The 56,570-nt window shown below is 67.1% G+C and carries 52 protein-coding genes and 3 pseudogenes (1 of these 55 running past the window's edge); 26 read left to right on the top strand and 29 right to left on the bottom strand.

Features of this window, described 5'->3' with window-relative positions; translation table 11 throughout:
• Both MPPM_RS26805 and senB read right to left on the bottom strand, forming a co-directional pair.
• Window positions 1–42, bottom strand: the beginning of a protein-coding gene (locus MPPM_RS26805) for a CYTH and CHAD domain-containing protein (protein WP_012457151.1). The gene continues 1,500 nt to the left of window position 1, outside the view; only the first 42 of its 1,542 coding nucleotides appear in the window; it begins with the start codon at window positions 40–42; the stop codon falls past the left edge of the window.
• A 394-nt stretch (window positions 43–436) separates the two neighbouring features.
• Complete coding sequence (senB, locus tag MPPM_RS26800) at window positions 437–1,402, bottom strand: selenoneine biosynthesis selenosugar synthase SenB (RefSeq protein ID WP_012457150.1); 966 nt, start codon at window positions 1,400–1,402, stop codon at window positions 437–439.
• A gap of 27 nt (window positions 1,403–1,429) precedes the next feature.
• Here senB and senA point away from each other — a divergent pair, with 27 nt between their 5' ends.
• The 3 genes from senA to MPPM_RS26785 are packed head-to-tail and all read left to right on the top strand — an operon-like array spanning window position 1,430 to window position 3,973.
• Window positions 1,430–2,674, top strand: coding sequence for a selenoneine synthase SenA (gene senA / locus MPPM_RS26795; RefSeq protein ID WP_012457149.1), 1,245 nt, complete (start codon window positions 1,430–1,432; stop codon window positions 2,672–2,674).
• Window positions 2,671–3,423, top strand: a complete 753-nt coding sequence (locus MPPM_RS26790) for an IS6-like element ISMpo1 family transposase (protein WP_012457137.1) — start codon at window positions 2,671–2,673, stop codon at window positions 3,421–3,423. Before senA ends, MPPM_RS26790 begins: the two co-directional genes overlap by 4 nt.
• Before the next feature lie 55 nt (window positions 3,424–3,478).
• Window positions 3,479–3,973 carry a MarR family winged helix-turn-helix transcriptional regulator gene (locus MPPM_RS26785; protein ID WP_082912145.1) on the top strand — a complete coding sequence of 165 codons (495 nt, stop codon included), beginning with the start codon at window positions 3,479–3,481 and terminating at the stop codon, window positions 3,971–3,973.
• Window positions 3,974–4,026: 53 nt separating this feature from the next.
• Here the strand turns inward: MPPM_RS26785 and MPPM_RS26780 are convergent.
• The 6 genes and pseudogenes from MPPM_RS26780 to MPPM_RS26760 all read right to left on the bottom strand — a co-directional run.
• A pseudogene (locus MPPM_RS26780) lies at window positions 4,027–4,455 on the bottom strand (cytochrome d ubiquinol oxidase subunit II); the annotation flags it as partial.
• Window positions 4,456–4,465: 10 nt separating this feature from the next.
• Window positions 4,466–5,854, bottom strand: coding sequence for a cytochrome ubiquinol oxidase subunit I (locus MPPM_RS26775; RefSeq protein WP_063988303.1), 1,389 nt, complete (start codon window positions 5,852–5,854; stop codon window positions 4,466–4,468).
• A 163-nt stretch (window positions 5,855–6,017) separates the two neighbouring features.
• Complete coding sequence (locus MPPM_RS26770; RefSeq protein ID WP_157914318.1) at window positions 6,018–6,680, bottom strand: exopolysaccharide biosynthesis protein; 663 nt, start codon at window positions 6,678–6,680, stop codon at window positions 6,018–6,020.
• Window positions 6,680–6,985 carry a hypothetical protein gene (locus MPPM_RS28320; protein WP_157914317.1) on the bottom strand — a complete coding sequence of 102 codons (306 nt, stop codon included), beginning with the start codon at window positions 6,983–6,985 and terminating at the stop codon, window positions 6,680–6,682. Before MPPM_RS28320 ends, MPPM_RS26770 begins: the two co-directional genes overlap by 1 nt.
• A 26-nt stretch (window positions 6,986–7,011) precedes the next feature.
• Window positions 7,012–7,344 (bottom strand): DUF1476 domain-containing protein, encoded by a 333-nt coding sequence (locus MPPM_RS26765; RefSeq protein WP_082912289.1) that lies wholly within the window; start codon window positions 7,342–7,344, stop codon window positions 7,012–7,014.
• Between the two features lie 32 nt (window positions 7,345–7,376).
• A complete protein-coding gene (locus MPPM_RS26760) occupies window positions 7,377–7,703 on the bottom strand; it encodes a DUF1476 domain-containing protein (RefSeq protein WP_063988305.1) in 327 nt (108 codons plus the stop codon).
• 628 nt (window positions 7,704–8,331) lie between these two features.
• Between MPPM_RS26760 and MPPM_RS26755 the strand changes: the two genes are divergently transcribed.
• From MPPM_RS26755 to MPPM_RS26725, 6 genes are all read left to right on the top strand, one after another.
• Window positions 8,332–8,742 (top strand): DUF4112 domain-containing protein, encoded by a 411-nt coding sequence (locus MPPM_RS26755; protein WP_063988306.1) that lies wholly within the window; start codon window positions 8,332–8,334, stop codon window positions 8,740–8,742.
• A 527-nt stretch (window positions 8,743–9,269) separates the two neighbouring features.
• Entirely contained in the window at window positions 9,270–10,472 is a 1,203-nt protein-coding gene (nhaA, locus tag MPPM_RS26745) for a Na+/H+ antiporter NhaA (RefSeq protein ID WP_063988308.1), read from the top strand.
• Window positions 10,473–10,474: 2 nt separating this feature from the next.
• The gene (locus MPPM_RS26740; protein ID WP_063988309.1) at window positions 10,475–11,470 is read left to right on the top strand and encodes a calcium/sodium antiporter; all 996 of its coding nucleotides are present in this window, start codon (window positions 10,475–10,477) and stop codon (window positions 11,468–11,470) included.
• Between the two features lie 151 nt (window positions 11,471–11,621).
• Window positions 11,622–13,562: an ATP-dependent zinc metalloprotease FtsH gene (ftsH, locus tag MPPM_RS26735; protein ID WP_082912295.1), complete on the top strand. Its 1,941-nt coding sequence runs from the start codon at window positions 11,622–11,624 to the stop codon at window positions 13,560–13,562.
• A gap of 51 nt (window positions 13,563–13,613) precedes the next feature.
• Window positions 13,614–14,018: a hypothetical protein gene (locus MPPM_RS26730; protein ID WP_063988310.1), complete on the top strand. Its 405-nt coding sequence runs from the start codon at window positions 13,614–13,616 to the stop codon at window positions 14,016–14,018.
• A gap of 86 nt (window positions 14,019–14,104) precedes the next feature.
• Window positions 14,105–15,229 carry a PAS domain-containing protein gene (locus tag MPPM_RS26725; RefSeq protein WP_096488055.1) on the top strand — a complete coding sequence of 375 codons (1,125 nt, stop codon included), beginning with the start codon at window positions 14,105–14,107 and terminating at the stop codon, window positions 15,227–15,229.
• Window positions 15,230–15,333: 104 nt separating this feature from the next.
• Here MPPM_RS26725 and MPPM_RS26720 read toward each other — a convergent pair whose 3' ends face one another.
• The 5 genes from MPPM_RS26720 to MPPM_RS26700 all read right to left on the bottom strand — a co-directional run bounded on the left by MPPM_RS26720 (window position 15,334) and on the right by MPPM_RS26700 (window position 23,822).
• Window positions 15,334–15,831, bottom strand: coding sequence for a hypothetical protein (locus MPPM_RS26720; RefSeq protein WP_082912089.1), 498 nt, complete (start codon window positions 15,829–15,831; stop codon window positions 15,334–15,336).
• Between the two features lie 331 nt (window positions 15,832–16,162).
• Complete coding sequence (locus tag MPPM_RS26715; protein WP_063987510.1) at window positions 16,163–17,245, bottom strand: calcium:cation antiporter; 1,083 nt, start codon at window positions 17,243–17,245, stop codon at window positions 16,163–16,165.
• A gap of 297 nt (window positions 17,246–17,542) precedes the next feature.
• On the bottom strand, window positions 17,543–20,344 hold the full coding sequence (locus MPPM_RS26710; RefSeq protein ID WP_063987531.1) for a class I SAM-dependent DNA methyltransferase: 2,802 nt from the start codon (window positions 20,342–20,344) through the stop codon (window positions 17,543–17,545).
• An 81-nt stretch (window positions 20,345–20,425) separates the two neighbouring features.
• Window positions 20,426–21,388, bottom strand: coding sequence for a P63C domain-containing protein (locus tag MPPM_RS26705; RefSeq protein WP_162296284.1), 963 nt, complete (start codon window positions 21,386–21,388; stop codon window positions 20,426–20,428).
• A 148-nt stretch (window positions 21,389–21,536) separates the two neighbouring features.
• Window positions 21,537–23,822 carry an AAA family ATPase gene (locus MPPM_RS26700; RefSeq protein ID WP_063987511.1) on the bottom strand — a complete coding sequence of 762 codons (2,286 nt, stop codon included), beginning with the start codon at window positions 23,820–23,822 and terminating at the stop codon, window positions 21,537–21,539.
• 228 nt (window positions 23,823–24,050) lie between these two features.
• Here MPPM_RS26700 and MPPM_RS26695 point away from each other — a divergent pair, with 228 nt between their 5' ends.
• On the top strand, window positions 24,051–24,629 hold the full coding sequence (locus MPPM_RS26695) for a recombinase family protein (protein WP_063987512.1): 579 nt from the start codon (window positions 24,051–24,053) through the stop codon (window positions 24,627–24,629).
• Window positions 24,626–24,913 (top strand): WGR domain-containing protein, encoded by a 288-nt coding sequence (locus MPPM_RS28315; RefSeq protein ID WP_063987513.1) that lies wholly within the window; start codon window positions 24,626–24,628, stop codon window positions 24,911–24,913. Before MPPM_RS26695 ends, MPPM_RS28315 begins: the two co-directional genes overlap by 4 nt.
• Before the next feature lie 79 nt (window positions 24,914–24,992).
• Here the strand turns inward: MPPM_RS28315 and MPPM_RS26685 are convergent, their stop codons facing one another.
• Window positions 24,993–25,274 (bottom strand): toxin-antitoxin system HicB family antitoxin, encoded by a 282-nt coding sequence (locus MPPM_RS26685; RefSeq protein ID WP_063987514.1) that lies wholly within the window; start codon window positions 25,272–25,274, stop codon window positions 24,993–24,995.
• Entirely contained in the window at window positions 25,271–25,684 is a 414-nt protein-coding gene (locus MPPM_RS26680; RefSeq protein WP_345968735.1) for a putative toxin-antitoxin system toxin component, PIN family, read from the bottom strand. Before MPPM_RS26680 ends, MPPM_RS26685 begins: the two co-directional genes overlap by 4 nt.
• Before the next feature lie 438 nt (window positions 25,685–26,122).
• On the opposite strand from MPPM_RS26680, the gene MPPM_RS26675 reads away from it, so the two are divergent.
• From MPPM_RS26675 to MPPM_RS26655, 5 genes are all read left to right on the top strand, one after another.
• Window positions 26,123–27,139, top strand: coding sequence for an ArdC family protein (locus MPPM_RS26675; RefSeq protein ID WP_063987533.1), 1,017 nt, complete (start codon window positions 26,123–26,125; stop codon window positions 27,137–27,139).
• Between the two features lie 58 nt (window positions 27,140–27,197).
• Window positions 27,198–29,231 carry a ParB/RepB/Spo0J family partition protein gene (locus tag MPPM_RS26670; RefSeq protein ID WP_244573600.1) on the top strand — a complete coding sequence of 678 codons (2,034 nt, stop codon included), beginning with the start codon at window positions 27,198–27,200 and terminating at the stop codon, window positions 29,229–29,231.
• A gap of 336 nt (window positions 29,232–29,567) precedes the next feature.
• Window positions 29,568–30,239: an AAA family ATPase gene (locus MPPM_RS26665; RefSeq protein WP_063987517.1), complete on the top strand. Its 672-nt coding sequence runs from the start codon at window positions 29,568–29,570 to the stop codon at window positions 30,237–30,239.
• Complete coding sequence (locus tag MPPM_RS26660; RefSeq protein ID WP_063987518.1) at window positions 30,208–30,579, top strand: ribbon-helix-helix domain-containing protein; 372 nt, start codon at window positions 30,208–30,210, stop codon at window positions 30,577–30,579. Before MPPM_RS26665 ends, MPPM_RS26660 begins: the two co-directional genes overlap by 32 nt.
• Window positions 30,580–30,638: 59 nt before the next feature.
• Window positions 30,639–31,781 (top strand): replication initiator protein A, encoded by a 1,143-nt coding sequence (locus tag MPPM_RS26655; protein WP_063987519.1) that lies wholly within the window; start codon window positions 30,639–30,641, stop codon window positions 31,779–31,781.
• A 711-nt stretch (window positions 31,782–32,492) separates the two neighbouring features.
• Here MPPM_RS26655 and MPPM_RS26650 read toward each other — a convergent pair.
• Window positions 32,493–33,365, bottom strand: a pseudogene (locus tag MPPM_RS26650) (type IV secretory system conjugative DNA transfer family protein); the annotation flags it as partial.
• A 32-nt stretch (window positions 33,366–33,397) separates the two neighbouring features.
• Window positions 33,398–34,030 (bottom strand): recombinase family protein, encoded by a 633-nt coding sequence (locus MPPM_RS26645; RefSeq protein ID WP_096488053.1) that lies wholly within the window; start codon window positions 34,028–34,030, stop codon window positions 33,398–33,400.
• Between the two features lie 129 nt (window positions 34,031–34,159).
• Between MPPM_RS26645 and MPPM_RS26640 the strand changes: the two genes are divergently transcribed.
• Window positions 34,160–37,129: a Tn3 family transposase gene (locus MPPM_RS26640; protein WP_096488052.1), complete on the top strand. Its 2,970-nt coding sequence runs from the start codon at window positions 34,160–34,162 to the stop codon at window positions 37,127–37,129.
• Between the two features lie 21 nt (window positions 37,130–37,150).
• Here the strand turns inward: MPPM_RS26640 and MPPM_RS29410 are convergent, their stop codons facing one another.
• The 6 genes from MPPM_RS29410 to MPPM_RS26610 form a co-directional block, all read right to left on the bottom strand.
• Window positions 37,151–37,948 (bottom strand): type IV secretory system conjugative DNA transfer family protein, encoded by a 798-nt coding sequence (locus MPPM_RS29410; RefSeq protein ID WP_096488051.1) that lies wholly within the window; start codon window positions 37,946–37,948, stop codon window positions 37,151–37,153.
• A 37-nt stretch (window positions 37,949–37,985) separates the two neighbouring features.
• On the bottom strand, window positions 37,986–38,234 hold the full coding sequence (locus MPPM_RS26630) for a hypothetical protein (protein ID WP_063987521.1): 249 nt from the start codon (window positions 38,232–38,234) through the stop codon (window positions 37,986–37,988).
• A gap of 128 nt (window positions 38,235–38,362) precedes the next feature.
• On the bottom strand, window positions 38,363–38,626 hold the full coding sequence (locus MPPM_RS26625; protein ID WP_063987522.1) for a conjugal transfer protein TraD: 264 nt from the start codon (window positions 38,624–38,626) through the stop codon (window positions 38,363–38,365).
• Between the two features lie 37 nt (window positions 38,627–38,663).
• Window positions 38,664–39,005, bottom strand: a complete 342-nt coding sequence (locus MPPM_RS26620; RefSeq protein WP_063987523.1) for a conjugal transfer protein TraD — start codon at window positions 39,003–39,005, stop codon at window positions 38,664–38,666.
• A complete protein-coding gene (locus MPPM_RS26615; protein WP_063987524.1) occupies window positions 39,005–39,310 on the bottom strand; it encodes a hypothetical protein in 306 nt (101 codons plus the stop codon). Before MPPM_RS26615 ends, MPPM_RS26620 begins: the two co-directional genes overlap by 1 nt.
• A gap of 4 nt (window positions 39,311–39,314) precedes the next feature.
• Window positions 39,315–39,596, bottom strand: coding sequence for a hypothetical protein (locus MPPM_RS26610; protein ID WP_063987525.1), 282 nt, complete (start codon window positions 39,594–39,596; stop codon window positions 39,315–39,317).
• A gap of 231 nt (window positions 39,597–39,827) precedes the next feature.
• Between MPPM_RS26610 and traA the strand changes: the two genes are divergently transcribed.
• Entirely contained in the window at window positions 39,828–42,785 is a 2,958-nt protein-coding gene (gene traA / locus MPPM_RS26605; RefSeq protein ID WP_063987526.1) for a Ti-type conjugative transfer relaxase TraA, read from the top strand.
• A gap of 17 nt (window positions 42,786–42,802) precedes the next feature.
• Window positions 42,803–43,552 carry a DUF6118 family protein gene (locus MPPM_RS26600; protein WP_063987527.1) on the top strand — a complete coding sequence of 250 codons (750 nt, stop codon included), beginning with the start codon at window positions 42,803–42,805 and terminating at the stop codon, window positions 43,550–43,552.
• On the opposite strand, the gene MPPM_RS26595 is transcribed toward MPPM_RS26600, so the two are convergent.
• Window positions 43,549–43,809, bottom strand: a complete 261-nt coding sequence (locus tag MPPM_RS26595) for a hypothetical protein (protein WP_063987528.1) — start codon at window positions 43,807–43,809, stop codon at window positions 43,549–43,551. The two genes, MPPM_RS26600 and MPPM_RS26595, sit on opposite strands and share 4 nt — an antisense overlap.
• Window positions 43,810–43,832: 23 nt before the next feature.
• Entirely contained in the window at window positions 43,833–44,423 is a 591-nt protein-coding gene (locus MPPM_RS26590; protein ID WP_096488050.1) for a cytochrome d ubiquinol oxidase subunit II, read from the bottom strand.
• Here MPPM_RS26590 and MPPM_RS26585 point away from each other — a divergent pair.
• A protein-coding gene (locus tag MPPM_RS26585) for an IS3-like element ISMex5 family transposase (protein ID WP_096488049.1) occupies window positions 44,406–45,589 on the top strand; the annotation gives its coding sequence in 2 pieces (ribosomal slippage) (window positions 44,406–44,670 and window positions 44,670–45,589; 1,185 coding nt in all). The genes MPPM_RS26590 and MPPM_RS26585 overlap by 18 nt on opposite strands.
• A gap of 60 nt (window positions 45,590–45,649) precedes the next feature.
• Here MPPM_RS26585 and MPPM_RS26580 read toward each other — a convergent pair.
• From MPPM_RS26580 to MPPM_RS26570, 3 genes are all read right to left on the bottom strand, one after another.
• Window positions 45,650–48,628, bottom strand: a complete 2,979-nt coding sequence (locus tag MPPM_RS26580; RefSeq protein ID WP_012449407.1) for a Tn3-like element ISMpo10 family transposase — start codon at window positions 48,626–48,628, stop codon at window positions 45,650–45,652.
• Between the two features lie 4 nt (window positions 48,629–48,632).
• On the bottom strand, window positions 48,633–49,217 hold the full coding sequence (locus MPPM_RS26575; RefSeq protein WP_010339849.1) for a recombinase family protein: 585 nt from the start codon (window positions 49,215–49,217) through the stop codon (window positions 48,633–48,635).
• A 133-nt stretch (window positions 49,218–49,350) separates the two neighbouring features.
• Entirely contained in the window at window positions 49,351–49,827 is a 477-nt protein-coding gene (locus MPPM_RS26570; RefSeq protein ID WP_010339850.1) for a YkgB family protein, read from the bottom strand.
• Window positions 49,828–50,067: 240 nt separating this feature from the next.
• Between MPPM_RS26570 and MPPM_RS26565 the strand changes: the two genes are divergently transcribed.
• From MPPM_RS26565 to MPPM_RS26545, 6 genes and pseudogenes are all read left to right on the top strand, one after another.
• Window positions 50,068–50,820, top strand: a complete 753-nt coding sequence (locus MPPM_RS26565; RefSeq protein WP_012457137.1) for an IS6-like element ISMpo1 family transposase — start codon at window positions 50,068–50,070, stop codon at window positions 50,818–50,820.
• Window positions 50,741–52,096, top strand: a complete 1,356-nt coding sequence (locus MPPM_RS26560; RefSeq protein ID WP_012457136.1) for an NAD(P)/FAD-dependent oxidoreductase — start codon at window positions 50,741–50,743, stop codon at window positions 52,094–52,096. The genes MPPM_RS26565 and MPPM_RS26560 overlap by 80 nt, the downstream gene beginning before the upstream one ends.
• Window positions 52,089–53,285 carry a cytochrome P450 gene (locus MPPM_RS26555; RefSeq protein ID WP_244573599.1) on the top strand — a complete coding sequence of 399 codons (1,197 nt, stop codon included), beginning with the start codon at window positions 52,089–52,091 and terminating at the stop codon, window positions 53,283–53,285. The genes MPPM_RS26560 and MPPM_RS26555 overlap by 8 nt, the downstream gene beginning before the upstream one ends.
• 21 nt (window positions 53,286–53,306) lie before the next feature.
• The gene (locus MPPM_RS26550) at window positions 53,307–54,662 is read left to right on the top strand and encodes an IS1380-like element ISKpn23 family transposase (RefSeq protein WP_003168745.1); all 1,356 of its coding nucleotides are present in this window, start codon (window positions 53,307–53,309) and stop codon (window positions 54,660–54,662) included.
• Window positions 54,663–54,874: 212 nt separating this feature from the next.
• Window positions 54,875–55,006, top strand: a pseudogene (locus tag MPPM_RS29405) (cytochrome P450); the annotation flags it as partial.
• 38 nt (window positions 55,007–55,044) lie between these two features.
• Window positions 55,045–55,356 (top strand): hypothetical protein, encoded by a 312-nt coding sequence (locus MPPM_RS26545; RefSeq protein WP_063986897.1) that lies wholly within the window; start codon window positions 55,045–55,047, stop codon window positions 55,354–55,356.
• Between the two features lie 290 nt (window positions 55,357–55,646).
• Here MPPM_RS26545 and MPPM_RS26540 read toward each other — a convergent pair whose 3' ends face one another.
• Complete coding sequence (locus MPPM_RS26540) at window positions 55,647–56,480, bottom strand: 3-hydroxybutyrate dehydrogenase (protein ID WP_063986896.1); 834 nt, start codon at window positions 56,478–56,480, stop codon at window positions 55,647–55,649.
• Between the last annotated feature and the right edge of the window lie 90 nt (window positions 56,481–56,570).

Here is a 56,570-nt window from a genome sequence, read left to right as displayed (position 1 = left end):
GTCGCAGACCAACTTAAGTTCGATTTCTTTCGGTGCTGTCATCGAATCGTTGTATCGCTCTGAACGCGACCCTTAAAGAGGGAGCGCCATCGAAAGGCGAAAATCCCCTTGGGAATGAGGTGCTCGGGAGCTGGCGACGGATCTTGCATTTCGATGGTGATGTCGACCCAGCATCGACTGCGTGGTGGAGGCACTCGATTGCCCGGGGTCCCTGAGGCTGACCGACACGGGTCCAGAATGGCGCCTTATCGGTCTAAATTTCCTGCGGGTCTGAAACTGCTTCCAAAAATTGACCCTACCCTAGAGCAGGGCTAAGCCATTGCGGGCTTAAGAATTTCGGATAGCTAGGCAGGGTCACGATCGACGTCGATCGTGACCCTGCCTCGACTTTTCATGTTCCCGAAGTTTCAAGTTCTTAGAGCGAGTTCTACTGGGGTCAAACTTCTATGCTTATCGACACGACGACGCGTCGTAGAGATTCGCGCTCCTGCGCCGGTGAAAACAGATATGCGCGCGCTGCACCTCCATTGCTCAAAGCTCGGAGAAATTGTGGATCCTCTTCGGCTCGCAGAAGCATGCCGGCGAGGGCGGCGTCGTCACCGATCGGGAAGTAGCCCGGATATGCGGGACCAAGCAGACCGATGGTACCGGGAATGCCGGAGGCGATGACCGGCAGTCCGGCTGCGATAGCCTCCGATACCACGTTGGCGCCGCCCTCCTGACGCGAACTCAGAACCATGACCCGGCCACGGGTCAGCCAGCGCCGCACCAAGGATTGGGGACGATCCCCGAGCCATAGGTATCGCGAATTGTCAGCCATCTCGGCCCGTGCCCGGGTCGCCCAGACTTCCTCATGGGCACCACCGAGATGGACGATGCGGATGTGGGACCGCACCGGAAGCCTCCGGGCCGCACGGGCGGCGCAGAACGGGTCTTTCTCGGTGCGTAGATGCCCGATCACCAGGACTTCGAAAGCCTCCTCGGAGGCCGCCCAGCGCCGTCGACGAGGCAAGGCGGATTGGAACACCACGTCGACCTTTTGGCGATGGCGTTCAGGAAGTGCGGCGGGGACCAGATCGTGCAGGCCAATCAGCCGGTCCGCGAGGTCGAGCGAGCGCAGGGTCGGCTCGGGATCCGCGGCGAGATAGTGGTAGATGTCCGTGCCCGTGAGGGCGACGATGAGCGGCCGTTCCGGATGGCGCGCCTTGAACCGCGCGATGGACGAGGAGCTGCGCCAGGCGTGCAGCGCCAGCATCAGATCGGCGTCCGCATCGTCCTCATACGTCGTCGCCACATCGACTTGATGGCCGAGATCGCCGAGGATGCGAGCCCAGCGCACTGCCGTGGTCCGGTTGCCGGCGCGGGATGTCTTCGCGGCCGGCGTGATGAGGCTGATCTTCATGGGTTCGACAGGCTTCCGGGACGATTGATGAACGCACAGGTTTCCGCCGCCGGTCTCGTGGCTATGCTGCAGGATGCCCGGGCGCGAACGCTTGAATTGGTGGCAGGCCTCGACCGTGAGCGTCTCATGGGGCCGCAGCTCGACATCGTGAATCCCCTTTTGTGGGAAATCGGGCATCTCGCCTGGTTTCACGAGCATTTCATCCTTCGCGGTCTCGACGGGCAGCCGCCCCTGATGTCGGAGGCCGACGGGCTTTACGATTCCGCGCGGGTGCCCCATGGGACGCGCTGGTCGATCCCGCTGCCCCCACTGGTCGACACCCTCGCCTACATGGCGAGCGTTCACGACGCGCTGGTCCGGCGCCTCGCTGGCCGCGAGCCCACGCCGCAGGAGGCCGAACTCTACCAGCTCGTCACCTACCACGAGGACATGCACGACGAGGCCTTCACCTATTCGCGCCAAACCCTCGGCTATCCGGCGCCGACCTTCGCAGTATCCACCTCAGCACGGGCCGCGGGTTCCGGCCCCTGGCCCGGCGACGTCCCGGTCAGCGGAGGCATCTGGCGGCTTGGGTCGGAGCCTGGCGACGGCTTCGTCTTCGACAATGAGAAATGGGCGCATCCCGTACCGGTTACGCCGTTTCGCATCGCTCGCGCGCCGGTGACGAACGCTGAGTTCGCGGCGTTCGTCACCGATGGCGGTTACCGTGAGGCAGCCTACTGGGACCCGGAGGGGGCGAAGTGGCGCGAAGGCTGCCGCGCCGAACACCCAGTTTACTGGACGCGCCGTGGGGCACGGGAGTGGACCGTGCGGAGGTTCGACCGCGAGGAGCCGCTGGCGCCCGATCAGCCGGTCATCCACGTCAATTGGCATGAGGCGAATGCCTATTGCCGCTGGGCGGGCCGCCGCTTGCCGACGGAAGCCGAGTGGGAGGCCGCCGCCGCAGGTGCGCCGGCGCTCCCCGACACCTTGAGCGAGACCAAGCGCGCCTATCCTTGGGGCGTCGAGGTTCCGACGCCCGAGCTTGCCAATCTCGATGGCGGTCACCTTGGCTGCGTCGATGTCGCGGCCCATCCCGAGGGCGACAGCGCCTGGGGTTGCCGACAGATGATCGGGAACGTCTGGGAATGGACGGCGAGCCCGTTCCTGCCTTTCCCCGGCTTCGCGCCCGACGCCTACAAGGAATACGGGCCTGTCGCAAACCCGCAGCGTTTACCCCGCGTTGACCATGCAGCCCGCATGGTGCCTCCAGTCCCGGAGGCCACCCCATGATCCTGTCCGCCATCGCCGCGAAGCTGAAGCAGCGTGCCAAGGCTGACTTCAAGGGCCGGCACTATGAGGCTGCCCTGATCGTCCAGGCCGTCTCCTGGTACCTGCGCTACCCGCTGAGCTACCGCGACATCGAGGAGCTGTTCCTGGAACGCGGCATGGATGTGGACCACTCCACCCTGAACCGCTGGGTCTTGGCCTACGCGCCGCTGATCGAAAAGCGGTTGCGGCAGTTCCGCAAACCGCACTGCGGCTCGGTACGCATCGACGAAACGTACATCAAGGTGCGGGGGGAGTGGCGCTATCTCTACCGGGCCGTCGACAAGCACGGCAATCCAGTCGATTTCCTGCTCACCGCCAATCGGGATCTCGATGCCGCCAAGCGCTTCTTCCGCAAGATGCTGCAGGATCAGCCGTTGCTCGCCCCGGATCGCATCGGCACGGATGGCGCCGGCACCTATCCACCCGCCATCTTGGCTGCGAGGAACGACGGCCTTCTACCCCGCGCGCCGCTCCACTATGTGACCAAGCACCTGCAGCAGGGCATTGAGAGCGACCACTTTCGGGTCAAGAAGAACATGCCCCGGATCGGCGGCTTCCAGTCCTTCCGCACTGCCCGGCGCACGATCCAGGGGTTCGAGGCCATGCTGTGGCTGCGCAAGGGCTTCGGCTTTGCCGGCGCATGGACCATCCGCGAGCAGAACCGACTGCTCGGGGTCTGCTTCGGCCTTCAGGCGGTTAACAGAGCCTAAAAACGAGACAGATCTAGCCTCTGCTGCGGCCTACGGCACGGCTTGCGACAGGCCCGTGGGCATCACCGATCGAATTAAGAAGGCGGCATTCGACCCGACGATACCCGGCGGTGGCGAAACCACCGCGGCGATCGTCGTCATCGGTCACGCGACCGGTCTTTCGATCGACGAATTAGGACGGGTGCTAGGCTTGTCCCACGCGGGGACGGTGCGGCTTGTCGATCGATTGGTTGCAGCCGGGTTCGCCGTTCGATCCAAAGCGCTACGGGACCGTCGTGCAGTAGCGCTGATGCTCACTGAGGCAGGCGAGACTCGCCTATCTGCGATCCTGCAACGAAGAAACGAGACTTTATCCGAAATCCTTAGCCATGTCTCGAATGCTGACCGCCTCGTGCTGGAACGTATTGCCGAGACAATACTTGCGCAGATGTCTGACGACGCTGTCTCGGCGCTGACGATATGCCGGCTCTGCGACGAGAGGCGATGCTACAACTGTCCGATGGATGCCTTTGGAATGCTGGAGTCGTCGACGCATAGAGTCGACCCATAAGTGCGCGCAGAGACGCTTAGCGTATATCTGTGCCCGTTCTATGTCCTGACCCCGATGTAGAGCCCGAGCATGTAGCCTTGCGCCAGCGCCGTGAGACCGGAGCCCGCCACGAAGGCGTGGTCCCAGGCGAGCTTGCGAGCAGGCGCCATCTTGGTGCGGAACTTGAAGGCGACGCCCCGCAGGATCAGGCCCAAGAGCATCAGGGCGACCGGCAGGTAAAGCTCGGTCAGGATGACGCCGTGGGCGGCGGGAAAGGCCACGAGCAGCAGGCCGGTCGCGAGGACGAGCCAGGTCTCGTTCGCGTCCCAGAACGGGCCGATGGAAGCGATCATGGTGTCGCGCTCGGCCTCTGTCCGTGCGCTCCCCAAGAGCACGCCAACCCCGAGGTCGTAGCCGTCGAGGATGACGTAGGCCAGGATCGACAGCCCGAGCAGCGCCGCGAAGACGACGGGCAGCCAGTCGGCGGGGGAGAGTTCGCCCATGGTCGCCTCCTCAGGCCGCCGCGCCGGCCGGTACCGCAGGCGCTGTCGGAGACAGGCTTGCGCCGCCCTGCGCGATCGGCTCGGACGGGCTGTGCGCCGCGGCCGCCCCGGACTTCATGGCGAGGTAGAACAGGGTGCCGACGTAGGCAGCGAGCAGTGCGACGTAGACCGCCACGTAGAGCGCCAGGGTGGTCGCGATCATCGTCGCCGGCACCGCAGAAGCGGCTTGTGCCGTCGTGAGCACCCCATGCACGAGCCAGGGCTGGCGGCCGATCTCGGTGACGTACCAGCCCGCCACCGTGGCGACCCAGCCTGAGAAGGTCATCGCGACCAGGGCCCGCGCCGTCCAGGCTCCGACCGCGCCGCGGCGCCAGAGCTGCCAGGCGCTCCACCAGGAAAGGACGAGCATCAGCATTCCGACGCCGACCATGACCCGAAAGGACCAGAACACGGGTGCCACAGGCGGGTGCTTGCCCTTGAAGTCATTGAGGCCCGGCACGACGCCGGCTGGGTCGTGCTTCAAAATCAGGCTCGCCCCGCTCGGGATACCAAGCTCGAAACGGTTCGCTCGCGCCTCCTCGTCCGGCAGGGCAAAGAGCAGCAGCGGCACGTTCCCGCGCGTCTCCCAGTTGCCCTCGATGGCGGCGACCTTGGCGGGCTGATGCTGCAGGGTGTTGAGCCCGTGCAGGTCCCCCACCACGATCTGGACCGGGATGAGAACGGCGCCGAGCCACACGCCGAGCCGCAGACCCTTGGCGACTGCAGGTGCCCGGTCTCCTCGCAGCCAGCGGAAAGCCGACAGGCCCGCGATCAGGAAGGCCACGGTGAGCCCCGAGGCGAGGAGCATATGCGAGAGTCGGTAGGGCAGGGACGGGTTGAATACGATGGCCCACCAATCGGTGGCGTGCGCTACGCCGTCACGCATCTCGAAGCCGTCCGGCGTATGCATCCAGGAGGACAGCACCATAATCCAGAAGGCGGACATCGTCGTGCCGAAGGCGACGAGGAAGGTCGCGAGCGTGTGCACCCGGTTCGACACCCGGCCCTGGCCGAACAGCATGATGCCGATGAACACCGCCTCGAGGAAGAAGGCGGTCATGATCTCGTAGGCGAGGAGCGGCCCCGCGATGTTGCCCACCGTGTTCATGAAGCCCGGCCAGTTGGTGCCGAACTGGAAGCTCATCACGATGCCGGACACGACGCCGAGCGAGAAGGTGAGCGCGAACGCCTTCACCCAGAAGCGGTAGACCTCCATCCAGCCCTCGTCGCGCGTGGCGTCGAAGCGCAGCTTGACGAAGAGCAGCACCCAGGCGAGCGCGATGGTGATCGTGGGGAACAGGATGTGGAAGGTGATGTTCGCGGCGAACTGGATGCGCGCGAGCAGGATCGGATCGTCCACGGCCTTCGCTCCTTCAGGTGGCGCGCCGCTTCACGGAGGACGGCACCAGATGAAGATCCGACATCGCGAGGGACATGCCTCGCCAGAGGGGCCCGGACCAGGGTTGAGATGTGTCGTGCCAAGCTTGGGCGCAAGGCTTAACCCTGTGCGGCAGGGCATCGGTCTACCAGCCGACCAAGGCCGCTCCCCACTCCAGCAGGGCAGCACCCGCCATGAACAGGAAGCCCGTCCAGGCGAGGGCTGCAAGGCCCAGGATGACGGCCAGCAGGATCGCCGCGCCGTCTCGGGCCATGAACCCTAAGCTGAACGCGATCAGGGCAAGGGCCGGTCCGACGTTGCCGAATGGGATCGGCAGGATGATCGCTACCGCGAGCGGCAGGAGCAGCAAGGCCACGACGGCGCGGGCGCGTCGGCCGGTGAGGCTGGCGAGCCGGCGTTCGTGCAGCCAGTGCTCCGCGCGAGCCAACCATGGTAGGGCGCGCGCGATAACGCCGCGCAGGATCGCAGAGGGCAACGTGCGTGAGCGTAGAACCTGGGGCAGCCAGAGCGCCCCTGCGCCGATCATAACCTGGATCGCGACGAGCGCGATCAGCGCTCCGAAGGTGATCCCGATCGGGCCGGGAACGGGGATGAGGGTCGGCAACGTCAGAAGCAGGAGGGCAAGCCCGAGGCCCTCAGGCCCGAGCCGATCGAACAGCTCGCCCACCGTGACACGCTCTTGGCGCAGCAACCCGGCCACCGCCATCACGCGGCGCGTGATGGCGCCGCGTCCTCGTATCGGTGTTCTCTTGGTGGTCGTTAGAACCACCGGGTTCGTGAGCGTCATCACGCCTGGCGTCCGGTGAGAAACGGCTGCGCGGCGGCAACAGCGCCCGCACAGGCCGGCGCGATCTCGACGAGCAACGCCTCCGGCCCCTTGGAGCCGACCCACACGTTGAACGTGTTCGCCATGGCCCACCATGGATCGGCGGTCGCCCGCTCCACGATTTGCGGTGCGGCGGACCGGGCGCAGGCGCTCACCTGTGCGACGACGGCCTGAGGCGCTCGCGCGGCGGCGAGCTTGTCGGCCATCTCGGCCTTGAGTGGGTCGATGAGGAAGAAGGCGACGAGGGCGGCGAAGAGGTCGGGCAAGATCACCTCCTGTAGGGTTCGTGGGGTCAGTCGGTCGCGTGCGTTTGCGTCAGCGCTTCGCGGTGGAACGCATTGAGGCGTGAGCGCACCTCGGAGGGGCGGGCCGGCAGACCGGCGCGGTGGAGGTCGGCCGTGATCTTGTCGACGACGTCGGCGTCGCCCGGAGCTTCGAAGTCTGCCAGATGCACCTCGACGGCGTAGGCCGTGAGCGGCGCCCCCGAGAGCCCCATCAGCCCTCCGGCCCACAGAGCCGCGAGCACGTTGCGGCGGGCGAGCACATGATCGCGGGTATCCTCGTCAGGGCACCACGAAGCGGGTGGGGCATGCATCGATTGCGGCTCGTGCAGGTGAAGTTGCATGGTCGTTTCCTCCGAGGGTTTTTGATGCTGGTTCACAGCGGCTCGGCGGCCAGCTGGAGCTCGGCCCTGGCCTCCATCTCGCGCAGTTGCCGGCGCAGGCTCCGCTCGCAGACGGCACAGCCATGCTGGCCAAGGTCGGCGGCGACCTTGGCCAGCACGTCGTCATGTCCCGGCTCATCGAGATCGGCGAAATGCACGCTCCAGGCGTAGGTCTCCGCATCGGGGCCGGTGAGCCCGAGGCGCGCGGCGGTCCAGAGCCCGAAGAGCACGTTGCGGCGGGCGATGATGCCGTCGCGGGTGTCGTGCTCGATCAGCAGCGCTTCGGGGCTGGTCAGGCGGTCGACGTTGGCGTGAGTCATGTGGTGCTCCGGTTCCGGTAAGTTGAAGAAGAATGACCGGCTCGCAGGTCGCGAGCGCCGACGATTGCAAGAGCGCTGGGTGATCTCTGGGGTGCGCCGTTCGGTGAGGCTGACGTCACAGAGGCCGAGCAACCAAGCTTGAAGCCGTCGTGCTGCGCCTGAGCGCGGCGCGGGGCACGAGCGAGAGGGCGGAGCTCGCTCCAAAGCGGACTCTTCGAGCCAGTCAGCAAGGGAAGGACCCGTCATCAACGGGAGGTCCTAGGCCGGCAAGCGATGTCAGGATCGGTCCGACATCGCGAGAGCGCCGGCAGCGCTCGCCAGAGGGGCCCGGACCACGGGTTGTACGCAAGGTGGGGATCGGCGCCCGAGGCTGTCAAGGTTACGCAATGCGAATGAGGTCCATTGGCGAAGGCGATGTCGATCGCGGGCGCGCCGGTCTTGAAACCTTGACGGTTCGCCACGACTTGAGGGTCATTGGGGTCCGGGCCCCTCTGGTCGTCCGCACAAGACGACGATGTCGGACTCTCTCACCTGACGAGCGCTTAAGCGTGCGCTCCGATCTTGGGAGACGTCAATGCACTCCGCTTACACTCATCATGATTTTACTTGGGCGGCGCCGTCCGACCACGTGCAAGACGCGCGCGAACGCCTCGACGCGCTGGCGCGGCTCCTCGACAGCGCGGTGCGCGTGCCGGGAACCAACGTGCGCGTGGGCGCGGACGCCCTGCTCAACCTGATCCCGGGCGTCGGCACGCTCACCTCGAAGGGGCTGTCCGCCTACCTGATCTGGGAAGCGCGCCGCCTTGGGGTTCCGTTCAAGACGCTTCTGCGCATGGCAGGCCACGTCGGCGTCGACCTCGTCATCAGCGCCATCCCTGTCGTGGGCTGGTTCGGCGACGTGTTCTACCGCTCCAACCAGCGCAACATGGCGCTGCTGCGCGAGCACCTCGACGGAGTCGGGGCCGCTGAACCGCGCCCGCATGGGTGGGTCCTAAGGACTGACGCCGCGCCGGCGCCCATCATGGAGGGCGTGCGATGAGGCGCCTTATGTGGATCCTTGCTCTCGTAGCGGCGGTGCTGTGGTCGTTTCTCGCCTGGGGGACCTATGCGCTCCTTGGCTGGCTTGGAGATGGGCTTGCCGCGAACGCGGACCTCGTGACGGGCCACCCCGAGACGGTGGTTTGGCTGTCCTGGCTCGCTGGCCTGCTCACGAGCCTGGGCCTCGCCGGCGTGATCGTCATATGGCTGATCGGCTGTGCGCTTATCCTGGTCGTCCCCGCCGTTCTGCGCCTCGCCGGGCGATCAAGCCGGGTCTCCAGATCGCCAAGGTGGGCGCTTCCGCCGGGCTCTGCAACCGACTCGATTTGGCGCTCGCGACGCCTCATGCATCGTTTTCTCAAAAGAAGATAACGATGACCATACGAACTGCTAAGCTGGTTCTCTCGTTGAGAGGCGCTCATTCCTACGGCCTGCATCGGTCGTGACACCGCTGACGACCGGTGCAGGGGCGAAGCACACCCCCCTGCACCGGTTGAACTCCCAACCTTCTCCTCTCGGCGAAACCCCGTGGCCTCTTCTCCCTCGAACTCTTCGACTGAAATCCGGGCGAGCTTCGTCCTGCTCGGGGCGGCGGTCGTCGCTCTCATCCTTGCCAACTCGGCGCTGTCTGACCTCTACGGCGAGGTTCTCGCGACGCCGATCCGGATCGGCGTCGGCGCCTACGAACTCGCCGACCCGCTGAAAGACTGGATCAAGAACGCGCTGATGGCGGTGTTCTTCCTGTTCATCGGCCTGGAGATCAAGGCCGAGTTCAAGGAGGGCACGCTCTCGGACGCCAGCCGCGCCGCCCTGCCCTTCGCCGCCGCCGTCGGCGGCATGGCGGCGCCCGCGCTCGTCTATCTCGCCCTCGCCGGCGGCGATCCCGTCTTCGCGAACGGCTGGGCGATCCCGGCCGCGACCGACATCGCCTTTGCGGTCGGGGTCGTCGGCCTGCTGGGCAAGCGGGTGCCGACCGCCCTCAAGGCGTTCCTGCTCGCGGTCGCCGTCATCGACGATCTCGGCGCCATCCTCGTCATCGCCGCCTTCTACACCGCCGAGATCAGTCTCGTGGCGCTCGCGTGGGCGGCGGGAGCGGTGCTGGCGCTCGCCGTTTTCAACGCGGCCGGCGTGACGCGGCTCGCGCCCTATCTCCTTGTCGGCGCCGTGCTGTGGTTCTGCGTGCTGAAGTCGGGCGTGAACCCGACGCTGGCCGGCGTGGTCACGGCCCTCTTCGTGCCGCTGCACGGCACGGGCGCGAGGGCGCATCCCTTGCACGACCTCGTCCATGCCCTGAAGTTCCCCGTCCTGTTCGTCATCATGCCTGTGTTCGCGCTGGCGAACGCCGGGGTGCCGCTCGTCGGCCTCGGCTTTGACGAAATCGCTCATCCCGTGACCGCCGGCATCGCGCTCGGCCTCGCCCTCGGCAAGCCCATGGGCATTCTGCTCTGCGTCTTCGTCGTGGTCCGGGCCGGCCTCGCCCACCTGCCCGCGGGCGCATCCTGGGCCCAGGTCGCAGGTATCGCCTGCATCGCCGGCATCGGCTTCACGATGAGCCTCTTCATCGGGGCGCTCGCCTTCACCGACGGCTCGCTGATGAACCAGGTGCGGCTGGGCGTGCTGGCGGGATCGACCGTCTCAGCGCTGGCCGGCGTCGCTATCCTGCTCTTCGCTACCAGGGCCGCGGCGCTCGGCGCGCCGGCGCGCCCGGTCTCTGCCCTACCAGGAGCGTAGCCATGGACGTCGCACTCTCGATCCTCGGCGGCCTCGCGCTCCTCGTCCTCGGCGGCGAGTTCCTCGTGCGCGGCGCCGTGCAGCTCGCCGAGCGCATGGGCGTCTCGCCGCTCCTCATCGGCCTGACCCTCGTCGGCTTCGGCACCTCGACGCCGGAACTCGTGACGAGCGTGCAGGCGGCGCTGATTGGCTCGTCCGGCATTGCGGTCGGCAACATCGTCGGCTCCAACATCGCCAACATCTTGCTGATCCTCGGGCTTGCCGCCCTCATCTCGCCCATCGCGGTCCCCTCGGGCGCGCTCAAGCGCGACGGCGTGTTGGTGGTCGCCACCGCCGCGCTTCTCGCCTTGGTCGGCTGGACCCTCGCTCTCGAGCGCTGGGTCGGCGCTCTCTTCGTCGCCGGCCTCGTCGCCTATATCGTCTACGCTTGGCGGCAGGAGCGGGTCGGCGGCGATGGGCACACGGCGGCGTTCGAGAAGGCCGAGGCGTTCGAGGCCGTGCACGCCGGCGTTCATCAGGCGGGCGCCTCGGCTCCGAAGGCGGGGCTCGCTGGCGTCGCGCTGTCGCTCGCCTTCGCGCTCGGCGGCCTTGCCCTGGTCGTCCTGGGCGGCGGCTACCTCGTCGAGGGCGCGATCGCCCTCGCACAGCGTTTCGGCATCTCGGAGACGGTGATCGGCCTCACCATCGTCGCCGTCGGTACCTCGATGCCTGAGTTCGTCACCTCAGTCGTGGCCGCGATCCGCCGTCAGTCCGACGTGGCGCTGGGCAACGTTCTCGGGTCCAACATCTACAACATCCTCGGCATCGGCGGCCTCACCGCGCTCATCGCGCCGACGGCCGTGCCTCCGGAGATCGCCCGGTTCGACAATCTGGTCATGCTCGCCGTCTCAGGCCTGCTCCTCGCCTTCGCCTGGACCGGGCTGCGCATCGGCCGTCGAGAGGGGGCGGCGCTCGTTTTGGGCTACGGTCTTTATGTCTGGGCGATCTGGCCGACCTGAGAACCGGCGACGTTCGGGGCGACCATATCTCTTGAACTTGGCCGTTCGCGTTCGCATCTGAAGCCTAAGCCCGAGTCCGGGCCCCTCTGGCGAGGTCTCTCCTCGCGATGTCGGACTCCTCACTGACGTTTGTCATAGGAGACCGATCGCCATGGAGCAGAAACCCTTCGATCAGCGCCGCTGGCTCACGCTCGCCCTGTTCACGTTCTTCGTGTCGGTGCTCTTCGGCCAGTTCGTTCCGCGCGAGGGCGCCGGCCGGCCGGAGGCTTTGCCCTACTCCGCGTTCGTGGGCGCGGTGGAGCGAGGTGAGGTCCGCTCGGCCCGCATCCAGGGTCAGACCATCGAGGCCCTCCGCACGGACGGCACGAAGGTCACCACCTTCGTGCCTGACGGTTCGGATGTGGTCACGACGATGCAGGCCCGCAGCGTCGAGGTCACGGCTGTCCCACCGCCTCAACCCTCGCTGCTGGCGAGCCTATTCTGGTCGATCCTGCCGATCGCGCTGCTCATCGGCGTGTGGGTCTGGATGAGCCGCCGCGCCATGAGCGGCCTGACGGGGTCAGGTGGTCCGCTCTCGTTCGGCAAGTCGAAGGCTCGTCTCATCGCGCCGGAGAACGCGACCGTGACCTTCGCCGATGTCGCCGGCATCGACGAGGCGAAGGAGGATCTGCAGGAGATCGTTGAGTTCCTCCGCGACCCGCAGAAATTCCAGCGCCTCGGCGGCCGCATTCCCCGCGGCGTGCTGCTCGTCGGCCCGCCCGGCACGGGCAAAACGCTGACGGCGAAAGCGGTCGCTGGTGAAGCCGCAGTGCCGTTCTTCACCATCTCGGGCTCGGACTTCGTGGAGATGTTCGTCGGCGTCGGCGCGAGCCGCGTGCGCGACATGTTCGACCAGGCCAAGAAGAACGCGCCCTGCATCATCTTCATCGACGAGATCGACGCGGTGGGCCGCCACCGCGGCGCGGGCCTCGGGGGCGGCAACGACGAGCGGGAGCAGACGCTGAACCAGCTCCTCGTCGAGATGGACGGCTTCGAGGCCAACGAGGGCATCATCATCATCGCGGCGACGAACCGCCCCGACGTGCTCGACCCGGCGCTCTTGCGCCCCGGCCGCTTCGACCGCCAGATCGTCGTCCCGAACCCGGACGTGGTCGGCCGCGAGGCCATTCTTCGAGTTCACACCAAGAAGGTGCCGCTCGGACCCGACGTCGATTTGCGGACCTTGGCTCGGGGCACTCCGGGCTTCTCCGGAGCCGACTTGGCCAACATCGTCAACGAGGCGGCCCTGCTCGCTGCACGCCGGTCGAAGCGTATCGTCATGATGCGAGACTTCGAGGACGCCAAGGACAAGGTGATGATGGGCGCCGAGCGCCGCTCCATGGCGATGACCGACGACGAGAAGCGGCTCACCGCCTATCACGAGGCCGGCCACGCCATCGTCGCGCTGAACGTTCCCGCCACCGATCCCGTCCACAAGGCGACCATCATCCCCCGCGGTCGGGCGCTCGGCATGGTCATGCAGCTCCCTGAGCGCGACAAGCTCTCGATGAGCTTCGAGCAGATGACCTCGCGCTTGGCCATCATGATGGGCGGGCGCATCGCGGAGGAGATAATCTTCGGCAAGGAGAAGGTGACGTCGGGCGCGCAGAGCGACATCGAGCAGGCGACCAATCTCGCCCGCATGATGGTGACGCGCTGGGGCTTCTCGGATGAGCTCGGCCCGGTGGCTTACGCCGAGAACCAAGGCGAGGTGTTCCTCGGCATGTCCATGGGACGCCAGCAAAGCCTCTCTGAAGCCACGGCCCAGACCATCGACAAGGAGGTCCGTCGGCTCGTCGAGACCGGCCTCAACGACGCCCGCCAGATCCTCACCGAGCGGCGCGAGGACCTGGAGACGCTCGCCCGCGGCCTCCTTGAGTACGAGACGCTCTCGGGCGACGAAATCCGCGACTTGCTCAATGGAAAGCCGCCGGTGCGCGACGCCGGCGAGCCCTCGCCAGCCACCCCTCCCAGGAGCTCGGTGCCGAGCCGGCCGCAACGCCTTGCGGACTCCGGCAAGTCCCCCACTCCGCAGCTCGAAGGAGCGGGCTGAAGCTTCCGCCCAAAGGAGACCCATTCCACTCGTATCCAGAGGAGACCGCACATGAGATCCGCTTCGCAGACCCTTTCGCCGGTGGCGGCTTGGTATCGACCGACGGTGTACTACTACGGCGGCGCGCTGATCGTGATCGGCCTTGTCAGCGTCGTTCTGGGCGGCCTGCCGCACTGGACGGTGCTGATCCCGGCGATCCTCGGCGGGCTCGTCTGCCTCGCCGGCTTCGCGGCGCGACAAGGCGTGTTGTCGGATGTCGCGGCGAGCGCCTGCGCTCTCACCATCGCACTCCTGGCGCTCGCCGGAACGGCGACGGCCGTGCCGGTTCTCCCCTACGCGCTTGCTGGCTCGAGTGACGTCGCAAACGCTGGCGCTGTCGTCGCCCGCAGCGCGACGGCGCTTGTGTCCGGCGGCTTCGTCGTCACGATCCTGCTGCTTTGGTGGCGATCGCGATAAGGAGTTCAACCGCGGGGCAGCTGAACTCGTCTGTCCCGCGGCGACACGTCGGTCGATGACCATTCAGTTTCGAGAAGGGAGGCACCATGCCCGGCCGTGAGCGGTCGCGCCGTCGCAACGCGGAGATCGAGGCCGCGCACGAATTCGACGACCCGTTCGCCGCGGCGGTTCGCTCGGGCCGTATCCCCGTGACAATTACCGATCCCCGGGAGCCCGACAACCCGCTCGTCTACGTGAACGACGCGTTCGCTCGCGTGACGGGCTACCCGCGCGACGAGGTGATCGGGCGCAACTGCCGCTTTCTGCAAGGCCCTGGGACGGACCAGGCCACTGTGGCGCGTATCCGGGCGGCGGTGGAGCGCGGGGAGCCGATCGAGGTGGAACTGCTCAACTACCGCCGGGACGGGACGCCGTTCTGGAACGTTCTCTTCATCAGTCCCGTCCGCGACGCGGCGGGCGACCTCGTGTTCTTCTATGGCACGCAGGTCGACCTCACGGCTCGCAAGGCGCTGGAGAGGGACCTGCAGAGCGCGAACGAGGAACTCGCCGCCGCGCTCGCCCGGCAAGACCTCCTCCTACGGGAGGTCGACCACCGCGTGAAGAACAACCTGCAGCTCGTCGCCTCGCTCCTGCACCTCCAATCCCGGTCGTTCCAGGACGCGGGCCTGCGCACCCTCGTCGACGGCATGATCGAGCGCGTAGCGGCGATCGGAACCCTGCACACCAAGCTCTACCAAGCGACGGACGTCCACCACGTCGACGTCGGTGCTTACCTGGCCGACCTCGCGCGGGACACACTTGCGACGAGCGGGCGGGGCGACACCGTCCGGCTCGATCTCGACATCGATCCCGTCGCGGCCGCTCGGGTGCCGGCCCGCGACGCGGCCTCCCTCGGATTAATCGTGAACGAGCTCGTCACCAACGCCCTCAAGCACGCCTTCCCGAACGGCCGCCCGGGGCGCCTCACGCTCCGGCTCGCAGCCATCGGCCCAAGCGGTGCTCCCACGCTCGAAGTCGAGGACGACGGGATCGGCCGTGATGCTGGGCAACTCGTCTCGCCCCGGCCGCGAGCCGCAAGCGGCTTCGGGACGACGCTACTGACCATGTTGGCCAAGCAACTCAGGACCGAGGTCGCGTGGGAGGACGCCACTCCCGGCACTCGTGTGCGCTTGTTGCCACGAGCGAACGGAAGCACATCGCTGCCCTCGTAGGCGCGCGTCAGACATAGCGCGCCGGAGTATCGAGCGCCGAAAGCGAAAAGGACGGGCGGGGTCACCCCGCCCGTCCCGTTCCGACCCAACCGGAGCTTCGACGCTCAGGCCGCCTTCTTCAGCGGGCTCGTCGCCTCGTACTTGGCGAGGTGCGCGATCACCTGCGCCACGAGCACGAAGCGGTTCGTCGCGAGTTCCTCCACGGTCTTCACCTGGAGCGCCTCCGCGAGCAGATCAGCCTCCTTGCGCGAGATGCCGGAGAGCACCGCGGGCGAGGCCTTGGCGATCTCGCGAAGGGGCCTCTTCTCCCACTTCGAGTCGAGGATGGCCGCGAGGCTCGGGTTGAACGCCTGGTCGGTTCCGACCTTGGTGGCGTCGATCTTCTCGAACTTGGCCAGGTGGGCGATGGCCTGCGCCCAGAGCACGTACTTCGACGTGGCGAGTTCCTCGATCGACTTCACGTCGAGGGCGTCCATCACCTTAGCGGCCTCCGTGTGGGTCAGCCCGCCGAGGGCGCCGACCGAGGACGCGGCGATCTCCCCGTAGCTCTTTCCCTGGTGCGTCTCGTCGACGAGGGAAGCGAGATCGTTCTTGAACGGCATAGAAGTCCTCCTCTTGCGGTGGCGCGCGTCATCGCGCGCGTCAGGTTCGACATCGCACAGCATCGTGCTGTGCCAGAGGGGCCCGAACCTCGACTGAAAGTGTGGATACCTACATCATTGAGCAATGTGCGGATGAGAAATGATGATCATTGGCTTTGCCGATGTACGATGCCCGAACGGACCATCCCATCATCACGTCTTGCAGCACTCCGGGTCCCGGGCATTTCTAGATTTTGAGTGGTGCATACTCAAACGCAGAGCCGCTGGCCAGACCAGTTCGCCCCCACTCCCCCTTCTCGCGATTGCGTAAGCATCACGCCAGAAACCCGCATCACGGTACGACCGTGGTGAACAGGTACACGGCGAAGATCACGAGGTGGATGATACCCTGCAGCACCGTCGTGCGCCCGGTGCCAAGCGAGAGCGTGGCGACGATCAGCGTCAGCATGAGCAGCGCCATGCCCTTCAGGTCGAGCCCGAGCACCAGCGTCCACCCCGTCACGAGAGATACGACCGCGACCGCTGGGACTGTGAGCCCGATAGTGGCCAGCGCCGAGCCAAGCGCCAAGTTCATGCTGGTCTGGAGGCGGTCGGCGCGGGCTGCGCGCAACGCTGCGACACCCTCAGGCAGGAGCACGACGCCGGCGATAATGATGCCGACCAGAGCTTTCGGCGCGCCTGCGGCATCGACACTGGCCTCGATCGTCGGGGCGAGCGCCTTGGCGAGGAGCACTACGGCTCCAAGGCAGGCGAGAAGAAGCACAGCGCTCACGGCGGCGGCCCTGGCGCCGGGCGGCGGGGCGTGCGCCTCCTCGTCGTGCGCGGCGTCACCTTCGGGCAGGAAGTAGTCGCGGTGGCGCACGGTTTGCACCAGCACGAAGGCGCCATAGAGCGTGAGAGACGCCAGGGCAACCATCACGAGCTGGCTCGGTGCGTAGACCGGGCCGGCGATGCTGGTCGTCGTATTAGGTAGAACTAGCGTGAGAACCGCCATGGTGGCGAGCGCGGCAAGAGCGGCGTTCACGCCGTAGAGGCCGTAGGCCTGCTCGCCATGGCGCGCAGCGCCGACGAGCAATGACAGGCCGACCATGCCGTTGAGGATGATCATCACGGCCGCGAACACCGTGTCGCGGGCGAGCGCCGCCGTTTCCTCGCCGCCCGCGATCATGAGGGAGACGATCAAAGCCACCTCGATCACGGTCACAGCGAGCGCCAGCACGAGCGTGCCGTAGGGCTCGCCGACCCGATGCGCGACCACTTCGGCGTGGTGAACCGCGGCCAGCACGCAAGCGAAGAGGCCGGCCCCGAGCGCGATCGTCAGCGCGGGATGCGAGACGGCCGCTGAAGCGGCAATGAGCGCCCACCCGCCGATCGGGGCCGTCCACGTCCACGTCGGCAACTTGTCACTTGCCATCTGTCGACTTTCCTCTCCGCCGGCACGATGTGCCGCACCGGCCTGCGGCTGTCGATCGCAACATCAGCCGGAGCTCGATTTCGAGATAGGGGGCGGCGGTAGTGTCGAACGGCAGAGCCCAGGTGAGCTAAAGGCGCGGTTGGCCCAGTTCACCCTGAGGAGTGCGTTTTGGATATGCCCTTGACGGACCGGCCCCGTGCCGGCCGGTCTGCGGCTGAAGAACCGATCAAATCGGACCGGCAGGCCACGACCACGCCAGAACGAATTTCCCAACGCGGAAATCCGAGGAACAAAGGCTCATTCAGCAGCAGCCCTCGTCCGTGGGCGGCGCGGCCGTGCCGCAGCCGCGGCCGTCAGGGGCGTTACGAGCTTCTCGTAGAGGCCGAACAAGTGCTCCACCCGCTCGCGGTCACTGCCGAAGGCCACGCCTCGGTAGAGCCGGTCAACGGCCGCGTCGAGGGCGCGATGGACCTTCCGCAGCTCGGGCCGCATCACGTCGGCGTCGTAGAGATCGGCGAGCGTCGCGCCAGGAAAGCGGGCGCGGGCGTCGAGCACGGCCTGGGCCAGCTCGCGCACCTTAGCTCGCTGCGCGTCGGTCGCCGAAGGCCAGGGAAAGGCGTTGTAGACCACGCCAGCCGAGTATCTATAATCGCTCTTCAGGCGCCCCCCGATGTGTCGCAGCCATGACATATGCATTCGTGAGGTGAGAATACCAAAATGCCAGAGATCAGGATCAAGTAGAACACGAACGAGGTTGCTAGGAATGGTCGGGGGCTCCAGCCAGCCGATCGGAACATACTCCCGACGCTCTGAACTAACCTCTGGGATGGTGAGAAAAGGGCGGTCCGGTATGACCTCCACGTTGTAGCGGTCAGGGTAGTCTGCTATCGCGAGTGTGCTCTTGCGTTGACTCTTAGATCTGAATGCCTTCACCTTCCGCATTCGCTCGACAGTGAGCGGCATCTTGCGAAGATCACCAGGCGAGGCTTTCTTCAGGCACAAGATCCACCGCTGAAGGCCGTTGATGTATTCGACGGAGCCGATGTAGGGCCGCAGGAAGAGGGCTGCTTCAGGCTCCGCCGCCACGAAGGCGGCACGCTCGGCCGCGTCAAAGATGTAGTTCCCATCATCAATGGGCTGCGTCCCGCTCACCAGCCGCGGCACGTCGCAGAGAGGACGGGACCGTTCGTCAACGACAAGATGGCGGTTGGCGACCTGGCCCGCGTCGAAGAGGTAGGCCGTCAGCGCTCCGTGCCGGCTCTCCACCGGATCGGCGTTGATGTTGTCATAGCTGAAAAGCCGCTTCTCCTTCGGTTCCTGATCTCGGCGGGTCAGGCCGACGATGACGACATGCACGTGGGCGACGCCCCGCGCGTCCGATCCCCACGCGAAGGTGCGATGCGCGAAGGCGATCTCAAGCCCGTGACGGTCGAAGAGCAGGGGCCAGAGCTGCGCCACCTGCTCGCCCTGCGTGATCGAGTTCGTGGCGACGAAGCCGATCGGTGCCCGGCCCTGGCGCACGTAGGCCCCAGCTTTCAGAAACCAGGCGGTCACGTAGTCGAGCGTCCCGCCCGAGCCGCCGAGCCCGGCGATCCGGCGCACCTGGGCGCGCTGCGCCTCGGTCTGGTACTTCGCCCCGACGAAAGGCGGGTTGCCAAACACGAAGCTGCACTCGGCCGGCGGCAGCACCGTGGCCCAATCCACCTCCAGGGCGTCCCCGTGCCGGATGTGAGGCGAGGTCTTAAGTGGGATGCGGGCATAGGCCTCGCCGAATTCCAGCGAGAGCCGCACATTCATGATGTGATCCATCATCCACAGCGCCACCTCGGCGATGCGGGCCGGAAACTCCCCGATCTCGATCCCGTAGAACTGGTTCACATCCACCTTGGAGAGGGTGGCCACGTCGAGAAGGGTGCGCTGCCCCTTGGGGTTCAGCTCCTTCAGCACCTCCGTTTCGAGCGCCCGCAGCTCGCGATAGGCGATGATGAGGAAGTTCCCGCAACCGCAGGCCGGGTCGAGGAAGCGCAGCCCGGCGAGCTTGTCCTGAAACGCCCTAAGCGCGTTCGCCCGCCCCGTGTCGCGCCGTGCCCGCAGGCGCTCGAACTCGGCCCGCAGCTCATCCAGGAACAGGGGCTCAATGACCTTCAGGATGTTCCTCTCGGTGGTGTAGTGCGCTCCCGCCGCCCGTCGCTCCTTCGCGTTCATGACCGATTGAAACAGGGAGCCGAAGATCGCCGGCGAGATCGCGTCCCACGAGAATGCGCAGGCGTCCAAGAGCCGTGTCCGCATCTCGGCGTCAAAAGCCGGGATGGGCAGGCGCTCGGCGAAGAGGTCCCCGTTCACGTAGGGGAATTGCTTCAGGTCCGCGTCAAGCTTGGCCTGGCGCCGCTCCAGGGGCGTGTTCAGCACCTCGAACAGGTTGGCGAGCCAAGGCCCTACGTCACTGCCATCCTCACGGGTGCGATCCCGGATCAGGGCCTCGAAGATGTCGCGCTCTTCGAAGATGCCCGTATCGTCGGCGAACAGGCAGAAGAGCAGGCGGACGAGGAAGCGTTCGAGGTCATGGCCCGTGTAGCCCGACGCCTTCAGCGCGTCGTGGAGCTTGCCCATCAGCTCTGAGGCTTCGATGTTGACCTTGGCCTGATCGCGGAACGTGCGCTTTTGGACGCCGAGGATGAAGCCGAAGGCCTGGACGTGCTGGGGCAGCTCGGCAAGCGTGAACCGTAGCTCCGTTCCCTCGTCCAGGTCGTGCAGCTCGAAAGTCTGGAAATCCGAGAGCAGGATGTAGCGGGGTAGCTCGGCCTCCTTCAGGCCAGGGAAGTAGTCGAGCGCCTGCGCCTTGGCCGGGGTGAGGCTGCGGCCGGCGCTCTTTTGCTCGACGAGCAGCACGCCCTTCCAGAACAGGTCGATGAAGCCGCGCTTCGCCCCGAGCAGCTTGACGGGCTCTTCGAAGCTGGCGACCCGCCGGCGCTTGACCCCGAACACCTCGAAGAGGTCGTTGTAGAAGCTTTGCGTTTCGCCCTTCTCGTAACGGGCGTCGCTCCACTCGTCGGCGAACCGCGCCGCCCGGGCCCGGATCTCATTCCAACTCAGCCGCACCGTTTCCACCCCGCCATTTCTTGGGTGCGACCGTAGCCGATCCACCCGAGATCGTCAGTGCTTCAGAGCTCCGCAGACCGATTAGATCCGCACGGTTCCGCGTACCCTCTGGCCCTCGTCCTGGACTTTGAACACCTTGCGGAACATGCGCTTGAACTCACCCCAGGTGTCGGAAGCCTGCATAAGGCCGATGACCTTGGCTAAGTGCTTTTCCAAGTGCGGATTGCCGATGTTCTCGGTGAGGAACTGGTGGTGCTTAAAGCGTCGCCGGCCAGTCTCCGGGTCGACCGGGTTCTGGCTGCGCAGCTCCGCCAACACACCCTCCGGCAGGCGCTCGTACACGAGAGCGTTCGTGAGCCGGCCGACATAGGCCGGCTTCGCTCGGCTCGCCGGGTTGAGGGTCCATCCGTGAAGCCGGTAGATCTCCTCGTAGAATTGGAGCGGAAAGCGCTGCGCCCAGGGAAGCAGCTCCTTAGAGATATATGCCTCTAAGATCTTACTGAGGGCGTTGCGGGTACGGATCTCCTGATACCCTGTGGCCTCGTCGACGAGGGCGATGATGCCGACGCGAGCAAGCCCCCGAACTAGGATCTCGCACCGCTGGGCGATCCGCTCCTGCTGCTTCTGGAGCTTGCCGGCCTCACGCATCTTCAGCACGGCTTCGCAAAGCTCGACGAGCACGTCGGCCTCGTAACCATAAGCTTTGGCGCCGGTCGGGGTCACGAACACGATGGGCGACGAGATGCGGTCCGCCAGTTCCTCCGAGATGAACGGGCGCAGGCGATCGCGCGCGATGAACAGTTCGAACCGGTTCAGGCCCGGCACTTCCGATCCGCCCTTAGCCATGGAGAGGCCTTCGGACATACCCGACACTGTCAATACCCGGCGCTCATCCTCGAGCACGTAGGCCGGAATCGAAATATCACCGATGACGAGGGGCTTCTCCTTCGAGCCGCACACGGCTTTCGGCAGCTGTTCGCGGGAAGGGTCGGCCTTGGCCCATCGCGCTTGCGCCCCAGCACTCGCAATCGCGCTACGCGCCATGGGGGAAAGGGCCTTAGCTCGAGCTTGGCCGCCCTTAGCTTGAACGTTCGACATCGTGTCTCCCATGCTTGCAACAGCAAGCATGGGAGACTGACGCATAATGCTTGCGATTGCAAGCAGACCGAAACCCTGTCGGTCGTCCGCTCTCTCAGGGAGCCCTCGAACGGATAAGGGCAAGGATGCGCCGACTGTAGCCCAGCAGCTCACCTTCATCGATGGGCACGGAGGCGTGATCATCGTTCGAGGCGTGATGGTACTGCCGAGCGTAGTCGTTCAGTTCCTCAAGATCATCGAGGATCGGATGCAGGAGATGAGACGAGCCCGTCTCGCGAACCCGCCTGCAGATCTCGCCCATCATCAAGCCGTCCGGGAACTCACCTGGGCTGACGATCTTGCAGTAGCCTTCCAGAGCTAATCGAAGCTTCTGGGCCACGTTGCGTGCTTCGCCTTGCCCTTCGTGAACGTAACGCTGGATCGCGTCGATGCGCGACTGGTGCTCGGGCTTGAGGTGCTCTTCAACGTCGTGCGGCACCATGTTCGTGCATTGACCCACCCGCACCAGCCGGAGAGCCTTCCTCTCATCAGGAGGCAGCTTATCCCATACCATCTTGATGAAGGTTGGATCGTGAGAGAGTACGACGACCTGCCCGCACTGCTCGCCGCACCGCCTGATCTGGTGAGCTGTTGCGTTCTTGCGGAAGGCATCCTGACTCTGAAACGGGTCATCAAGAATGACGGCGATGTCGGGCTGGGCGGTAGAGCGTTCCAACTGAGCCATGAACAGGGAGAGCGCCAAAGCGCTACGGTCGCCACCACTCAATGTGTTTCGAAAGCTCGGCTCGGCGTGCGTTGTGTTCTCGTTCCCAAGTTCAACCGGGACGTCGTTGATCATCAGTTGATAAGAGGAGCTCGGATAGCCGCGAGGAAACTCTGTCCGTGTTCCCTCAATGCGAAAACCGACCATAAACCTGGCCAAGTGCTTGTTAAGGGTCTGCTGGTAGTCGCGCACCACGCCCGCACTGTAATTTTTTAGCGCGATAACGGCAGTCTCTTTGCGCGTGTCCAAATCGTCGCGCAATGCCTGTAGACGATTATACTCGTCGCAGGAAGTTTTTACCGGATCTTCAAAACGCCGCTTCCGACGCTGCAGGTTTTCCAGGCTGCTCTTTGCGATGGCGACGTCGATGCCGGCGAGCGCGCCGCGCCGTGCCTCGATGACGCGGTTCGCGGCCTCGACGGCGGCGTTGTAGGCAGGAACGTCCTGAAATGCGGCTTCCATGCCGGTCAACGCGGTGCTGAGATCATCGTCGATCTCAACCGCGTCGAGCAAGTTGCGCTCTTTCTGCTCAAGGAGCGCCAGCGCCGCGATCCTTAGACGATCGATTGCCAACCCCAGAGCCTCGGCATCTACCTCCGCCAGCGGCGCCAACTCGCAGTAGCGCGACCAGAATGAAATGGCCTCCGCATTCTGCGCCAGTGTCGTTTCCAGCCTCGATACTGCTGATGTTCCAAGGTGCGCTTCAACCTCCGCCCTTTTGGCTGTGACCGTCTTAAAGAGTTCGCGATAGGCTTCGCTGAAACAAGCTCGATAGGCGGCCACAAGGTCGTTGCCCGAGATGCTCTGCGCGCAGAATGGGCAGTTTTCGCCTCGCAAAAGCGAAAGTCCCTGTGAAAGCCACGCCTGCCCACCTGCTGCCCCGAGGTGGGCCAGGTGAGAGTCGAGCTGGCGCTGTGCGCTGTCGGCCACGTTCTCGAGTGTTCTCGCCAGGATCTCCTCCAGATCACTTGGCAACACCGGTAGACTCAATGGGGTGAGGATGCGGTGGCGCTTGAGAGCTTCTTCTTCCTGCGAACCGCGGAGTAGCCGCTCTGCGTCCGAAATTTTGGCGTCGATGTCAGGATCTGGTTCTAACGCTAAGTAGGCGGCCAGCCGTACGCCAGAGGGGAGGTTGGCCTCCACAGCCTGCTTTGCCGTTCGAAGGGGCGTGTTCAGATCCGAGCGCTCCTTCTCCAGCCTAACAACCTCATGGTGAAGCGAAACGCCCTGCTGCCCCACGATAAGGGAGAACAGCGCCTTTTTGTGCTCAAGATCCACCACCTCGCCGGCATGAACGTTGTCGCGGACGTAGCCGCTGTCGAAGATCGTACAGCCTCCCTGCGGCTGTTTGGACCACTGACCATTCGAGAAGATCGCAACCGTGCCGTCCGCCAGGAGGATTTTGGCCTCTTGCTCAACGGCGCTGTTCAGTGTGCGACGCCCGATGATGTAGCCAGGGTCACCCGTCTGGAGCGATCGGATGACGTCGCAAAGAGTGGTCTTTCCCACCCCGTTCTCAGCGAAGATCAAGGTGTACTTCTTGAAGGTGACATCCTGAGCGGCGTTGAACCCCTCGAAGCGTCCGATGCCCTTCAGCGAGATGATTTTTCTGATCATGCACCAAGCCTAAGAGTGGGCTGCGAGGCGAGCAACCGTGATGAGGCTGGGCCTGATCTGTTGAGACCTTTAGAGCACGGGTTCAGAGGCGGTTACCGTCTGAATGGGTATACCGCTGCGAGACATGGGCGTGAGACGCCGGGTCGCGTCTCAAATTGGTTGTTCTCGGGATTGTGAGACGCTAGGGTGAGCGGATCTAGACCGTTCCGAGACGGATCGCCCTCGCTCATGCCTTCTTACGGCTACGCCCGCGTCAGCACCACGGACCAGGATCTCGGCTTGCAGGAGGCAGCGCTGCGCGCCGCCGGCTGCGACGTAATCCGCACCGAGAAGAAGTCCGGCACCTCGCGCGAGGGCCGGACCGAGCTCGCCACGCTCCTCGACTTCTTGCGCGCTGGCGACACGCTCGTGGTCACCCGGGTCGATCGCCTCGCCCGCTCCATCGGCGACCTCCAGGATGTGGTCCGCGCGCTCAAGGCCAAGGGCGTGGCCTTGCGCGCGACCGAGCAGCCGATCGACACCTCGACGGCGGCCGGCAAAGCCTTCCTCGACATGCTGGGCGTGTTCGCCGAGTTCGAGACCAATCTGCGCCGCGAGCGCCAGATGGAGGGGATCGCGGCTGCCAAGGCGCGCGGTGTCTACAAGGGCAAGGGACGCAAACCCACGATCGATGCTGCCGAAGTACAGCGGCTTCATGCCGACGAGAAGCTCGGGCCGGCCGCAATCGCCAAGCGGCTCGGGATCGGGCGAGCCAGCGTCTATCGGGTGCTCGGGAAGCGAGACGCATCCAAGGTAGCGGCCGCATGATCCCGGTGTTCTCGGCCCATCTCGAGGCTTGCGATCCGGCCCAGAACCGCTGGCGCTCGTATCGGGTCGAGGCCGGCCGGGACCTGTTCGGGACGTGGGTGGTGGCGATCACATTCGGTCGGATCGGGGCGACACGGGGCCGAACCGTCACCTACATCGCCGGCGACGAACTCGGGGCGCAGCGCCTAGCGCGGGCATGCCTGCAACGCCGCGCGTCGGCGCCGCGGCGGATCGGCGTGCCCTACGTTACCCGCGAGCTCATCGACCCGGAAGGGTGGCTGTGAAGCTACACCTTTGATGGTTTAGGTGCATACACCTAAACAGTTCGACTTGGGTGATGTTCTCGGTCAAACCCTTCGCAGCTTACCGCCCATCGACTGACCCGGGCGTCCAGCCCTCCGGCAGCTCGTCGCCTGGCTCCGGCGGGCGGTGGGGCACGCGGGCCAGGATCTCGTTGAGCTGATCGAGCGAGTGGCCCTCCGCACGCCGCTTGAAGAACTCGGCCGCCGTCTCGACGGCCCCGACCTTCTGCGCCACCGCGGTCGCGATCCACTGGTTCAGGCTCACCCCGTCCTCCTTGGCCAGCCGCGCCGCGGCCCGCTTGATCGAGGTGGGAAGCTTGAGGGGGTAGGTTGCCTTGCTCACGTTGCCAGCTCCTGCAGCAGGTCCGCCGGTCGCAACACCCGCACGCCGAAGCGGGGCGCAGCCGACACGAAATCACGCACGTTGTAGGTCACCAGTGCGTCGGCTCGGCCGTTGATGGCCGCCTCGAGCACCAGCTCGTCATCGGTGTCGCGCAGCTGCGGACGCCACCGCAGATGAACGTCCACCGGCTCGATCGCCACCGCGAGGGCGCCTAGAACCCTGTCCACGTCGGCGAGGCTCAGGCCTGAGACCTCGCGCTGCTCCGGCCGCTTGAGCACGTCCTCATACTCGAGGAGCAGGCCAGTCGTGGCGAGCGGGATGACGCGCCGAAAGCGGACCGCTCGGAGGATGGCGAAGCTCGCGCCCGCTTGGCTGCGGAACGCCGACGCGATCACCGAGGTATCCAGCACAACCCGTAACACCGCCCGAGTGTAACATCCCATGCAATGTTGGACCAGACGCAACCAAGCATATAGGTGTATACGCGTTTGACGGTATGACCCGCGGGCGAACCGACCTTGTGGCCGGCCGCGCTCTAGTCGGGGCTGCGCCCCTCCCGGAGCCCGCAGGCGGTCTCCGCCTGCCGGTGACGATCGACTTTCGCATCACGCGGCGGCCTGACGGCCAACATCGCCCTGTGTGGCGGGGCGCCGAGGGGGCTCCGCCCCCTCGCCCCACGGAACGCCGCCTACAGGGCAGCAGGGCCGCTCGGCTGCGCAGGGCTGACGCCCCGCTTGCTCGCGGCCCGGCCGCCCCCGCCCGCATCCCTCCCCCGGCTCCCCCGGTCTCGCCGACGGGCAGGGGTCATGGCGGGGCCCTGACCCCGTCAGGAACGAGGGATGAACACCATGACGAAGCAGACCAAGGGTAAGCCGGGCGCGATGGCCGCAGCGAGCGCGACGGCCCCGGACGCCTATGCTCGGATCACCACCCGTATCGTGGCCGACCTGGAGGGGGGCGTCCGGCCGTGGTGCAAGCCGTGGGGCGGCGAAGGGCTCGGGGCCAGGGTCACGCGGCCGAGGCGGGCGAACGGGAAGCCCTACTCAGGGATAAACACGCTCCTCCTCTGGCTGGAGGCGGTCGAGAAGGGCCACCGCTCGCCCACCTGGATGACCTACCGCCAGGCCCAGGAACTCGGGGGACAGGTCCGGCGCGGCGAGCGCGGGTCCCAGGTCGTCTACATGGGCGAGACCACGAAGCGCCGGCAGGATGAGAGCACGGGCGAGGAAGAGGAGCGGGGCGTCCGCTTCCTCAAGACCTACACGGTTTTCAACGTCGGCCAGATCGACGGCTTGCCCGAAGCCTTCGCGATCCCGCCCGTGACGGACGCCCCTGCCCTCCTCGGCCCGGAGCCCATCGCGCACGCGGAAGCGTTCTTTGCTGCCACGCGAGCCGACATCCGGCATGGAGGCGCGCAGGCCTTCTATCACGCCGGGGCCGATCACATCGGCATGCCGCCCCTCGCCGCCTTCCGTGACGCCGAGAGCTATTACGCCACCCTCGGCCATGAGGCGGTGCACTGGACGCGCCATCCCTCGCGCCTGGACCGGAGCTTCGGCCGCAAGCGCTGGGGCGACGAGGGCTATGCGCGCGAGGAGTTGGTGGCCGAACTCGGGGCCGCATTCCTCGCCGCCGATCTCGGGCTCGCCCTGGAGCCCCGCGAGGACCATGCCGCCTACATCGCGGACTGGATCGCGGTCTTGAAGGGCGACAAGCGGGCGATCTTCTCCGCCGCCGCCCACGCCGAGCGGGCGGTCAAGTTCCTGCACGGCTTGCAGCCGGGAGCCAGGGCCGAGGCCGAGGCTGCCGACCCCAAGGCCGAGCACCGCGCCGCCCCGGCCCGTGCGTTCGAGGCCGCCGCTTAGGCGGCCTCCCCTCCCCCACTCCGATCATCCCATGCCGATCCTGAAAGGGACCGAACCCATGACCGCGACCGTTGACACCACCCTCCCCGCCCCCGCTCAGACCCCGGCCGGCGCGCCCGTCGAGGCGCTGATCCAGCTTACAAAACTCAGCGTAGCCCCCGAGAACGTGCGCCGCACGGACAAGCGCGGTGGCGCCGAGGGGTTGGCCGAGAGCATTGCCGAGGAAGGCCTGTTGCAGAACCTCGTCGTGTTCGAGACCGAGGCTGGCCGTTTCCGCGTCGTCGCCGGCGGCCGACGCCTCGCCGCCCTTAAGCTGTTGGCAAAATCCGGACGCTGGAGCGGCCCCGTGCGCTGCCTCGTGCTCCCGAGCGAGGCGGCGCAGCGCGTCAGCCTCGCCGAGAACGTGATGCGGCGCGCCCTCCACCCCGCCGACGAGTTCGAGGCCTTCGCCGCTCTGATCCACGAGGGGCATGACGCCCCGGAGGTCGCCCGGCGCTTCGGGACCACGCTGCGCCATGTCGAGCAGCGCATGAAGCTCGCCGCCGTCTCCCCTGCCCTCGTCAAAGCCTACCGGGCCGACGAGATGACCTTGGACCAGCTCACCGCCTTCGCCGTGGTGGACGACCACGCCCGGCAGGAGGCGGTGTGGAACACTCATTATGTCCGGGAGAGCACCGGCCAGGGCATCCGGCGCGCGCTCCTGTCCGAGCACGTGCCCGTCACTGACAAACTGGCCCGCTTTGTCACCTTGCAGGCCTACGAGGGGGCGGGCGGGGCGGTCACGCGCGACCTGTTCAGCGACGACGAGGGCGGGACGTGGCTCGCCGACCCCGACTTATTGCGACGCCTCGCGGCCGAGAAGATGGAGCAGGAGGCTGCTGCCCTGTCGGCCGAGGGCTGGGGATGGGTCGAGACCTTCGAGCAGTTCCCCTATTCCGGGTTCTACAACCATGGCCGGGTCTACCCGCGCGCCCTGCCCTTGTCGGACGAGGACCGGGCGGAACTCACCCGCCTCGTGGAGCGGCGCGACGCTATCCTCACCCGCTTGGAAGCCGGGCCGGATGAGACCTTGGCCGAGGAGTTGGCGACCGTCGAGGCGGCGATCGGCACCGTGAGGCAGCGCGACTACGGGTTCACCCCCGAGGACATGGCGCGAGCCGGCGCGGCGGTTGGGCTCACCCACGAGGGCCGGGTGAAGGTGGAGCGCGGCCTTGTCCGCCCCGAGGACGTGCGGCGTGAGAAGAAGGAGCGGGAACGGGCCGAGCGCGCCGAGATCGCCGCAAGCCGGGCTGAGGCGGGCGAGACGGTGACGGAGGCGCCCTCCCCTGCCCTGTCCGATGTGCTCATCGAGGAACTGACCGCGATCCGCACGGCGGCGTTGCGCGTCGAGGTGATGCGCCGGCCGGACCTGGCGTTGGCCGGTGTCGTCCATGCGCTCGCGCTGCCGGTGTTCTACACCCACGCGTGGCGGGCGGAGTCGGCCGTGGAGATCAAGGCCACCAGCACCGACCTCGCCGGCCGGATCGCGGCGGCCGAGGCCTGCCCTGCCCTGACTGCAATGACGGAGGCGCGAGAGGCCTGGGGCTATCGCCTGCCGGGCGACGTGGGTGACCTCTGGGAATGGCTCACCGAGCAGAGCGGGGACACGCTTCTCGACCTCCTCGCCTTCCTCGCCGCGCAGAGCCTGAACGGGGTGAAGCACCGCCACGAGCGCGGCCGGCCGGGGCGGATCGAGCATGCGGACCAGATCGCGGCCTCGGCCGACCTCGATATGCGGGCGTGGTGGAGCGTGGACGCCGCGTTCCTGGCCCGCCTCAGCAAAGCGCAGATCGCGGCGGCCGTGGCGGAGGGTATGGGCCAGGATGCGGGCGAGTTGCCCCCCCTCTTCCTCAAGCTGCCGAAGGCCGAGGCCGTGAGCCGGGCGGCGCAGGCCCTGGAGGGCCGGGGCTGGTTGCCCGAGCCCCTGCGCACCCCGGACCAGGGCGGGAACACCGAGCCCTGTGCCCTGGCCTCCGCGCGGATCACCGTCGAGGTCATCCGCGACACCGACGAGATCGGTCCCGAGCCCGTTCAGGTCGAGGCAGCGGAATAGGCAGACCTCGCCGGGGCCGATCGGCCCCGGCCTCCTCCCAAGGTCGGAAATTGGCGGGCCGCGGCGCATGTGCGCCGCGGCCCGCCGCCGTTTGCAACGGCGGTTGTCCACCCCTGCGGGGCGGAGCGCGCCGGCTGGCGCGCGCAGCAGCCGTTCCCCGGCCCGCTCTCATCGTGAAGGGCCGTAGGGCCGGGGGACGGCTGTGCGTCAACCGTCCGGCGCGCAGCGCCGTCCATCAGCGTTAACGAAGTGTATAGCGTCCCACCTTACAACACCTCTTCACCCCAACACGCATGCAGGTTAGGGTGTATACACGCATAGCTGGATAGGTGTTGCATGAAGGTGCTCTCCATCATCTCGCAGAAGGGCGGCGTCGGGAAAACCACCCTCGCCACGGCTCTCGCCGTCGAGGCGAGCCGCGCCGGGAAGAAGACCGTGCTCTTCGACCTCGACCCCCAGGCCAGCGCCTCGTTCTGGATGGACACCCGCAAGGACACGACGCTCGCCATCACGGCGATCCCGGCCGCTCGCCTCGGCCACGTGCTCGGCGCGGTGCGCGAGGCCGGGTGCGACCTTGCCATCATCGATACGCCGCCCTTCGCCAAGGACATCGCCTTCGAGGCGGCCCAGCAGGCCGACTTCGTGCTCGTGCCTTCCCGTCCGGCGGTCCTTGACGTCATGGCCATGACGCGGACCCTCGACCTGGTGAAGCACTACGGCAAGCCGTTCTCGGCGGTGCTCACCTTTTGCCCGCCGCAGGGGCGCGAGCTGGACGACACGATGGCCGTCATCCGGCAGCTCGGAGCCGAGATCAGCCCCGTGCGGATCGGCAACCGCATCGCCTACTCGCGCGCCCAGCAGACTGGCCTCGCGGCCCAGGAGATCGACCCAGACGGCAAGGCCGCCCAGGAGATTGCAGAGCTTTACGCCTATGTGTGCATGCACCTATACAAAGTGGATGGTATGGGAGTAGCCCATGAAAAACGCCTTGCAAGCGGTGCTCGATAAAGCCTCGTCCGGAGCTGACGCCGCGCCGGCCCCGAAATCTTCTGCCCCGCCCTCTCCGAAACCCGCTCGACAGGCAGCCGCCCGCGTCTCACCCCGACGGAGCGCCCCGGCTGCTGCCGGCGATGATGCCGTTGTTGCTGAGGCCACGCCGCGCTTCCATCGGCCGTCGCGCGAGGACAAGCGCCTCGTCGCGGGCCACTTCGCTCCGAAGGTGGCCAAGCAGCTCAAGCTGATCGCGGTGGAGGACGACACCACCGTCCAGGCGCTCCTCGAAGAGGCCTTGGACCTGCTCTTCGCCAAGAAGGGCAGGGCGCGCATCGCCGACCTCCTGAAGCCCTGACACGCTAACGTGTGTGAGCTTAGACAATGCTACGCTTATAATGGTGTGAGTGCATACACGTGAGCCAGCGGCAGTACATCGATCGGCAGTCCGACCTCTTCGTGCCCTTCGTTGCGGCCGGGCTCTCGCTGCGCGACCAGCGCGAGACCATGGAACGGCCGTTCTTCAGCCTGTCGAAGAACAAGCGCCTGAAGCCGATCGAGTACCGCAGCCCTGACGGCAGCGTGTTCGTGAACGTCTATCCGAACCCCGAGTTCGGCATGGCGACCATCTGGGACGCCGACATCCTGATCTGGGCGGCCTCTGCCCTCACGGACCTCAAGCGGCGAGGGGCGAACGATCTGCCCCGCACCCTGCACTTCCAGCCCTACGACCTCCTCACTACGATCTGTCGCGACACGGGCGGCCGGGAATATGCGCTGCTGCGCAACGCGCTCGCGCGTCTCCAATCCACCTCGATCGTCACGAACATTCGGGCCGAGAAAACCCGCCGCAAGCAGCGCCAGTTCGGCTGGATCGAGTCGTGGTCCGACCTCGTCGACGAGACCACCGACCAGAGCCGCGGCATGAGCATCACGCTCTCCGATTGGTTCTACGAAGGCGTCGTCATGGACGGTGGCGTGCTGGCGATCGACCCGGCCTATTTCTCTCTGACCGGAGGACGAGAGCGCTGGCTGTACCGCGTGGCCCGCAAGCACGCCGGCGGGGCCGGCGCGGCCGGGTTCGCGATCACGCTGCCGACGCTCTTCGAGAAGTCCGGCGCCGAGGGGACGTATCGGCGGTTCAAGTTCGAGATCCAAGGCATCGTTCGCCGCAACGAGCTGCCGGGTTTCCAGCTCGCGCTGGAACTCCCCGACGGCGCCGACGAGCCCATGCTGCGCATGCGCCGCACCAGCAGCGCTGAGGAAGGGGAGGGGACTGGCACGGCCGCACCTGAGGCGCGTCCGCGGCGCGGCGCGAAGGCCTCACGGTCGGCGCCGCCCGAACAGGGCCGGTTCGAGCCCATGTTCCGGTTCCTGACGGATGAGACGATCAACGCCGTGCGGCGCGACTTCCCCGGCTGGGACGTCCATGCTCTCAAGGCCGAGTTCGACATCTGGATCGACGGCGCTGAGAACCGGCAGCCCCAGGACTACCAGGCTGCGTTCTACGGCTTCGTGAAGCGCCACGACGCGCGAAACCGCCACCAGCTCTCGCGCTGAGGCCCGTTCCTGAAGTCCCGACAGTCGGGCCAGGATGCCGAAACGGCTCAAAAACAAGCTTGACAAATCGCCGTGAATCACTTCGCGCGCAAGTCTTTGCTGCGGCTTCGGGATTTCGGGAACGCGGTTGTCGGGACATCAGGAACGCTGCGGCATTCAGGGCACGACCTTGTCGCTCGGGAGATCAGGAACGGTCTGGCGGGACATCAGGAACAAACACATCGGGACTTCGGGAACGGTCTGGCGGGACTTCGGGAACGCCGGATTCTCTCTAAGCCGTTGATCTACAAACAATCTCGCATGCCTTGTCCACAGGCTAACCTTCTAACGAGTCTCAAATAACCTTCTAACCACCGCCTCTTGGGGGCTCCGCCCCCGCCGGCTCACTCCGCCGCTCACGCGGCTCCGCCCCGGGCGCTACGCGCCCTCCCACCCGGCATCCCCAGAATCGGCGTCGGCCTAGTCGGCCGACAGATTCGTGATTTGAGTGGCCTCTTGAGAATCGTGAGCCAAGCGGAACCGTCCTGTTGGCTTCCGAGAAGCCAAGGCAGTTCCGTGGTCGCGAGCTGGACGAGGGCCGAGGCTTGCAGAACCGGGGTAGGGCCGCCTTGCGGCGGCCCTGGAGGGGCGAGGAGGGGATTGGACGTGGCTCGGCAGGGTCGGAGTGAAACGGCCGTTCTGGAGCCTCTGCGAGGGCGGAATCGTCGAGGTTTATTCCGCGGCCGCGCGGATCGGCGCCGTCGGGGCAGGCTGGCCCGGCGGCGGAGCGGACGCGTTCGGGGGATCGAACAGGCCGCGGAACTCCGGATCGGCGTGGTAGACCACCTTGCGCGCGAGGATCGGGGCCTCGCCCGACAGGAACAGCAGGGACGCTTCGGGCCGCAGCCGGCGCACCTCGTCAGGGGTGAGGAGAGCGCGCCGGCCTAAGTGCGTGCTCACCCCCTCGCTCGTCGTGGTGCCCTCGCCCGACCAGTCCCCGCTCTTGGACGAGCTGCCCATCGAGCTCGTCTCGTAGAGGAGCGTCGTATCGCCCAGCGCCCGCGAGACCCAGGCCGCCGTGTCGACGTCGTTGACGTTGAACACCTGCGTGACGCCCGCATTGGCCAGGAAGGTGCCAGCCCTCTGCCCGTAGGTGCTCCGGAGCTGGTGCAGGTCCTGGAGGATGGGCCAGAGCTGGAGGCCGTAGCCGGCCATCAGCCCCATCGCCCGCTCCACCGGCTCGAGGCGACCGAGCGCCGCGAACTCGTCGAGCAGGAACAGGACAGGGGAGGGGGGCTTGTGGGGCGAGCGCGCCAGGGCGGTGATGGCCTGGGCCACCATGAGGCGCAGCCAGCGGCCATAGGCGTCGAGGCGATCGGGTGGCAGCACCAGGAACACGGTGCAGGTGCCCTGTTTCAGGTCGGCGAAGCCGAAGTCCGAGCGGGCCATGACGGCGCCCATACGTGGGCTGTCGAGGAAGTGGGTGTGGCGCTGGGCGGCCGAGAGCACGCCCGAGGCCTCGCGGTCGGACTTCGAGAGGTGGCGGTTGGCGGCCCGCGCCACCAGGCCGCCCGCGGCCGGGCTCGCCTGCATGCACTCGAGGAGGGGCCCGGTGAGAGGATGGTCGAAAACGTACGCTAAGCCCGCCGACCGGTGCGGGCGAGGAGCTTTTCTCCGTCTGGCCTGATCGCCCCCTTGGGCGTGACGTGCCGGTAGAGGGTCTGCCGGGTGATGCCGAGTTCCACGCAGAGGTCGGCGACGCAGGTTTCGGGGTTTCCCATCGCGGCCTGAGCCAGGCGCAGCTTGGCGGGCGTCATCTTGAAGGGGCGACCGCCCCTGCGGCCCCGGGCGCGAGCCGCGGCCAGCCCGGCCTTCGTGCGCTCGGAGATCAACTCGCGCTCGAACTCGGCCAAGCCGGCGAAGATGGCGAACACCAGCCGGCCGTTGGCCGTGGTGGTATCGATCGAGGCGCCTTCGCCCGACAGCACCTTCAGCCCGACGTTGCGCTTCGTGAGATCCCCGACCAGGTTGACGAGGTGGCGCAGGTCGCGGCCGAGCCGGTCGAGCTTCCACACCGCCAGCGTGTCGCCGATCCGTAGCGCCTTGAGGCAGGCCTCGAGCCCGGGACGATCGTCGCGCCGACCGGAGGCGGCATCCTCGTAGATGTGCCCGGGATCGACGCCGGCCGCGACGAGCGCGTCGCGCTGCAGGTCGTGCACTTGGCTGCCGTCGGCCTTGGACACCCGGGCGTAGCCGATCACGGTCGTCATTCATACGTCCGTCTGCGTGACGGAGCGGCATTGCCCGCCGATCGGTCAGCATGATGTCACACAACCCGTCTTGTGGTCTACGCTCCGTGAACAGGCCCGCATTCCTGTTTCGTGACGGATGGGAAGCGGATGCCGGCCAAGACTATCTTGTCACCGGCGCAGCGCGCCGCGATCTTCGACCCGCCTGCCGATCACGCGACGATCGAACGACTCTACACCCTCGGTCCCGCCGACCTCGTGCAGGTGGCACGGCGTCGGCGAGGTCCGAACCGGATCGGCCATGCGGTGCAGCTCTGCTACCTCCGTCATCCCGGACGCGCACTGGTGGCGGGTGAGGCGGTGCCCGACGCGATGCTGGAGTTGCTCGCCGGTCAGATCGGATGCGATGCCACCGACTTCGCCAGCTATGCCGCCCGCCCGACGACGCTGCGCGAGCATCGCGCCGAGATCGAAGCCTGGCTCGGCCTGCGCGCCTTCGAGCGGGCGGACGTGCGATCGATGCTGGCGGTGGGGTCGGAGATCGCCGCCTCGACCGACCGGGGCGAGACGATCGTCGCCGGCATGGTCGATCGGCTGCGGCTGGGCCGGATCGTGCTGCCGGCCGCATCGACGCTGGAACGGCTGGCGCTCATCGTACGGACCCGGGCGCGCAAGGCCGCCCATGCCGGGCTGATCCGAGACTGCCCGGCCGAGCAGCAAGCGGCGCTCGATCGCCTGATCGCCTCGGACGACGACGGCCGCACCCGGCTCGGCTGGATACGGGAGTGGCCGGAGGCGCCGTCGGCTGCCAACCTGAAGGGGATCGTCGAACGGCTCGACGCGGTGCGCGCCATCGGGATCGCGGCGGACGGGGCACGCCGCATCCATGCCGCCCGCTACGCCGTCATCGCGCGCACCGCCGGCCTCGTCACCGCCCAGCACCTGCGCCGCCTCGAACGTCCTCGTCGGCTCGCCATGCTCGTCGCCTCCATGATCGAGATGGAGGCGGCGCTGACCGACGCCGCCCTGGTCATGGTCGAGAAGATGGTGGGCGCGCTGTTCCGCCGTGCCGACCGCACCCGCTCCGACCGGCTGCTCGGGCAAGCGCGGATGCTGAAGGACACGGCCCGCCTCCATGCCCGGCTCGGCCGCCTGCTGGTCGAGGCCCGCGCGAGCGGGCGCGACCCCTTCCGCGCGATCGACGACCGAGTGGGGTGGGATCAGCTGGAACGCAGCATCCGCTTTGCCGAGGATCTGACGCGCTCGGTCGATGACGGCCTGGAGGATGTGGTCGAACGCTATCCCGCCGTGCGGCGGTTCGCCCCGACCTTCCTCGCCGCCTTCACCTTCCGCACGGCGCGGTCGGGCGATCCGCTTCTCGGTGCGATCGAGGCGCTGCGGACGATGTACCGCGACGGTCGATCGGTCCTGCCGAAGCGGGTGCCGACCAGCTTCATCAGGCCGCGCTGGCGCAAGGTCGTGCAGCCGGTCGAAGGGACGATCGACCGGCGCGCCTACGAGATCGCGGTGATCGTCCACCTGCGCGAGCGGCTGGCCTCGGGCAGCATCTGGGTGGACGGCAGCCGCGCCTATCGCACGCTCGACGATTATCTGCTGCCCGTGCCCGCGTTCGAGACGATGCGCGCCGATGGCAACCTGCGCCTCGCCGTGTCGCCTGGGTTTGCCCAATGGCATGAGGAGCGCCGCACGCTCCTGGCCCGGCGTATGACCGAGGTGGAGCGCGCCGCCGCGGCCGGTGGGCTGGTCGACGTGACGATCGAGCGCGGGCAGCTACTGATCTCACCCATCCGGCGCTCCCCGGCCGACGAGGCCGAGGCGTTGAAGAGCCAGCTCTACGCGATGCTGCCGCGTGTCCGCATCACCGACCTGCTGGTGGAGGTCGCCGCCTGGTCGGGGTTCGCCGACCGCTTCGTCCATGCCCGCAGCGGCGTACCCGCTTCCGACCCGGCCGCGCTGATGGGCGCGATCCTCGCCGACGCGACCAACCTGGGCCTCGGGCGCATGGCGGAAAGCTCGCGCGGGCTGACGCTGCCGCGCCTGCGCTGGACAGCGGAATGGCATGTGCGCGACGAGACCTACCTGTCGGCGCTGGCGGCGATCGTCGATTGCCACACCGTGCATCCGCTCGCCGCGGTCTGGGGCCCGGGCGACACGTCGTCGTCGGACGGGCAGTTCTTCCGCGCCGGCGGTCAGGGCGAGGCGCGCGCCGATCGCAACGCCCGCTACGGCACCGAACCCGGTGTGCTGTTCTACACGCACGTCACCGACCGCTTCACGCCGTTCCACACCAAGGTCATCGCCGCCAATGCCGGCGAGGCCGCCCATGTCCTCGACGGCCTGCTCGATCATGAGAGCGACCTGGTCATCCGCGAGCATGCGACCGACACCGCGGGCGCGGTCGATCATGTCTTCGGCCTGTGCCACCTGCTCGGCTTCCGCTTCGCGCCGCGCATCCGCGATATCAACGAACGCCGGCTGTACGGCCTGTCGCCGCTCGACCCGTGGCCGACGCTGCGCCCGCTCGTCGCCGGGCCGGTCAACGTCCGCGCCATCGAGGCGGACTGGGACGAGACGCTCCGGCTCGCCGCCTCGATCCGGGCCGGCACCGTCAGCGCCTCGGTCATGCTGCGCAAGCTCGCGGGCTATCCGCGCCAGAACCCCGTGGCGCGTGCGCTGCGCGAGGTCGGGCGGGTCGAGCGCACCCTGTTCATGCTCGACTGGTTCGACGATCCCGGCCAGCGGCGCCGGACCGGCAGCATCCTCAACAAGGGCGAGGCCCGCAACGCGCTCGCCCGCGCCATCTTCTTCAACCGCCTCGGCGAGCTGCGCGACCGCACCTTCGAGAACCAGCGCCATCGTGCCTCCGGCCTGACCCTCGTGACCGCGGCCGTCACGCTGTGGAACACCGTCTATCTCGATCGCGCCGTCCGCCATCTGCGCGGCAGCGGCGTCGCGGTGCCCGACGAACGGCTCGCCCACGTCGCCCCGCTGGGCTGGGAGCATGTCGGCCTCACCGGCGACTACCTCTGGGCCGAAATCGACAAGCCCCGCGAACGGCTCAGGCCGCTCCGCCTCCACCAGCAAGGCCGCGACGCTTAGCGTACGTTTTCGACCATCCTCTCACCGGTCCCCGAGGAGAGCTGAGAAGGCGACAGGGGCCAGGGTGACGAGCTCGCGCACGGTGCCCAGCGTCCGCCGATACGGCTCCTCGCTGGCTGCGACGTGCAGGATGAGGCCGGTGAGGAGGGCCTTCGCCTCCTCGTTCCAGTGCGGTTCGGAGGAGCCCGGCGGATCGGAGACGAGGGCATCGGCGAGGGTGGTGGCGTCCTCGGCCGCGTCGGGCGAGGCGGGGTCGATTGCGTCGAGCGGGTTGTAGGCGGCCGAGATCGATCCTGAGATCCCGAATGGGTCGAGGATGTGGACGGGGCCGAAGCGGCGACGCCGGCGGGCCGTGACCCGGGCGTTCTCGCCCTTGGGGTCGATGCACAGCACGGAGCGCTCGGCGGTGAGCAGGTTCGGGATCACGGCGCCGACACCCTTGCCGGAGCGGGTTGGGGCCAGCGTGAGCAGATGCTGCTCGCCCCCATAGCGCAGGAGCCGGCCGCGCTGCTTATCCTCGCGGCCAATGACGAGGCCGGTGCTGCTCTCGCCAGCGAGGAGGGCGCGCACGCGCTGTGCGCTCATGAAGCGGGCCGAGCCGAACACGTCCTGGCCGGGGGAGGACATGAGGCGTCGGTAGAGCCAGCCGGCGCCGAAGTAGATCACGGGCCAGCAAACGAGGAATGCGAAGAGCGCCGCTCGGTCGGCAGCGCGATGCTCCCAGCCGAGCACGTCGTGCAGGCCGTGGAGCACCGCCCAGCCCACCGTCCAGTAGGAGAGAGCGCCAGCGAGGACGAACGGAAGAACGTAACGGATCATGCTTGATCGCTTGTGTTGTGCGGCGAGAGGATGGGCATCACCAGGCCTCCTCGGGTGGTGCCGCCCACTCGGCTGCGAGTTGGGCGCCGGCGCGGTCGAGCGGGCCCCGGCGCCCTCCTCCACCCTTCGAGCGCGACCGGCCTACGTTCGTGCGCCCGAGCCGGCGGCGGAGTTGGCGGGCGCTCGCGACGGCGAGGTAGGCCAAGCCCTCGTCATCAAGAGCCGTCACGAGCTCGTCGAGGTCGAAGGCGGTGGCCCGTGCGGCGAAGGCGGCCGTCGTGTCCAACGCGGCCGCAGGTGAGGTGACGTCTGGCGATGGTTGCGCCGGTCGCCGCGGGGCGCGCGGCGCCGGCGGTGGAGGCGTCCAGCCGAAGAGGTCGGCTTGGCGCTCGTCCGATCGAGCATGGCGCGCCATCACGCGGAGATCTCCGCGGCGGCCTCGCCGGTCGCCTCGGCCCGCAGCGCCGCGCGGCCGCGCTCCCGCCAGGTGGTGATGCGGGCGAGCGGGGAGGGGTGTCCGGGCGTGGGCTCCTGCAGCTCGTCGGCAAGGTGCATGAGCGCGCCCAGGATCACGGCGCGCGTGTCGGGCTCGGCCGTGCCGATGATCTCCTCGAGGCCGCTCCTGGCGACGAGGCCGCCGAGCTCGATGAGGCGACGGGTGCGGGCGCGGCGTTCCATGACCCAGGTTCTCGTGTCCGACCGGGCGCGAGCGGCTTCAGCTCGCCTGATGCTCGCCGTCGCTCGGCGCAGCGCCGCCGAGGTCGCCTGCGCTTCCTTGAGCAGCGTCGCCGGCGCCATTCGCCCCGGAGCCGCGGGCGCGCTTCTCGCGGCGAAAGAAGCCCTCGCCCTTCCGCCGCCACGCCTCCTTCGCGCTCGCGTCGCCCTTAGCCTTCTCGATCGCGTCGAGGAGCACGCCGGCGAGCGTCTCGGGATCCAGGCTGTCAGCACCGGTGGCCGAGACGATCTCACCGAGCTGGACGGTTCGCTTGGCGCGGAGCTGCTTCTGACGATCCTGGAGGGCTTTCAGCTCGGCGTCGATGTCACGCGGTTTGCGCATCAGGCGGGTTCTCCTTCGATGGTGGCAGGCTTCACGCGCTGCCAGAGCGCGTCGACCTCGTCTGGCGTCATGGCTCCTTCGCTCGCGGCCTCTGCCATACTGGCGAGGCGGCCGGCGAGGATGGCGCGTGCGACGGGCACGAGCTGGTCCTCGGGGTAGGTCGGGTGGACCCAGACCGCCACCTCCATATCGTCGAGGCCGTCGTGGTCGATGGCGAACACGACGCGATGGTAGGTCTCCGTGAAACCGGGCCGCTCCTGATCGCGCAGAATGCCGGCCTGGGTGATCGCGGTTGGGAACTGCATCGGCTCACCCCGTCATGCGTCGCGGTGCCGACACCACGCCCTCGGTCGCGACCGCGAGGGCGTACTCGGCATCCTTCATCTCGGCTTCGGCGGCGAGCACGGCGCGTTCGGCAGCGCTGAACGCGACCAGCAGTTCCGGCCAGACCACGCCACCCACGACGGCCTCGGCAGCCGCGATCTCCTCAGCTCGGGCGTCTCGCCTGTCATAAGCCTCGCCCAGTGCCTTGCGTGCGGCATGTAGCCGGTCCTGTAATCCTGCAAGCTCGTCGTCCTCGACGGCCACCATCGTCGCACTCCCCGTTTGACGCAGAAGCTAGCCGCTTCGACCGACACAGCCAACCCAGCTTGACCAGGAGGCACACCGGAGCCGCCGCGACCGTCACGATCGGAGCGAAGCAGAGGAGTGCGCGCTTATACGTCGCTGCGCGACGTGCGTTCAGAGCAGCCATAACGGGGTGGCCTTTGTTGGCTCTCACGGCTAGGCTCACCCGAATAAACAGGTCCGTGTGACCCGCGTATGGCGATCTACCACTTCTCGGCCCAGGTGATTTCGCGCGGTGCGGGTCGCAGCGCCGTGGCGGCGGCTGCCTACCGCTCGGCCTCGGAACTGCATGACGAGCGGGCCGGGCGCGCGCACGACTTCTCGGCCAAGAGCGACGTGGTGCATTCCGAGGTGCTGCTGCCGCAAGGCGCGCCCGACCGCCTGTCCGACCGCGCCACGCTCTGGAACGAGGTCGAGGCGGTCGAGAAACGTAAGGACGCGCAACTCGCCCGCGAGGTGGAGTTCGCTCTTCCCCGTGAGCTGTTGCGGGAGAAGGGAGTAGCGCTCGCCCGAGAGTTCGTTGCCGAGCAGTTCGTGTCGCGCGGCATGGTGGCGGACCTGAACGTTCACTGGCCGGTGGACACTCAGGGCGAGGCGAAGCCGCACGCGCACGTCATGTTGAGCTTGCGCGAGGTCGGGCCCGAGGGCTTCGGCAAGAAGGTCCGCGAGTGGAACGCCACGAGCGAGTTGCAGGGCTGGCGCGAAGCATGGGCGGTGAAGGCGAACGAGCGCTTGGCCGAGCTCGGGCACGAGGTGCGGATCGACCACCGCTCGCTTGCAGACCAGGGCATCGACTTGGAACCCCAGCACAAGGTGGGGCCGGCCGGGGCGCGGCGCGAGGAGCGAGGCGAGGAGGCGGAGCGCGCGGACGAGCACCGGGCTATCGCGGCCCGCAACGGCGAGCGGATCGCGGCCGAGCCGGAGATCGCGCTGCGCACGCTCACGCACCAGCACTCGACCTTCATGCGCCAGGATCTCGCGCGCTTCATCCACCGACACTCAGATGGCGAGGTGCAGTTCACCTCCGTGATGGCGAAGGTGGAGGCCTCGCCGGAGATCGTTCGCCTCGGTGAGGATGAGCGCGGCCGCGAGCGCTTCACCACGCGCGAAATGATCGCGACGGAGGAGCGCATGGAGCGGGCCGCAGGCGAGCTTGCGGCCGCCCGGGGGCATAACGTCGGAGAGGGGGCGCGCAAGGCGGTCCTGAGTTCACACCAGCTCGGGGCCGAGCAGGAAGCGGCGTTCCGGCATGTAACGGGGCCCGGAGATCTCGCGCTCGTCGTGGGCTTCGCCGGTACGGGCAAGAGCACCATGCTTGGGGCGGCGCGCGAGGCCTGGGAGGCTCAGGGTCACCAGGTGCGGGGCGCGGCTTTGTCGGGCATCGCGGCGGAGAACCTGGAGGGCGGGTCGGGGATCGCCTCGCGCACGATCGCCTCACTCGAGCACGCCTGGGGGCAAGGGAGGGATCAGCTCACATCCCGCGACGTGCTCGTCATCGACGAGGCCGGGATGGTGGGCTCGCGGCAGATGGAGCGCGTGCTCTCTCATGCGCGAGAGGCCGGAGCCAAGGTGGTGCTGGTGGGCGATCCGGAGCAGCTGCAGGCCATCGAGGCCGGCGCCGCGTTCCGAGCGCTCGCCGAGCGGCACGGGGCGGCCGAGATCACCACCGTGCGCCGGCAGGCGGCCGAGTGGCAGCGAAAGGCGACGAAGGAGCTCGCGACGGAGCAGACGGCCGCGGCGCTCGCCCGCTACGAGGCGGCCGGCATGGTGCATGGGCACGAGACTAGGGACCAGGCCAAAGCCGCGCTCGTGGAGCGCTGGGACGTCGAGCGACGGGCCGAGCCGGAGGCAAGCTCGGTCATCCTGGCCTACACGCGAGACGACGTGCGGGGGCTCAACGAGCTCGCCCGGGCCCGGGTGCGGGCCGCCGGCGAGCTCGGGGCCGACCAGGCTGTGGCGACGGAGCGGGGCGAGCGGAGCTTCGCGCCGGGCGACCGGGTCATGTTCCTGCGCAACGAGCGGGGCATGGGGGTGAAAAACGGCACGCTCGGCACCCTGGAGCGGATCGAGGGCGGTTCCTCGCTCACTGTGCGCCTCGACGGCGCGGAGAGCATGCGGGTCAGCTTCGATCTGAAGGACTACGCGCACATCGATCACGGCTATGCCGCCACGGTCCACAAGGCCCAGGGCGTCACGGTCGACCGGGCGCACGTGCTGGCCACCCCGCACATGGACCGGCACGCGGCCTATGTGGGGCTGACACGCCACCGCGAGGGCGTTGAGCTGCATTGGGCTAAGGCGGACCTGAATGATCGGGCCGGGCTCGACCGGGCCTTGTCGCGGGAGCGGGCGAAGGACACCACCCTCGACTACGGGGCCGGCTTCGCCGAGCGGCGCGGGATCGCGCCCCCGTCGGAGATCGTCGTCCCGCGCCCGTCGGCCGAGTGGGAGCGGGCTCTGGATCAGACCGCGCCGCGGCGGAGCATGTTCGCCGGCCTCAAGCTCGGGGACGGCGGCGATCGGCGTCTCAGCCGACCGGAGGCGGCCCGCGAGGCAGGGCCTGGTGCCCATCCGGGGCCGGACCGGGCTCCCGCCTCGACGCGGCTCGCGCAGGCCGTGGACGGCTATGCCAGGGCCTTCGCCGATGCCGAGCGGATGCGCGAGGCCAAGCTGCCGGTGCTGCTGCACCAGGAGCTCGCCCTGCGCCAAGCGGGCGAGCGGCTGGAGGCGGCCGACAAGGGCCTGGCCCAGGACCTCAGGACGGCCCTGGAGCGGGAACCGGGGCTCGCCGGCGGCCTCGACACCCGAGAGGGCAGGGTGGCCCTGATGGGCGCCGTCGCCCACGAGCGGCAGGTGCGCGAGACACCGAGCTTGCGCGCGGAGCGCTACGCGGAGGCCTGGACGAAGCTCACGGCCGAACGGTCGAACCTGGCGAGCTGGGGGCCGGAGGGCGATCGGAGGGAGGCCGTCGAGAGCCGGATGCGTCAGCTCGCCGGCGCGATCAAGCGCGACCCGCAGGCCGAGAGCGTGATGAAGGCCAGGGCCAAGGAGCTCGGCATCGAGGCCGGTTCGCGGCTCGCCCGCGTGCTGGAGGCCTCCTCCGAGCGGGAGCTGTCGTTGCGGCTCGACCGGAGCCAGGGCCTCAGCCGATGAAACGAGATGGGTGAGCGATGGACCAGGTGAACGCGGCGGGGTTGGATGAGGAGGACGGCGAGGACGAGGCGACGAGGGCCTTTCGGGACCTCACGCGCGAGGTGGCGGACGTGCGCGCGGAGCTCTCCGTCATGCGCCGCGCCGTCGAGGGGATCGGGCCGGCGCTGAACGAGGCGCGTGCGCCGGACTACAGCCCGACGCTCGCCGAGATCGCGACGCTGCAGAAGGCGATCGTCGTCGCCATTAGTAAAATCGAGAAGCACCCCGCCATCCAGGTCGGGCCGGAAGCTTATGCCGCCCGGGCCGCACAGGCGATCGAAGGGTCTGTGCGGGGCACCTTGCGTGACGCGGAAGGGACGGCGCAGGCGATCCGGGGCTCGGCCCGGGACATTGAGGCCGTCCTGAAATCCGCCCGCACCCGCGAGGAGCAAAACAAGCGCCTCGCCCAGGCGGCTGTGATCGGCGCCGTGGTCGGACTCGCCCTGTTCCCGCTTCTCGGCTTCCCGCTCGCGCGCGCCCTGCCCTTCGGTTCACTTCCTGACAGCCTTGCGGCCTCGGCGCTCGGCGAGGAGCGCTGGAACGCCGGCATGGGACTGATGATGCGGGCTAACCCGCAGCAGTGGAACGGGCTCGTCGAAGGTTACAACATCGCCCGGGCTGGCGGAGACGAGCTCAAGAGCTGTTATGAGACGGCGTTCAGATTGGGTAAAGAGCAGAGGTGCACAACTCTTGTCAGACCGCCAGTGAATACGTCAACGCCTCGCTAGGGCGCGGGCAGAGCGCCCAATCCGATGCGCAAGGCTGCCAGAGTGGCTGCGCTCGCCGTGGCGAGCGCAGCCCGCGAGTTGAGGATCTGGGTACGGTTTAACGCCGTCACGATCCGGTTGACGTCAGCGGCGTCCAACACCTCGTTCCGGCTGATCCGACGCACCCGATGCCGGCTCGCAACCCACCAGAACCAGGCCGAAATGAGCGCCGCTACCGCGACGGCGATATCGAGGACCAGGAGCGCGGCAGAGCTCACCTCACGTGATCCCTTCCGCAGGGCTAATAGTAGCGGAGTTCACTAGCCTTGCCCCGGAACACTCGATAGCTGAACAGCGTGTAGGCGATGATGGTCGGCAGCACGAAGAGAGTGCCGACGAAGATGATCATCAAGCTCTCGGGCGCGCTCGCCGCCCGCCATACGGTCAGCCGCTCTGGCACGATGTACGGGAAAAACGAGAAGGCAAGGCCATGGAAGGCCAGGATGAAGATGCCGACCGCGCCGGCGAAGGGCGCCCACGCCCAGCGATCATCCGCGTGAGGCAGGTGTTTCAGCATCGCCCATAACGCCCCGATCAAGCCCAGGGTCATCAGCGGAACCGGGGCGAGCAGGGCGAGGTTTGGGAACGAGAACCACTTGTCGAAGATGCGCGCGCTCACGAGCGGCGTGACGAGCGAAACGGATGCCAGTCCGAGAGCCGCCAAGCTCAAGGTTCTCTGGGCCCAGGAAACCGCCCGACGCTGCAGGTCGCCGTCGGCTTTCATCACAAGCCACGTCGCACCGATGAAGGTGATCCGCCCCCACTGAAGTGGTCCGCCCTGAGGTATGGCTTTGAGCCAGATGAGGACGGACAGATGGGAACGAAGCGGCATAAGCCGGAGGACGTCGTCGCCAAGCTGCGGCAGGTGGATGTTCTGGTCTCGCAGGGCCAGAGCGTGGCGGAGGCGATCCGGGCCATCGGCGTGACGGAAGTGACCTACTACCGCTGGCGCAAGGAGTACGGCGGCCTGAAGAGCGATCAGGTTCGGCGGATGAAGGACTTGGAGGTCGAGAACCAGCGGCTGCGCAAGGCGATTGCGGATCTCACCCTCGACAAGCTGATCCTTCAGGAGGCCGCTCGGGGAAACTGACCAGCCCCGCGCGCCGACGCGCCTGCATCGCGCATGTCATGAACGTCCTAGACGTCTCCGAGCGCCGCGCCTGTCGGGCGCTCGGGCAGCATCGCTCGACGCAGCGCAAGGTGCCGCGGGGAAGAGAGGATGAGGCCGCGCTGACAGCCGACCTCGTGGAACTGGCTCGCCAGTACGGGCGCTACGGCTACCGGAAGATCGGTGCATTGCTGAAGGCGGCGGGCTGGTTCGTCAACGACAAGCGGGTCGAACGGATCTGGCGGCGCGAGGGGCTGAAGGTCCCATCTCGGCAGCCCAAGCGCGGTCGCATCTGGGACGGGGATGGTTCCTGCCTGCGATTGCGGGCGGAGCGTCGCGATCACGTCTGGTCCTACGACTTTGTCGAAGCCCGCACGCACGAGGGCCGCAAGTTCCGGATGCTGAACGTGGTCGATGAGTTCACGCGGGAGTGCCTGGCGATCCGCGTCGCACGCAAGCTCAAGGCGGCGGACGTGATCGACGTGCTGTCCGACCTGTTCATCCTGCGCGGCGTGCCCGGCCATATCCGCTCGGACAACGGTCCGGAGTTCATCGCCAAGTCGGTGCAGGCCTGGATCACCGGTGTCGGCGCCAGAACAGCCTACATCGCACCCGGCTCGCCATGGGAGAACGGTTACGTCGAGAGCTTCAACGCACGACTACGGGACGAACTTTTAAACGGTGAGATCTTCTACACGCTCAAGGAGGCGCAGATCGTGATCGAGAGTTGGCGTCGACACTACAACAGCGTGCGCCCGCACGCCTCGCTCGGCTATCGGCCGCCAGCCCCGGAGGTATTCGTGCCGGCCTCATCCGCTTGGCCGGCTGCGCTCACCCGACCGGCTCCGCCGGCCAAGCGACCCGTGGAGCAAAGGCCGACCCTGCACTAACTTAGAACTTGGACCACCGCGTGGGGGCCGATCAGTACACAGAACGGACCCAGATATACGCTAAGGTTTTGCCGTGCCTTCGACGGCGCGCATCTGGCGAAGCGGTCTGAGCGCGGTGGATGGCGCATCGGGATCGGTCCAGAGGTAATCGCCGGTGAGATTGATATGCTGCCAACCGAGCGGTGATAGGTGTTGCAGCAGGTCCGGCGGGACCGGCCGGCCGAGGTTGGCGAGATGCATCCGGGCGGCTTGCAGGTAGGTCGTGTTCCACAGGACGATGGCACCGGCGACGAGGTTCAGCGCGCTCGCCCGATGGCTTTGGGCTTGCAGCGCATGATCGCGGATACGGCCGATGCGATGGAAGAAGATGGCGCGTTTCAGGGCATTTTCCGCTTCTCCCTTGTTGAGTTCGCGGGTGGCGCGGCGACGCTGTTCGGGCTGCTCGATCCAGTCGAGCGTGAACAGGGTACGCTCGACGCGACCGATCTCGCGCAACGCCAGTGCCAGGCCGTTGGCGCGTGGATAGGAGCCGAGCCGTTCCAGCATGATCGAGGCGCTGACGACGCCTGTGCGGATCGAGGTTCCCAGTCGCAGCACGTCGTCCCAGTGTGCCTCGATCAGACCTTCGTCGATGCGGCCCGCGACCAGCGGCGCAATATCGGGGCCGGGTTCGATGCCGTTAAACAGGTGCAAACGGCGTGCGGCGATATTCGGGATACGCGGCGCGAACCGGAACCCAAGCAGATGACATAGCGCGAACACATGGTCGGAGACGCCCCCGCCATCGACGTGATGCTCTTCGATGTGCAGATCGGCGCCGTGGTGGAGCAGCCCGTCGAGCACCTGTGCCGCCTCGCTCGCCGAAGCGGAGATAACTGTGGAATGGAACGGCGCGTAGCGATCCGAGACGTGGCTGTAAAAGGAGACAGCCGGCTCTGTCCCCTTGTGCGGATTGACTGCGCCGGTTGCCTGGGCGCGGCGGTCGAGCGGAAAGTTCTGACCGTCTGAGCTGGACGAGGTGCCGGACCCGAACAGCGCGGCCAGCGGCGCGGTGTGTTGGGCGTCGACAAGCCGGGCGAGCGCGCGACCGTAGGTTTCCTCGCGCAGATGCCATGAGGCGAGCCAACCGAGTTGGCGCTGGGTCACGAGATTGCAGGCTTCCGCCATGCGCGTATGGCCCAGATTGGTGGCATCGGCGAGCACCGCCGTGAGGATCGCACGTGGTTCATCCGCGGCACGGCCACTTTGCAGATGCGTGAAGCACTGGCTGAACCCGGTCCATCGATCGACTTCGGCAAGAAGGTCGGTGATGCGGATCGCGGGCAGATGCGCATAGAGCGGCGCAAGGGCGGTATCGGATTCCTCGGGAGTAATCGCCTTCAAGGGCGAAATCCGCAGCCTGCCCAAGCTGAGCTGCACGTCTTCCAGCGCGTCCGTCTCCGCCTTTCGCTCGACCTCGGCCAATCGACGGGCGAGGCGGGCGCGTCGTTCGGCCAGCCAGATATCGGCCGTATCCGGTGCCGGTATCGGCAAGGGGCCGGCCGCGCGCATGTTGGCGAATACGGGGGCAGGAATGAGTTGCTGCTCGACAGCACGATAGCGTCGGCTTCCCTCGACCCACATGTCGCCGGCGCGAAGCCGGTCGCGAAGCTCGACCAGCACGCACAATTCATAGATCCTGCGATCGGGAATGCCGGTGCCGATCGCCCGACGCCAAGCTTGCCGGATGAAGCCGACTGGCGTGCCTGCAGGCAATTTGCGCAGATGACCAAAATGAAGGTCGCGCATGATCGCGACCGCTCGCGCGAGCGCATGGCAGGCTGGCACCGCCCCGAATGTGAACGAGGCGATGAACGAGGGACCGACCTGTCGGAGGACGGGGTAATTGGTCGCGGCGACCGCGACGGGATCGACCGAATCGGGGCGGATCAGCTTGCGGGCTTCATCGACCTCGCGGCCGAGATCATTCCATCCGATCGCTGCCTCGACCGCAGCGCCGATATCGCCACCTGATATCTTGGCGGCGAGCAAGGCAGCGCCGAGTTGGGCAAGCAGCCGGATTTTGCCGTTGATGGTGCGCCGGTTGCGCTTGAGTGTCGTGTCCGCGCTGTTCTGTTCGCGCCGGAACATCTGCCCAAGCAGGCGATCGAACATCAGCACCGCATCGTCGGTGAGGGTAACGATGGTTTCGAGGATGGTCGCCACCAATGTGGCGCGACGCCGCGTCGCTTGCAGCGTCCGAACATGTTGCGCGGTCAGCCGCACGCCTTCCTGGCACAGGCGTCGGAGGCGCTCGGGATGGACGCCTACGGCGATATCCGGATCGATCCCGATGGCCCGAAGCAGTGTCAGTCGCTCGATGATGGCGGCGAATGTCTTTCGGCCGGGCTTGCCGGGTGACTGCCGCACCCAGGCCAGATCGCTCAAGTTCGTGCCTGTGTGGGGCAGGAGAAGCGCATCGAGCAGCCGGCGCTGTCGAGCATCGAGTCCTCGGGTCAGATGCTCGGCGACATGGCGTTCGGCATCGAGCAACGCCTGTGCGACCATCCGCTCGACCGAACTGATGCCCGGCACAATGATGCGCCGTCGCCGGCACTCATCCAGCATCACGCGCGCCAGCCTAGCCCCGCTGGTCGTCGTCAGCGCGATCGGCAGGAGCCATTCCTGCAACGTCGTTCGCAGCGGCCGACTGAGCGGCATGAAGCCGAATGCATCGCGCAGTGCATCGAGCTGTTCGTACCGGGTCGGGCCGCGCGTCGCGTAGTCGGCCAGCACCTCGGGTCCGACCTGCAATTGCTCTGCGACGAACGCGAGCGGCGTATCAGGGATCAGTTCACCGGGTCGCAGGAAACGGCCAGGATAGCGCAGCGCGCAAAGCTGGATCGCGAAACCCAGCCGGTTATGCGGTCGCCTCCGGCGGACGATGATGGCCAAGTCGTCCCGGCTCAATGTCCAGTGCTGGACGAGCAGGGTTTCGTCGTCGGGAAGCGCGAGCAACGCCGCGCGTTGCTCGTCCGACAGGACGGCGCGACGCGGCATCGGCTTAGACCTTGGCCGGTGCGGTCCAGCCGATCCGGGCAAGCGTGCCGAGAAGGGTCGAACGCGGCACCTTGAAGGTCCGGCAGACGGACGCCTTGCTGGCCCCGCCATCCAGCGCGGCGGTGATCCGCTCGAGCGTTTCGGCGTCGATCATCGGCGGGCGGCCACCTTGGCGTCCCCGGCGTTTGGCAGCAGCCAGTCCCGCCATCACCCGTTCGCGCGTGAGCGCACGCTCATATTGTGCCAATGCACCGAACAGCGAGAACAGCAATTCGCCGTGCGGCGTGGTCGTATCCATCTGCTCGGTCAGCGACCGGAACGCGATGCCGCGCGCCTTCAGATCGGTGACGATCGTCAGCAGGTGCGGCAGCGAGCGTCCGAGCCGGTCGAGCTTCCACACGATCAGTGTGTCGCCCGCGTTCAGATAGTCGAGGCAGGCTTTCAGGCCTGGTCGGTCGTCGCGCGCGCCGGATGCCTTGTCGGTATGGAGATGCCGATGATCGACCCCGGTTGCGACGAGCGCGTCCCGCTGGAGATCGACCGTTTGGCGGTCATCGGTCGTTGACACCCGCATATATCCGACCAGCATGTACGACAAACCCTCGAAAGCATGTTTTCGAACACCCTATCAAAGCGACAGGGTTTGTCGATCGTTATGGGCTGAGGCGGGTATGGTTCGGCAAAAGCGCAGGTCCGGAGCGTCGCCTATCACCTGTTTGCCGTCACGCGTCTGCTGTCCGTATGGACGCAAGTAGAAGGCACGCTGATGCCGCAAGAAGCACCAGGTCCTTCAACAGGAACTGTCCGGTTCCGGCCGAAATCGCCGGGAACCCGCCAGCGGTCGGCTCGGCGACGCCAGGCGTGCTCAGGAAAAACGTCAGTGTCACGGCATAAGTCAGGCATGACATCGCCGCGCCGAGAGCGGAGGCCGTCTTGTTGAAAGCACCGATAATCAGCGCAGCGGCCGTCGCGAGCTCGACGGTGCCTATAAAATAGCTTCCACCCTGCACCCCAAAAACGGCCGGAATCCAGCTCATGATCGGACTGTTCTTCATCAATGGCGCGATGCCCATCGCTTCATAGCTCGTGAATTTCATGCAACCGAACCAGAGAAAGATGACCACCAGCGCCCAGCGCAGCAACGCGAGAGACCCGCGAGAGCCGGTCGTCTTTTCAGCTATGTGTAATGTCGAAAACATGGTGCCTCGCTTTCATCATGGCGCATGACCTGCCTTCATGCTTAGACAGGCGTGATATATGCGCTGCGCATACACTATGCGCCGTCAATGAATGAGGCAACCCTTTGAACGTACTCTCGGACCGGCTCGTCAATCTGTTCGGCGCCCTCGCAGTGGGCATGGGCCTGTCGCAAACCCGCAGCGTTTACCCCGCGTTGACCATGCAGCCCGCATGGTGCCTCCAGTCCCGGAGGCCACCCCATGATCCTGTCCGCCATCGCCGCGAAGCTGAAGCAGCGTGCCAAGGCTGACTTCAAGGGCCGGCACTATGAGGCTGCCCTGATCGTCCAGGCCGTCTCCTGGTACCTGCGCTACCCGCTGAGCTACCGCGACATCGAGGAGCTGTTCCTGGAACGCGGCATGGATGTGGACCACTCCACCCTGAACCGCTGGGTCTTGGCCTACGCGCCGCTGATCGAAAAGCGGTTGCGGCAGTTCCGCAAACCGCACTGCGGCTCGGTACGCATCGACGAAACGTACATCAAGGTGCGGGGGGAGTGGCGCTATCTCTACCGGGCCGTCGACAAGCACGGCAATCCAGTCGATTTCCTGCTCACCGCCAATCGGGATCTCGATGCCGCCAAGCGCTTCTTCCGCAAGATGCTGCAGGATCAGCCGTTGCTCGCCCCGGATCGCATCGGCACGGATGGCGCCGGCACCTATCCACCCGCCATCTTGGCTGCGAGGAACGACGGCCTTCTACCCCGCGCGCCGCTCCACTATGTGACCAAGCACCTGCAGCAGGGCATTGAGAGCGACCACTTTCGGGTCAAGAAGAACATGCCCCGGATCGGCGGCTTCCAGTCCTTCCGCACTGCCCGGCGCACGATCCAGGGGTTCGAGGCCATGCTGTGGCTGCGCAAGGGCTTCGGCTTTGCCGGCGCATGGACCATCCGCGAGCAGAACCGACTGCTCGGGGTCTGCTTCGGCCTTCAGGCGGTTAACAGAGCCTAAAAACGAGACAGATCTAGCCTCTGCTGCGGCCTACGGCACGGCTTGCGACAGGCCCATCGTCGGCGACGAGCCCCACCGGCCCTACGACAGGCCGCCCCTGTCGAAGCATGTCCTGGCGGGGGAACTCGCGCCGGAGGCCACCGAGCTGCCCCAGCTCCGCAGCCTGCGCGCCCGGTGGCGGCTCGGCCAGCCAGCGGTGGCCCTCGACCGGGAGCGACGGGTGGTTCGCCTCGCCGATGGCGCGACGCTCCCCTACGAGACGCTGCTGATCGCCACCGGCGCGAGGGCGCGGACATGGCCGGGCGAGGGCGCGGACCTCGCCGGGATATTCACGATCCGCACGGTGGAGGACGCCCGCTCCCTGCGGAATGCCCTCGCGCAGCGTCCCGGTCGCGTCCTCGTCGTCGGTGCCGGATTGATCGGCTGCGAGGCGGCCTCATGCTGCCGAGACCTTGGCTTGGACGTCACCCTCGTCGACCCCAACCCGACGCCCCTCGCTCGCCTGCTCGGGACCGTCATCGGTGGCACGCTCGCCGGGCGGATGAGGGACGCCGGCGTCGACATCCGCATGAACACCAAGATTCACTCGTTCTCCGGCGAGAAGGGCGGGGTGCGCCGCGCTCACTTGCCGGGCGGCGCAACGATCGCGACGGACCTCGTCATCGTGGCCCTCGGCGCGACGCGCGAAACCGGATGGCTCGCCGCGGCGGGCCTCCGCGCCGATGCGGGCGGCCTGACCTGCGACGCAGCCTGCCGGGCGATGACCCTCGCGGGTGAGCTCGATCCCGCAATCTACGCGGCCGGCGACGTCGCGCGCTGGCCCAACCCCCTCACCGGCAATCGCCCGATGACGGTCGAGCACTGGGGAAACGCGGTGGACCAAGCCCGGCACGCGGCCGCCAACATGCTGGCCCGTCCCTCCGAACAGCCTCCGTACGGCCACCTGCCGGCCTTTTGGTCGAGCCAGTTCGGCCTCAACATCAAGCTCGTCGGCCTCACCGAGGGGGCGGACGCCCTGGCCGTCGTCCAGGGGGCGCGGGCCTCGCAGCGGTTCCTGGCGGTTTACGGCAGGGCCGGGCGCAGCGTCGCCGCCGTCTCCTTCGATCAGGCGCGCTGGCTACCCGCCTATGCCGAGGCCGTCGCCGCAGGGTCGGCCTTCCCGCCGATCCTCGGCGCCACCGACCAGCCGCGGATCGAGTGGCTGGAGCCTGGCTTCCCCGTCCCGCGGCGTTCCACCGACCAGGCCGCGCCGACCCTGGAGGCGGCCCATGGGTGACGACACGCTGTTTGCGCAGGTCCTCGACCCGAGGAACCGGCCGGATCCCTACCCGCTGTACGGAAGGTTACGCGAGACGCCGGTCTCCCGCCAAGCCGACGGCAGCTTCGTCGTCAGTACCCATGCCGCAGTGAGGAGCCTCATCTTCGATCCCCGGCTCAGCTCCGAAGACCTGCCGCCCTCCCGGCGGCCCCCCACGGGCAACCCCCTGAGGGACTGGATCCTCAACCCGATCAGGAACCGAGTGGTCAACGCCCACCGTCCGCTGATCTTTCGCGACCCGCCCGACCACGACACCCTGCGCGACTTCGTGATGAAGGAGTTCACCATCGCCCGGGTGCGGGAGTCCCACGCCAAGGTCGCCCGGCTCGTCGATACCCTGATCGACGCGTGCCGGGGCCGCGACACGGTCTGCCTCGTGGACGACCTGTCCTATCCCCTTCCCGTCGCTGTTATCTGCGAGCTTCTCGGCGTGCCCGAGGCCGACGAGGCGCAGTTCCATGCCTGGGCGATCCGCCTCGCGACGGCCCTGGAGCCCGACGCGCGCCACGACGAGGCGGGGCGGCGGGAGATCACCGCGACCTTCGATGCGATCTCGGACTACATGCGCCGGCTGATCCGCGAGAAGCGTCGGCGGCCGGCTGACGACATGCTCAGCGGCCTCGCCGCCCGTGGCGGCCAAGGTCGTCCGGCGATGGGGGACATCGACCTCATCTCGACAGCGATCCTGCTTCTCGTTGCGGGCCACGAGACGACGGTGAACCTCATCACCAACGGAATGCTCACCCTGCTCAGGCACCCGGACGAGCTTGAAAGGCTCAAGGTTGACCCCGCGCGAGCACCCCGCGTGATCGAGGAGATGCTGCGCTACGAGCCCCCCGTCCACTTTCGCACCCGCAAGGCGCTGGGTGCCATCGACGTGGCGGGGGTGACGATCCCGGCGGGATCGCCAGTAATCCTGCTCTTCGCGTCCGCGAGCCGTGACCCGGCACGCTTCGCGGACGCGGACCGGTTCGATCCGGATCGCCGGGACAACCAGCATTTCGGGTTCGGCGGCGGGCTTCACTACTGCGCCGGGGCACCCCTGGCGCGCATCGAGGCTGAGATCGCTCTCGTCCCACATTCCCCAAGTAAATCGCTGATTTTGCTGTCAGGATCTCAATATTTCCGATATAAATCATGGTGTTGATGGCCGTGAGGGGCGCGTTTGATGGATCACCCAGAGGGTGCGGGTTCGAAGCGGGCAGATCGGGTCGAGTTCGACCGCCGGGTGCATGTGGAGTTCCGAGGTGCGCAGCTCAGTTCCGACGGCGGCCTGCTGGTGATGCGCGAGCTGGATGACGCGCTCGGGCTGTCCGATCTGGCGGCAAAAGCATTGCGCGACACCCGGCGCGGCAAGAACACGGTCCACCGGCTTGACGGGTTGTTCCGGCAATCGGTGTTCGGGCGACTGGCCGGATACGAGGATGTGAACGACGCCGACCGCCTGGCCCTCGATCCGGTGATGCGCCAGGTCGTGGGTGGAAGGGCTGTCGATGCGCAAGCGGCCTCGGCCTCGCAGATGGGACGGTTCGAGACCGAGACACTGGCACAGCCCGAGAACCGTGCCGCGCTGGCCGACCTGAATGGCCAATGGATCGACCGGTTCCATGACCGTAACGGGCTGAAGTACATCGTTCTGGACATGGACAGTTCGGTCAGCCCCACCCATGGCGATCAGGAGGGCGCGGCCTGGAACGGGCATTTCGACTGCACCTGCTATCACCCGAACTTTTTGTTCAACCAGTTCGGCATGCTGGAGCGCTGCGCCTTGCGCCATGGCAACGTCCACAGCGCCGATGGCTGGCGGGACGTTCTCGACCCCGTCATCGCCCGCTACGCGGAGCGCGACCTTTGCGGCCGGTTCTTCCGGGCTGACGCCGCCTACGCGATCCCCGCGATCTATGAGCGGCTGGAAGAAGCCCGATTCTTCTACGCCATCCGGCTGCCTGCGAACAACGTCCTGCGCGAGAAGATCGCGCATCGGCTGACGCGCCCTGTCGGGCGACCTTCGCTGACCAAGGTCAAGCGCTTCTACGAAGACTTCGAGTATCAGGCGGCATCCTGGGACAAGGAACGCCGGGTGATCGCCAAGATCGAATGGCATCCGGGCGAACTGTTCCCGCGTGTCGGCTTCATCGTCACCAACCTGCCGATGGAGCCCGACTGGGTGGTGCGGTTCTATAACCAGCGCGGCACCGCCGAGCAGCACATCAAGGAAGGTAAATATGCCTTCCACTGGACGCGGCTGTCATGCCGGAAGTTCCGCGACAATGAGGTGCGACTGCAACTGCATGCGCTGGCCTACAACCTGGCCATCTTCTTGCGCTGCATCGAGTTGCCCGAGACGATGGCCGACTGGTCGTTGACCAGCCTGCAACTGAAGCTGATCAAGATCGGGGCACGTGTCGTCCGCCATGCCCGCGCCATCACCTTCCAGCTGGCCGAGGTGGCCGTCACCGGTCCGATGGTCCGCGCCATCCTCGCCGCCATCCGCCGATTGCGAGCGCCTCCGCTATGCGCATGACCGCCATCCACGCCCAAACTGAACGAAAACGGCAGGATGGGTCTGTCCGCTGCGCTGAAAAACACCGCCACCAGGGCACAACACGGCGGCTTCGCGGGCCGATCTGCCCTGTCTCAGCGCCTTGCGCGCCCGACGACGCCGCTCGGGACGGAAAATGATTGTCCTGCGGTCGGATTCAGGCGAAACTCACGTCAGACGGCATGCGACTTGGGGAATGTATGCTCGTGACGCTCTGCCGGCGCCTCGTCGCCCCCCGGCTCCTAGATGACCCGCCGCCTTACCGGCCGGGCGCTTCCCTCCGCGGCCCGAAGAACCTCGGGATCACCATCGCGGGGATTACCTGACCTTTCCAGCGAAAGGTCGCCCTTGATAGGAAAATGAAATGTCTCGCAATTTCCGTATTCCCGTCGCCGCTCTCGCCCTGATGGGCGCTCTGACGGCCTTGCCCGCGACTTCCGAGACGCTCAAGGAATTGAGCGTCGCCGGTTCGGACGTCGAACTCAGCCCGTTCGAGACCCGACAGCTTCCCGTCGCCACCGCCAAGGACAAGAAGACCGGGCGGACGTTCAACGTCGTCAAGTTACCGAACGGCAAGATGATGGCCATGCAGTCGATCGAGAAACTGGGAGACCGGCTCTCCTATGCGGACGATTCGGAAATGATGTATGGCAACCATACCGGCTCAACCCGCTGACATCCGTCCCGGGGAGCTAAGATCCGCCGTGTGGCGACAGATATCGCCGCACGGCGCCGCCCTGCCTCCGGCCCGCCGGACGCTCGTTCGTAGCCGTCGCTCAGGAAGACTTGCCAACCCGACGTTCAGGCGTGCTTGTTCCGGGCGCCTGAGGTGCGCCGATGCCCGCCAGGGGGAGCAGCGTTCCTTACCCGTATGACCGCGAGGCCGAAAATGGACCTCCCCAGCCTAAAAGCCGCCGGTTGGAGGAAGGCCAGCGTTGCATGGGGAAGGGTCGGCGCGCTGCCTCCTCAATGGGCCGTCCAGCCACCGTCGACGTTGATCGAGGCGCCCGTGATCGAGGCCGCTGCCGGGCTGCATAAGAAGGCGACGGTACCGGCGATCTCCTCGACGGTGACGAAGCGTTTGTTCGGTTGCTCGGCGAGGAACACCTGACGCACGACCTCCTCCTCCGAGATGCCGTGCGCGGCCGCCTGCGCGTGCACCTGATCCGCGACGAGCGGGGTCCAGACGTAGCCGGGACAGACCGCGTTGCAGGTTATGCCGACCTCGGCAGTCTCCAGGGCCGTGACCTTGGTCAGCCCCACGACGCCATGCTTGGCCGCCACGTAGGCGCTCTTGAACGGCGATCCGATCAGCCCGTGCGCCGAGGCCACGTTGACGATCCGGCCCCAGCCGCGCCGACGCATGTCGGGCAGCACCGAGCGCGTCGCGTAAAACACCGCCGAAAGATTGATGGCCAAGATAGCGTCCCACTTTTCGGGCGGGAACTCCTCGATGGGGCTGACATGCTGGATGCCGGCATTGTTCACGAGGATCTCGACGGGCCCGAGTGCGCGCGCCGAACGGTCGACGAGGTCCATGACGGCGCCGGGCTGCGAGAGGTCGGCATCGTCGTAGCGCACGGACGTCTGGTGCCGCTCGCTCAGATCGTGACAGAGGCGCGTGATCTCGGCCTCGTCGCCGAGGCCATTGATTACGATCAAGGCGCCCTGCTCGGCCAAGGTGTTGGCTATGGCAAGCCCGATGCCGCTCGTGGAACCGGTGACGATGGCCACGCGCCCGTCGAGCGGACGCGTCGTTCCGGTCCGGTCGAGCCCGGCCGACTGAAGTATCCGTAACATTGCTGTTGCCCTGATGGACTATGGCGGGTTCCGATGGAGATTGATCGCTCAAGTCTCGTGCGCGCCAATGCCGAGGCGTAATTGGGTCGA

It is taken from the genome of Methylorubrum populi (genome assembly GCF_002355515.1).
In the GTDB taxonomy this organism is placed as follows: domain Bacteria; phylum Pseudomonadota; class Alphaproteobacteria; order Rhizobiales; family Beijerinckiaceae; genus Methylobacterium; species Methylobacterium populi_A.
This window is presented reverse-complemented; position numbering and strand designations above follow the sequence as displayed.

Excerpts from the sequence above, each read along its gene's own strand:
- senB (WP_012457150.1), bottom strand. The coding sequence starts at position 1,402 with ATGAAGATCAGCCTCATCACGCCGGCCGCGAAGACATCCCGCGCCGGC.
- senA (WP_012457149.1), top strand. The coding sequence starts at position 1,430 with ATGAACGCACAGGTTTCCGCCGCCGGTCTCGTGGCTATGCTGCAGGAT.
- MPPM_RS26790 (WP_012457137.1), top strand. The coding sequence starts at position 2,671 with ATGATCCTGTCCGCCATCGCCGCGAAGCTGAAGCAGCGTGCCAAGGCT.
- MPPM_RS26770 (WP_157914318.1), bottom strand. The coding sequence starts at position 6,680 with ATGACGCTCACGAACCCGGTGGTTCTAACGACCACCAAGAGAACACCG.
- MPPM_RS26765 (WP_082912289.1), bottom strand. The coding sequence starts at position 7,344 with ATGCAACTTCACCTGCACGAGCCGCAATCGATGCATGCCCCACCCGCT.
- MPPM_RS26760 (WP_063988305.1), bottom strand. The coding sequence starts at position 7,703 with ATGACTCACGCCAACGTCGACCGCCTGACCAGCCCCGAAGCGCTGCTG.
- MPPM_RS26740 (WP_063988309.1), top strand. The coding sequence starts at position 10,475 with ATGGACGTCGCACTCTCGATCCTCGGCGGCCTCGCGCTCCTCGTCCTC.
- ftsH (WP_082912295.1), top strand. The coding sequence starts at position 11,622 with ATGGAGCAGAAACCCTTCGATCAGCGCCGCTGGCTCACGCTCGCCCTG.
- MPPM_RS26730 (WP_063988310.1), top strand. The coding sequence starts at position 13,614 with ATGAGATCCGCTTCGCAGACCCTTTCGCCGGTGGCGGCTTGGTATCGA.
- MPPM_RS26725 (WP_096488055.1), top strand. The coding sequence starts at position 14,105 with ATGCCCGGCCGTGAGCGGTCGCGCCGTCGCAACGCGGAGATCGAGGCC.
- MPPM_RS26720 (WP_082912089.1), bottom strand. The coding sequence starts at position 15,831 with ATGCCGTTCAAGAACGATCTCGCTTCCCTCGTCGACGAGACGCACCAG.
- MPPM_RS26715 (WP_063987510.1), bottom strand. The coding sequence starts at position 17,245 with ATGGCAAGTGACAAGTTGCCGACGTGGACGTGGACGGCCCCGATCGGC.
- MPPM_RS26705 (WP_162296284.1), bottom strand. The coding sequence starts at position 21,388 with ATGGCGCGTAGCGCGATTGCGAGTGCTGGGGCGCAAGCGCGATGGGCC.
- MPPM_RS26700 (WP_063987511.1), bottom strand. The coding sequence starts at position 23,822 with ATGATCAGAAAAATCATCTCGCTGAAGGGCATCGGACGCTTCGAGGGG.
- MPPM_RS26695 (WP_063987512.1), top strand. The coding sequence starts at position 24,051 with ATGCCTTCTTACGGCTACGCCCGCGTCAGCACCACGGACCAGGATCTC.
- MPPM_RS28315 (WP_063987513.1), top strand. The coding sequence starts at position 24,626 with ATGATCCCGGTGTTCTCGGCCCATCTCGAGGCTTGCGATCCGGCCCAG.
- MPPM_RS26675 (WP_063987533.1), top strand. The coding sequence starts at position 26,123 with ATGACGAAGCAGACCAAGGGTAAGCCGGGCGCGATGGCCGCAGCGAGC.
- MPPM_RS26670 (WP_244573600.1), top strand. The coding sequence starts at position 27,198 with ATGACCGCGACCGTTGACACCACCCTCCCCGCCCCCGCTCAGACCCCG.
- MPPM_RS26665 (WP_063987517.1), top strand. The coding sequence starts at position 29,568 with ATGAAGGTGCTCTCCATCATCTCGCAGAAGGGCGGCGTCGGGAAAACC.
- MPPM_RS26660 (WP_063987518.1), top strand. The coding sequence starts at position 30,208 with ATGAAAAACGCCTTGCAAGCGGTGCTCGATAAAGCCTCGTCCGGAGCT.
- MPPM_RS26645 (WP_096488053.1), bottom strand. The coding sequence starts at position 34,030 with ATGACGACCGTGATCGGCTACGCCCGGGTGTCCAAGGCCGACGGCAGC.
- MPPM_RS26640 (WP_096488052.1), top strand. The coding sequence starts at position 34,160 with ATGCCGGCCAAGACTATCTTGTCACCGGCGCAGCGCGCCGCGATCTTC.
- MPPM_RS29410 (WP_096488051.1), bottom strand. The coding sequence starts at position 37,948 with ATGATCCGTTACGTTCTTCCGTTCGTCCTCGCTGGCGCTCTCTCCTAC.
- MPPM_RS26625 (WP_063987522.1), bottom strand. The coding sequence starts at position 38,626 with ATGGAACGCCGCGCCCGCACCCGTCGCCTCATCGAGCTCGGCGGCCTC.
- MPPM_RS26620 (WP_063987523.1), bottom strand. The coding sequence starts at position 39,005 with ATGCGCAAACCGCGTGACATCGACGCCGAGCTGAAAGCCCTCCAGGAT.
- MPPM_RS26615 (WP_063987524.1), bottom strand. The coding sequence starts at position 39,310 with ATGCAGTTCCCAACCGCGATCACCCAGGCCGGCATTCTGCGCGATCAG.
- MPPM_RS26610 (WP_063987525.1), bottom strand. The coding sequence starts at position 39,596 with ATGGTGGCCGTCGAGGACGACGAGCTTGCAGGATTACAGGACCGGCTA.
- traA (WP_063987526.1), top strand. The coding sequence starts at position 39,828 with ATGGCGATCTACCACTTCTCGGCCCAGGTGATTTCGCGCGGTGCGGGT.
- MPPM_RS26600 (WP_063987527.1), top strand. The coding sequence starts at position 42,803 with ATGGACCAGGTGAACGCGGCGGGGTTGGATGAGGAGGACGGCGAGGAC.
- MPPM_RS26590 (WP_096488050.1), bottom strand. The coding sequence starts at position 44,423 with ATGCCGCTTCGTTCCCATCTGTCCGTCCTCATCTGGCTCAAAGCCATA.
- MPPM_RS26580 (WP_012449407.1), bottom strand. The coding sequence starts at position 48,628 with ATGCCGCGTCGCGCCGTCCTGTCGGACGAGCAACGCGCGGCGTTGCTC.
- MPPM_RS26575 (WP_010339849.1), bottom strand. The coding sequence starts at position 49,217 with ATGCTGGTCGGATATATGCGGGTGTCAACGACCGATGACCGCCAAACG.
- MPPM_RS26570 (WP_010339850.1), bottom strand. The coding sequence starts at position 49,827 with ATGTTTTCGACATTACACATAGCTGAAAAGACGACCGGCTCTCGCGGG.
- MPPM_RS26565 (WP_012457137.1), top strand. The coding sequence starts at position 50,068 with ATGATCCTGTCCGCCATCGCCGCGAAGCTGAAGCAGCGTGCCAAGGCT.
- MPPM_RS26555 (WP_244573599.1), top strand. The coding sequence starts at position 52,089 with ATGGGTGACGACACGCTGTTTGCGCAGGTCCTCGACCCGAGGAACCGG.
- MPPM_RS26550 (WP_003168745.1), top strand. The coding sequence starts at position 53,307 with ATGGATCACCCAGAGGGTGCGGGTTCGAAGCGGGCAGATCGGGTCGAG.
- MPPM_RS26545 (WP_063986897.1), top strand. The coding sequence starts at position 55,045 with ATGTCTCGCAATTTCCGTATTCCCGTCGCCGCTCTCGCCCTGATGGGC.
- MPPM_RS26540 (WP_063986896.1), bottom strand. The coding sequence starts at position 56,480 with ATGTTACGGATACTTCAGTCGGCCGGGCTCGACCGGACCGGAACGACG.